Raw genomic sequence first — 57,671 nt, forward strand, 5'->3', positions numbered from 1 at the left:
TTCCGGATCAAACGTTTGCTGAGGAAATGACCGGGAAAGGTATTGCCATTCGTCCGCAGGATGGACGTGTTACAGCTCCTTTTGACGGAACCGTCACGTTGGTTGCCAAAAGTAAACATGCGATTATGCTGACCTCATCCAGTGGAATTGACATTCTCATTCATGTTGGACTAAACAGTGTATCGCTCAAAGGGAAATTTTTTGACGTGAAGGTTGTTGCCGGACAAGAAGTGAAGAAGGGTGATTTACTTCTGGAATTTGATATGGATGGCATTCAGGGTGCGGGTATTGACCTTGTGACACCAGTCATCGTAACCAATACGCCGGATTACCTCGATGTAGTACCTGTTCAGGTGAAGGGGGTGATCCCAATGAATGAATTGCTTCTCCTCACCGTTCGTTAACAGCTTCATGAATACCATATACAAAAAAAAGGAGAGAAACAACATGACAAAAACAATTAAACACTCATTTCCTAAAGGATTTTTATGGGGCGGAGCTACTGCTGCCAATCAGCTGGAAGGTGCATATGACGTAGACGGCAAAGGACTCTCTACCTCAGACATGGCTCCATTCGTTCCTCATGAGGAGCGCAATGGTAAGGATTTCACCTTCGACGTGGATTCTGTTCAATTGGAAGAATATCTGAGCGGTAACACAGACGTATATTTCCCGAAACGGAACGGCGTTGATTTTTACCACCGTTACAAAGAAGACATTGCCTTGTTTGCGGAGATGGGCTTCAAAGTGTTTCGTCTTTCGATCGCGTGGACACGGATCTTCCCTACAGGAGAAGAAGCAGTTCCCAATGAAGCTGGTCTTGCCTTCTATGATAACGTGCTTGACGAACTCTTGAAATACGGCATTGAGCCGCTCGTAACGATCTCTCACTACGAGATGCCCGTAGAGTTAACCCGCAAATACAACGGCTGGGAAAGCCGCGAGATGATCGATCTGTATCTAAAATTTGCCAATACGCTGTTCGACCGTTACAAAGACAAAGTGAAATACTGGATTACCTTCAATGAAATGAATATGATGCTGACAAGTCTGTATACTGGCGGCGGCATTCTGGAAGATAAAATCAAGGGAAACCTGGAGCAAGTGGCTTATCAGGCAACGCATCATCAGTTTGTAGCTAGTGCGCTGGCTGTCAAAAGCGGAAAAGAGAAAATGCCGAATGCACAAATCGGCTGTATGATCTGCCGCCTGGAAACGTATGCTGCTTCTAGTAAACCGGAGGACGTTCTGCAGACGCTGAAGGAAGATCAGATGAACCTGTTCTACCCAGAGGTGCAGGCACGAGGCGAATACCCATCCTATATGCAAAGATATTTTGAGGAAAACGGCATTGAACTGGTTAAAGCTCCTGAGGACGATGCCATTATCCGGGACAATACAGTGGACTTTATTGCTTTCAGTTATTACATGACATATATCGGAAAATATGATCCCAATGACAACAGCAACTCTGGTATGCTGGTAAGTCAGATCAAAAACCCTCATCTGAAAGCTACCGAATGGGGATGGCCTATTGATCCGATTGGTCTTCGCGTCGCGCTGAACCGATTGTATGATCGTTACCGTATGCCGCTCTTCATCGTTGAGAACGGGATGGGTGCTATCGACACACCGGAAGAGGACGGGGCAGTCCATGACCCTTATCGCATCAATTACTTGCGTAGCCACATTGAGCAGATGAAAGAAGCTGTCGCTGACGGCGTTGAATTGATGGGTTTCACTAGTTGGGGGCCTATCGATATCATTAGCTGCTCGACTTCTGAAATGGGCAAACGTTATGGTTTCATATATGTAGATCAAGACAATGCTGGCAAAGGTTCGCTTGAAAGAACTCGCAAAGACTCCTTCCACTGGTACAAACAAGTTATTGAAACAAACGGAGAAACGCTGTAATTATAAAAAATTTTACACGCCGCCCATATGGGCGGTCTTTATTTTGTACTAGTCAAATAAGGGATAATTATGTAAAATTGTTTTATTCAAACAAGAGGAGTGAATTCAATGTCTAACAAGGTGATTATGCTTTAGGTTCACAAAAGGATATTTGCGTTACAGGGATTCCTTTTGTGGACATTGCAGTGCGGGGAACCGTCCAAACAATGTTTACTGGAGGAGATTATTATTATTTTTAACGAAGCTGTTAACATCAGCAATACGCATGTACTGGCATTGGTATCCGAGTTGTTTGACCTGGAGGGTTACAATATTCAGCTTATTCCGCCTCATGAGGGTGGACGTAATGTCGTTTACACATGCGAGCAAGAGGGGCGTGAATCGCTAATTCTACGGGTGTCTTTTTTGCCTGACAGAAAGCGGGAAGATTACATTGCCGAACTGGAGTATGTCCGGTATCTGTTTGAGCACGGTGCAAGTGTCTCGAATGTAGTTAGCTCGAAAAAGGGCTTTTTGTTAGAAGAGATCACTTATGATGAGCATACATTCTTTGTCTGTATGTTTGTGAAGGCCAAGGGAAAGTTGCTGGTAGAGAACCATTATCAGTATCGTGAAGGGGTCCCACTTACCGAATACTATTATAGTAGCGGCAAAATTCTGGGCAAAATACATCAACTATCGAAAGGGTTCACTCCCGTCCATCGCCGGCATCATTTGATTGACAATTACAGCGGTGAATATATCGATAACTTGGTACCTAAATCATTCCCTTTGCTTAAAGAGAAGATGGTTGAGCTCCTGAATACCTTACAAGGTTTGGATACAAATCAAGAGACATTTGGCATGATCCATTTTGATTATAACGATGGGAATTACTCGATCGATTTTGATACCGGTCAGATCACCGTGTATGATTTTGATAATTCATGCTTTGGTTGGTATATGTATGATCTGGCCGATCTATGGACACACGGAGTCGGCTGGGTTCAATTTGAGCCGGATGCGGATAAACGCAGACAGTTCATGGATGACTATTTTCAAAATGCCCTCGCTGGATATACTTCCGAGACCAAGATCGAAGATTCGATGTTGGAGAAGCTGCCTTTATTTATTCAAGTCACTCTCTTGGAGAATATTCTAGGTCAATTTGAGGAAATGCAGCGTGCTGGCGAAGAACCGGAAGCTAACGAAGAACTGTTGTATCTCATTAAATGTCTGGAAGAGGATATACCGTATAAAGGATTTTTCCATGAGATGTATTCCACTGAAGCTCCTTTTGAGTATGAGGGACGCTGAAGGGACCTGTACGTAAACTATACCCTGAATAACCAAGGATTCATCAAGTTGGGGAGGCAGCCGGATTGACCGGTTGCCTCTTTGTTTGTCTGTGACATGTTATTCGAATTTGGAAGGAGGCACATTGTAAAATTTTTTGAATGCTTTGGAGAACGTAAAGGGATCGGGATAACCCAGAAATTCGGCAATTTGCTGGATCGTATATTTTTTCTCGTACAGATAGTCTCTTGCCCGATTCATTTTGATCTGATTGATGTACTGCCCAGGTGTAATACCGAGAATTTTCTTAAACAAAGAAATAAAATATTTCTCAGAGACGCCGGCAATATCTGCAAGCTCGTTAACTCGGATGGCACGATGGAGATTCGCATCCACGTATGGGAACACGTTCTGCAGAACCTCCAGACTTCCTTCAATTTTCCTCGGTTTTCGGTCTTTCAGAAACTCACCGTGATACAGGCCTTGCCCGTGTAATTCAAAAATTTTGGCGATGACGAGAAGCAGAGAGGCTTTCAAGTAGAGTGGACTTCCGGAAACGCCGCTACTCTGCTTGAACCTTCGATAGGACGAAGTGAACAGCGTTGCTTCGTCCCGTAGCAAGTTGCCAGGTACGATGCCCGGGAGTTGAAACTCGCCGAGAATTCGCTTTTGCTCAGCTATGCTGAAATCAAAGTGCATGTATACGAATCGGCACAGCTCTCCGGTTGTGGAAGCAGTGTAAGGCATATCCGGATAGAAAAACACGACGTCCCCCGGTTCTGCCATATGCTCGATTCCATCGATGGTAATCTGCACGGAGCCTGCTGTAATGAACCACAGATCATAATCGGAATGAGACTTGTGCTCCGTCCAATTACTGTCGTGCGTTTGTTCCAAATAAGAGCTCATGCGAAGTGTGATATATTCGGAAAGTTCGTCGATTACACTCATATTTACAGTTCCTGCATGCATCTAACTCAACTCATTCCTCTCTACTTTATGACATCCTTTATTTTTGACTATCATATCAAAGGAATTATCTCTTGTTAACTACCGTACGATATGACATGTATTGAAAACTATCACACATTCCGATTCCAGCCCACTCACCTATAATGAACCTATATCGTTACGAGGAGGGGTTATTAATGAATGCTACAAGTACTCAGCATCCAAAGGTAGTTGTTATTGGGGCGGGCAGCCTGTTTTTTGGTCGTCAGTCCATCTGGCAGATGGTACACTCCCCATATTTGAATCAGGGAACGTTGGCTTTGGTGGATACGGACGAGGAACGGCTCTCGAAAATGGTAAAACTAGCGGAAATGGTCGCCAAGGAGAACAACGTATCCCTAAAGATTGAGGGTTCGTTGGACCGAAGACAGGTACTTCCGGGAGCCGACTTCGTTGTGCTCAGCTTTGCGGAAGAATCGGTGAAATATCGGGGCATTGACTGCCAGGTTTCTCTAAAGTATGGGATTCGGATGTGTTCCGGCGATACAATTGGCCCTGGTGGAATCTTTCGCGCGATGCGGGAACTGCCGGTTATCATGGAATGCGCCAAAGACATAGAGGAGCTGTGTCCAGATGCGTGGGTGATCAATTATATTAACCCGTCTACCATTCATGGCATCGCATTACATCGATATGCACCGAAGCTTAAATCATTTGCACTGTGCGATAGTCATCATATGCCGCATAAGAAAGCCTATTATGCCGTACGAGCCGAAATCATCGAAAATACAAGCCAGTTCACCGCAGAAATAGACCAGAAATTCGATTTTCGTATCGCGGGTGTCAATCATTTCACTTGGCTGCTCAAAGCAGAATATGAAGGAAAAAATGTGATGCCCACAATTGCAGAAGCCATGCGTAAACTGGCAGGTGATGAGAATAACGGAGGTGATCGCGGCGCAAAAGCTCTGTATAACGATGCGATTACCTATGAACTATATGATATTTTCGGAATCATTCCCACTTGCACGGCGCATACAAAGGAATACGTGCGGTATTGGCAGGGTCTTGGCAAAACTGCGGACACGATTCCTCCATTATCAATCTGGGAGACAGAGGACAGGTATGAGCGTCATGACGAAATGTGGCGTCAGGTGGATGACTTTCTTGCGGGGAACATTCCGATTGCCGATTACATGAGCACCTTCGGACCAGATCATGCGACCGACATCATCGAGAATATGGTGGGGAACTTGGGCAAAAAGTTCTTCATCAATACGCTCAATCAAGGTGCGGTAACCAATATGAATAACGATTCGTTCCTGGAACTACTATGCGATGTAGATATGGATGGGGCGAAGCCACTCCATGTAGGCGAGATGCCACGCGGAATTAGAGGGATGCAAGAACTTGTACTGGATACGCATGAGCTTACGGTTGAAGCTGTTCTGGAACAGAGCTACGAGAAGCTGAGAAGGGCGATGCTCACTGACCCGCTCGTGAGTTCCATCAGTGACGCGGACAAGATCATCCATGAATTGTTGGAACTGGAGCGTAAGATGATTCCGGATGTTTGGTATAAGGACAGATTGCAGTATAGCTAAGAACGATAACGATCAAAGACCACGTCGGTTCCTTCTATGGAACTAACCTGGTCTTTGTTTTTATCGTTTGTCATTTATCAAGAAATCCTACTTCACTTTAAACAAGCCAGCATGGTCTTCATAGTACGAAGTAATAAAATCACGAAATTCTCGAACAATAGGAGATAACCATTTTTGTTTGACCCAGGATAGGCTAATGGGATATATAGCGGAATCATCAGCAATTTTTACATAACGTAACCCCAGTGCTCTACATACGGAGATCGGAAGTAATGCAACACCCTGATTAAGCCTGATAATTTCAAGCAGGGTATGAGAATCGACCTCAAATGCATGATTGGGCAGGAAGCCTGCTTTTTCACAAAGCATGGTGGTAAACCGGCTGTACTCCTTATTATCGGCAAGGGAAATAAAGGGCTCATTTGCAACAACATTTAATGAAATACTTGTCTCTCCGCCGTATGCATGATTCGTGGGCACAACCAGAACAATATCCTCCTCAACAAGCACAACACTCTCAATCTCCTCATCCTGAATCGGATGCCCCGTAATCCCCAGATGCATGTCGCCTTTCTTCAAACCTGTAATAATTTCACTGCGGGTTCCAATACCCTGATGAAGCTTGGTTTCGGGGGAAGCGTTAATATAGTCACTAATGAGGCCAGTGAGAAATCGGGTATTGGTAATCGAGATCCTGATCGTATTGGATATTTGCTGTTCCTCCGCTTTAATTTCCATCTCTGCATTTTCAATTTCAATAAAAATCCGGTTCACATGTTTCAATAAAATTTCACCTGAGGAATTCAATTGAATGTTTCGTCCTCTCCTATGAAATAGAGGAGTACCCAGTTCATCCTCAAGTCTTTTAATCGTCAAGCTTAGGGAAGGTTGAGCAATATTCAATTGCGCAGCTGCCTTGGAGATATGTTCGGTATAGGCAACGGTCTGAAAGTATTTTAGCTGAAGCAATTCCATTCATTCGCACTCCTTATTTATTCTGATAAATATATATAGTACTTATTATGTATTATATTAAATTTAAATATTGATGTAGAATTTTTTTATGAGATACAAATCAAATTTTAAATACCAAAAACCTGACTATATAAGTTGAACTACTCATTTACACAATAACGGAGAGGACAGAAAAAACCTGAAAAAGCGAAGCGCTCGCCTTTATCACCGGATTTTCCCCTTTAGAAGGGAATCGAAAAATCTGGGGATAACAGCGATTGGAAGGTTGTTCTGTCATCGTAGTGTCGGTGTAAATAATCTTGAGTTCAACTCATATAGAACCAAAACATAAGGTAGGTGTCTTTGATGAAAATCGATGTGAATAACATAGCTAAAAATCTGAATACACCCCTAACGGCTCCGGCATACCCGATGCCACCGTACAAATTCGTGAATCGTGAATATTTGAATATTATTTACCGGACCGATGAAAAAGCGTTACGGGCAGCCGTACCAGAACCTCTCGAAATTACGGAACCACTGGTTAAATTCGAAGTGATGTGGATGCCGGATGTTTCTGGACTGGGTGCTTATACAGAAGCTGGACAAGTCATTCCTGTGCAATTTAATGGAGAGGAAGGCGATTATGTGCATTCAATGTACGTAGACAATTTCCCCGCGATTGCGAGTGGTCGAGAGCTTACAGCCTATCCGAAAAAGCTGGGTGCGCCCAAGTTGTATACCGATTCAGATACACTTGTCGGCACACTTGATTATGGAACGCTGCGTGTAGCCACAGCAACGATGGGCTATAAACACGTAGAAATGGATAAGGATATCGCCAAACGTGAAATATGCGCACCTAATTTTATGATTAAGATTGCTACTGACTATACCGGGAATTTAAGAATATGTGATCTAATCCGTACTCAAATTACGGACATCGAAGTGAAGGAAGCTTGGACAGGACCTGCCCGGCTTCAATTGTTCGAACATGCGTTGGCACCTCTTGCAGATCTGCCTGTGTTGGAAGTGGTGTCCGCTTCTCATATCCTTACCAACCTAACCTTAAACGCTGCACAACCTGTATATAACTACCTGGAAGAGAAATAAGGAGGAAAAATAAAATGAGAATTGCAATTGTAGGCGCAGGATCTTTGGGAACCATCGTAGGTGCATACCTTGCGGATGGTGGACTGGACGTTGAGTTAATTGATGCATATCAGGAACATGTAAATGCTTTAAATCAGACGGGTGCTAAAGTGACCGGAACCACGGAGTTTCAGGCCAAAGTAAAAGCAATTACTCCTGATCAGAAATCAGGACAATATGACCTTGTCTTACTTTTAACCAAACAACTTTACAACGATTCCATTCTTCAGGAATTACTTCCATTCTTGAAAGAAGACAGTATGGTGTGTTCTTTGCAGAACGGGATTCCGGAAGAAAAAGTCGCGTCTATTGTGGGTGAAAAACGCGTCATTGCAGGCTCCGTTGAATTTGGCGCTACATTCATTGAACCAGGTGTATCAAGTCTGACTACCGAGTACACTCAATTTAAGCAGTATGCTTTTCAGATTGGCGAATTAAATGGTGAAATCACCGAACGAATTCAACGCGTAAAATCGGTGTTGAACCTTGTGGGTGGAACTCATATTTCCGATAACCTGGTTGGAACAAAGTGGTCCAAATTGCTAATCAACAATGCCTTCAGTGGTTTATCGGCTGCGTTAAATGGTGAATACGGGGACATTATCGATCACGAAGCCGGCATTGTGAGTGCAGCTCATATTGCGGACGAGACAATTAAAGTGGCTCACGCCAATGGGGTCACATTGGTTAAAATGAATGGATTCGATATCGCTTCACTGGAACTGAACAGCAAAGAAGATATCCCTGAACGGGTGAAAACATTACGTTACGTAATGGAGCCCTCCAGATTGCTCAAAGCAAGCATGCTTCAAGATCTGGAGAAAAACCGCAAAACGGAGATTGATTATATTAACGGGGTTGTTTCAAGCAGAGCAGAAGGTACTGGAATTGCGACACCCTATAATGATTTAGTTGTAAAACTGGTCAAATCTGCTGAAGAAACGCAAACCGTTCCTGATTTTGACACGAATATAAAAGCTTTTGAAGAACTATTAAGTGCTATCTAGGGACATGTTCTGAAAGGAATACGTCTAACGAAAAACGAAGGAATTAATAATCGTTGGATAATAATGACATTGACAACTGCAGGTTTTTCCAAAATAATAGTATGTAATTGAATACTGGTACCTTTAATTCAGTCCAGAGAGGCTGGCAAGGGCAGCGGATTTCATAATCACGCGAGAATCTGGGCATATTCCGTAATAGGATGCTCTGTGTCTTCGCGCGGATTATGATGCAAAAAGAGGCTACTTGTCAGTGTATAACTTGACGAGTAGCCTCTTTTTTTCTGCTTTTTTTGGTATCAGATACACTTTATGTTGGGGGTATTCTGATGAGCAAACAAGATCAAGAATTTTCATGGCAAGCGGTGCCGAAAGCACAAAGAAACCAATTTTGGAAGACGTTATCCGTCATGCTCGGTTTCACATTTTTCTCTGCAAGCATGCTGGCAGGAGGGACATTGGGCGTCAGCTTGACGTTCATGGAGTTCATTGGCATCGTACTTGCAGGAAATCTGGTGCTTGGTATCTACACAGGGGCACTGGCACATATCGCCGCCAAAACGGGCCTGTCCACTCATTTGCTCGCTAAATATGCGTTCGGTGCAAAAGGGTCGTATCTGCCTTCGTTCCTGTTAGGCTTCACTCAGGTTGGATGGTTCGGTGTTGGTGTGGCCATGTTCGCAATCCCGGTTGCCAAAGCCATGGACTGGAACGTGTACCTGCTCATCATCTTGTTCGGACTTGCCATGACAGCATCAGCCATTTTTGGCATGAAGTCACTCGTCATTCTCGGATATATCGCAGTTCCTGCGATTGCCATTCTCGGTGGTTACTCCATGTTCGAAGGGGCAGGTTCGCTGGGTGGTCTGCAAGGGTTGCTTGAATACACGCCGACTCAGTCGCTCACCACGGCGGCAGCATTAACGATCTGTATCGGATCATTCATAAGCGGCGGAACACTGACACCCGATTTTGCGCGGTTTTCCCGGACATCGAAACAGGCAGTTACCGCAACAGTGATTGCATTCTTCCTGGGTAACTCACTCATGTTTCTGTTCGGTGCAGTTGGTGCGATGGCCTATAACCTGGCCGATATCTCAGAGGTCATGTTCCTGCAAGGGTTAATGATCCCGGCAATTATTGTTCTGGGCCTGAATATCTGGACGACGAATGATAATGCATTGTACGCTTCGGGTCTTGGTTTTGCGAACATCACCAAAATTTCAAAGAAATTCTTCGTCATCGTTAACGGCATCGTGGGTACCATATTCGCCATGTGGATGTACAACAACTTTGTCAGTTTCCTGAACGTACTGGGCGCGGCGGTGCCGTCCATCGGGGCTATTATTATCGCAGATTACTTCATTGTGAAACGTAGAAACTATAAGCCATTTGCCGACATGTCATTCAAAAATGTAAATTGGGTAGCAATGGTGGCTTGGGCCATCGGCGTGGCATTTGCTCAACTGGCTCCTGGCGTAACACCATTGAACGCACTGCTTGGTACAGCAGTGGCCTATATCGTCTTGATGCTGATTGTTCCTGCGAGAGAATCCGAAGAAATGGGGAAAATAAATGATTATACAGAACGCAAAATTGCGGGGTAAAGAAGGACTATGGAATATCATTGTGAAAGACGGAAAGTTTGAACGAATCACACAATCGTTGGAAGTGACTGAAAATGAGGAAATCCTGGATGTCAACGGATCGCTTGTCCTGCCACCTTTCATTGAGCCTCATATTCATCTCGATACAACGCTAACCGCAGGCGAGCCAGAGTGGAATCTAAGCGGAACGCTGTTTGAAGGCATCCAGCGCTGGTCAGAGCGCAAGGCTTTCTTAACACATGAGGATGTGAAAACACGTTCCAAAACGGCACTCAAGTGGCAATTGGCACAGGGCATCCAGCATGTACGAACACATGTCGACGTTACCGATCCAAGCTTGATTGCTGTTAAAGCAATGCTTGAAGTAAAAGAAGAGATGGCTCCATATATGGACATCCAGCTTGTTGCTTTTCCACAGGAAGGCATTCACTCTTATCCAAACGGGGCAGAATTGCTGGAAGAGTCACTGAAAATGGGCGTTGACGTGGTCGGCGGCATTCCACACTTCGAATTCACGCGGGAATATGGCGTTGATTCAATGAAAGTTGCGTTTGATCTGGCCGAAAAATACGACCGTCTGATCGACATCCATTGTGATGAAATCGATGACGAGCAATCCCGTTTTGTTGAAGTTGTTGCCAAGGAAGCTTATGAACGTGGACTGGGTTCACGCACAACGGCAAGTCATACAACCGCGATGGGGTCATATAATGACGCTTATACGTACAAATTGTTCCGTTTGCTGAAGATGGCCAATCTGAACTTTGTCTCTAATCCACTGGTCAACATTCACCTGCAAGGACGCTTCGACACGTATCCGAAAAGAAGAGGGCTGACGCGTGTCAAAGAGTTGCAGGAAGCAGGTCTGAATGTGTGCTTTGGTCACGATGACATCTTCGATCCTTGGTATCCGCTCGGTACAGGCAATATGCTGCAAGTACTGCACATGGGGATTCATGCTTCGCAGTTGCTTGGTTATGACCAGATCGTGAATTCAATTGACCTCATTACAAAAAACAGCGCAAGAACGTTACACATTGAGGAAGTATACGGCATTGAAGAAGGTAAACCTGCTAACTTCATCGTACTTGAAGCAGAGAATGAATATGAGGCAGTTCGCAAACAAGCCGGCGTACTTTATTCCTACAGAGGCGGTCGTAAAATTGTGGAATCGAAGCCGCGGGACACGTCCATCATTTTTGAGGGTGGTTCAGAGAAGGTTACTTTCAATAAATAATGAAGAAGAACTAATCCCATTAAAAGTCGCTATTTAAGCGGCTTTTTTTGCTTTTTCACCTTTAATACTGCCTGGCGGTATTATACTGCCTGGCCTATACGATGTATTTTATAAGGAACATGAAAGGTATCAACAGACAAATTGAAAAACCTCCCTATGTTTATAGAGGAGGTCTTTGTGTACTCATATTTTTGCCACAGAGAGTAGAGTACTGCTGCTTGTTTTTTTTACAACAAACCTGCCCATTTCAGACCATGCCAGATCCCATCCTGCTCTGCCCTTGCTGTAACATGAGACGCCAGTTGTTGTAGAGAATGCGGGGCGTTGCCCATGGCAATGCTGCAGCCTGCATAACGGAACATCTCCAGATCATTGAAGTTATCGCCAAAAGCATACACATCTTCAGGGGAAAACCCCGTTCGGTCTGCAAGTCGGGAAACACCTTCGGCTTTGGAACCTCCGGCGGGCAGAACGTCCATGGACAACGGATGCCAGCGTACAAAGTGGAGATCACGAAACCTTTCACGGTATACCGTTTCCTCATCTGAGGAGCAGAATAACATCGTCTGATAGATGAGTCTATTTGTACAAAAGCTTTTGCTAAACCCAGGATGCGTGACACCAAGCGAAGTTAGACAAAGGTCTACATGCGGATGATATTCCTGACTGCAGCTCATCTGTGAATGATCCAGATAAACGAGTGGATGTTCCGACAACTCAGCGAATGCAGACAATTGCTCCAAAGCTTCCGAACGGATGGGATTACTGTGAATGAGTTCTCCTTGATGCATCACATATTGTCCATTGAAACTAACATAAGACTCCAGCTCCAGTTCAAGCCGCACTTGTTCCAACATAAACGGAGATCGTCCTGAAGCTAAAGCGACCACATGTCCGGCTTCTTTTAATGCAAGAACAGCTTGCTTGGCGGAAGCGGGAATTCGATTATGGCGGTCGAGCAGCGTACCATCAATGTCAAAGAAAATCAGTTTTGGGCTTTGAGTCATAACGTCACACTCCTTCACCACCGACGGAAGAAAGACTCAAACTTACTTGTTCATTCAGGGCGAAAGGAAGAGGGGAGATGACTTCCCAACGTTTCGTATCACTACGAATATCATAGTGAAATTCTTTCCCTTGAAACTGAACATTGGCGATCTCGCCCATTATTCCAGCTTCACTGGAAGGTTGTAAATGGAACTCATCGGGTCTAACGGGATACAAACCGTTGGATTTAAAATAGTGTGCAACATGCTTGCCAGGCCAAGCAATATTCGTACCGTCTTCAGGGACGAACATATCTGCATCCCAGTGACCTTTGACCATATTCGACTTCGATACAAACCTCGCCACGAATTCGGTCTCTGGCCGCAAATAAATCTCCTGCGGCGTGCCAGCCTGTTCAATACGTCCATCCTTCATCACGATAATTCGGTCAGCCATGGCAAGGGCTTCGCCCTGATCATGCGTAACATACACTACGGCTGATTTCGTATTCCGATGTACTTGTTGAATCTCACGCCGCATATCCATGCGAAGCATGGCATCCAGACTGCTGAGGGGTTCATCCATCAGTAGTAATGAGGGCTGGGGAGCGATGGCGCGTGCAATAGCGACGCGTTGTTTTTGTCCTCCAGATAGCTCATGCGGCATACGTTCAGCCAGATGGGACAACCCCGACATATTCAGGACTTCCTGAATGCGGTTCTGCTCGTTATTTTTAATATGAGGAGGTGTTGATTTATGTGTTCTAATGGGAAAACGGACATGTTCGGAAACATTCATATGCGGCCAAAGTGCGAAGGACTGGAACACCATGCCAATTCTCCGTTTCTCCGGAGGTAGTAATGTCCCTGAACCTGCAACTACCTTGCCATCCATCAGAACATTACCGCTGCTTGGCTGCTCAAATCCGGCAAGGATGCGCAGCAATGTGGTTTTTCCACAGCCTGACGGTCCAAGAATCGCCACGAATTCGCCATCCTTAATCGTTAAATCAATGGAATGAAGAGCCTGGTAACTTCCGAAAGATTTGCTAACCTGTTGAATCTGGATACTCATGACTTCACTCCCTTACGAGTTGCCCAGCGTTGAGCGATGAGCAAAATTACGCCGCCTGCCGCAATAAGTGCGACAATCAGACTGGACAATGCAGTTGAATAGAGGGTATCTCCTGCCTGTTCAAAACTAAATATGGTAACACCAATAGTCTGTGAACCTGATGAATATAACAATGCTGATACAGTAAGCTCGGTCAAGGCAGTCAGGAAGACCAACATGCCTCCGGTCAGAATACCCGGCAGCAATAAAGGCAGCAGAACAGCAGTCCACTTACGCCAGAAACCGGCTCCGGATATCCGCGCGGCTTCTTCCATGGATGCATCCAACTGCATGAATGAAGTGACACTTGAACGGATCTGAAGAATAAGGAATCGGCAGATGTAGGCAATAAACAAAATGGTCATGGTGCCATAGATGCCAGGGTTCCAACCGGGAACCGGCTCCATCCATACCAGAATCATGGACAGTGCGAACACAATGCCGGGTAATGTATAGGGAACAGCAGTGGCCAGTTCGGCCATTTTATTGAATTGATTAGGTTTGCGAACTCGTATATAAGCAAATCCTGAACCAATAATCAGACAAGCCAGCATCGTGACAAGAGAGAGGACCAAGCTGTTCTGGATCGCCTGCCATACACGCTCATTCTCGAAGAGAATATATCTATAATTGTCCAGGGTCATATTGGCACGAGTCAGACCGAGACCATACGCTCTTTTTAAAGACATCGAGATCATCGAAGACAACGGAATAATTGTAATCAGTGCGAGACCTGCCCATATAGCGAAGGTCAGTGGCTTGCGCATGCGACCCAAATTATACCTTGGGGTAAGATCAGGTTGCATCGTATCCGAAGCATGACTTTTACGTAAAAGAATCCATTGCAACAGACTTCCGACTACCGCAGCAGCGCCGAGTAGTACAGATAACGATGCACCACGGGCAAATGCCGAAGGCCCGAATCCGATAATCTCTTCATATATAAGTGTACTGAGAACGGAAATATTCACAGGTGTGCCAAGGAAAGCAGGTATTCCGAAATTGTCCAGCGAAGCCAGGAAAACCAGCAATCCGCCCGCCGTTAGACCCGGAAGAGCAAGAGGCAATGTAATACGACGGAAGACCTCGATCCTGCTGGCACCACCGGCTCTAGCCGCCCACTCCAGATCACGCGGGATTTTGCGGAGTACATCCAAAGTGAACATATACACCAACGGAAAATGATGAATACCCATCACAAACACGATGCCGCCCATACTGTACATGCTCCAAGGAGCCAGATCGGGATGAATCCATTGCAGCAGATGTGCGAGCCAGCTCTGTGACCCGGTAAATGAAGACCAAGATAATGTGAGAACATAAGAGGGAAGAATAAAACAAAGCATGATCCCCATATGAAGGGCCGATTTGTGTCGTATATCCGTATAGGCGACGACCCAGGCCAGTGCAGTTCCAATCACGAGCGAGAACACGGTTGAACCGATGACGATATATACAGTATTGCGTAATGTGGACCAGAAGCGCTCCTGCTGAAGCAATTCGTTATAATGTGATAACGTTAACCCTTGCTCACCCTGAAAGCTGAGAAGAACCAGCTTCAGGATGGGGTATACAAAGAATAATAGAACAGCTATAGCACCCAACAGGGCGATCAATCGATTCCAACGAAACAGGCCGGGGAGGGAGAAGACGGACTTGCGCCCGTTATCTTGCCCCCTAAGAATGATCATGTTTCTCTTCAATTTCTCCATTCAGACAGCTCCAATCCTTACTCGCCAAACACATTAATGAATTGCTGTTTATCTGTTTCACGATCCGCTGCAAGTTTGGCCGCATCGCCAGGCAAAATCTTCATTTCTGATACACCTTTCAATCCTTCAGGTGGGGCAATACCTTCACGAATAGGGGAGTAACCGATCTCGGCAGACAACTTCTGGCCCTCTTCAGAGAGAATGAAATCTACAAAGGCTTGAGAAGCCGGTACGTTGGCAGCTTCTTTCATAATCCCGATCGGTTCTGTAATGATGGGAACACCTTCTTCTGGATAGATCAGTTCAACTGGAGAACCTTTCGCTTTTTCACGTGCTACGAGGTAATCAACAACGACGCCATATGATTTTTCACCGCTGGCTACAGCTTTCATAACGGCACCATTTCCTTTAATTACGGCCATGCCATTCATCTTGGTTTCCTGTAGAAAATCCCATCCAAACCCATCTGTTCGACTAAACACACCGATGTTGTATGCTGCTGCACCAGAGTATAAGGGACTCGGCATAATACTTGCGTCCTTACTCTCCGGCAGGGTCAGCACTTGCCAAGATGTCGGTTGAGTAGTGACTTTTTGGGTGTTGGTAGCGAGTACCGTTGCCATAACCTTCGTACCGGCGTACATACCGTCCGGATCAACCAGATCTGTCGGGATTTCACTTAGCTCTGGGGACTTGTATGCTTGTAGAAGGTCATCTTTTTTCAGATTTTCAAAGGTAACGGCATCGGCCAGCAGGAGTACATCCGCCTGAGTTTTACCCGCCTGGCGCTCTGCCTGAAGTTTGGCAGTGACTTCTTCGGTCCCGGAACGGAAGATGCTGATTTGAACATCAGGATATTTATCGTTAAACGCCTTTACCAGTTTGCCTGCATCTTCTTCTGGTTGGGATGTATAGAATGAAAGCTTACCTGAGACTGTGCTCGAAGCTGCGCCTGAACTATCTTGATCTGTCGTAGCTTGTCCCTGTGCAGAACAACCGCTGAATACAATCATGCCTGCCAAAAGGGGCAGTAGTAACGACTTTTTGAATGGAATCACAGATAATCTCTCCTTTGGTGTCTAGCTGATAGATTAGAGTAAGAACGTATAGATTGCCTGCGCAACGCCATCTTCAGCGTTGCTGCCAGTGACAACATTAGCGATTTCCTTCACATGAAGCTCTGCATTTCCCATGGCGATTCCTAATCCTGCCCATTGCAGCATGTCCAGATCATTATCATAATCCCCGGCTGCAGCTACCTGTTCGCGTTCGATCTGATGTGCATGACATAAACGTTCCAGTGCGCCTCGTTTACTAACTCCGGCTGAATTAACATCAAACCGCAAACTTCCTGTTCGTGTACATTGGAATAACCCTGATTCTTCAAGGGTACGAAATAGGTTTTCGCGTGAGTCGTGGTCTGTACAGATCACGGCTGCTTTGAACAGCATGCCTGGCATCTGGTTTACAAAGGTTCTGAAATCCTTTCCGACTTCAACAAAGCGAATAAGACCAGCCTCAATAGCATCAAGTTCATCACGTTCTTCGAAAGAATCCAATTCCGGTCTGTTGACCCTATTGTTGATGGCCCAGTTCCTATTGATATCATTAATCTCTTGAACATAGAGGACATTGTATCCATAGAAATGGATGTAGGCTCCTTCTTGCTGGATGACATCCAACATGAACAGCATATCTTCTATTTTCAACGCAACGCCATCAAGCAGTTGTCCAGTCAAGGGATCTACCGTCACGGCACCGTTTAGTGCAACCAGTGGAAAATTCATGGAGACTTCCCTAGCATGTGACCATACGGAAGCGGGAAATCGCCCAGATGCAATCGTGACATTCACTTCCGCTGAGATTAATTGTTGAATGGAACTTCGTGTCATAGGTGTTATTATTTTATCTGGATTGAGCATCGTACCGTCCAGATCAAGGGCTAACAATCTGTACATGAACATATTCCTCCCGAATCGATTAACTTACACAACATACATACGAAGTGGTTCGGGTATATCCACAGGTCCTTGGAAAGAGCGACTTGCTTCATCCCGCATGAACTCCAGATCGCCATCTCCGGGAAGATGGACAAGGACGAGCTGCTTGACGTTAGCCTGACCTGCAATCATGCCTGCCTGAAGTGCATTCATATGTCCTTGGCCAGTTGTGTGTACACTGCCTTCACAGATGGTAGCCTCACATAGAAAGATGTCTGCATCACGAGCAAGTTCGATAAGAGAATCACAGTACGAGGTATCACCGGAATACACCAGCACCTTGCCTTGATATGTGATCTTAACGGCATAGCATGTAATGGTATGCTGCACCTGTACAAATTCGATTTCTGCGCCAGCAAGCTGAATTTTGCATGAAGGATCAATCGAGATGACCTCGGTATGTTCACCATATAGACCATTCAGAATATCCACTGGATTATCCGGTGCATACAGCTTCAGTTTATTCAACATGCGACCATTGCGGATCGCACCCGCTGCAGCATATTGAAGAACTCCCAGATCGGCGATATGATCATGGTGCAAGTGAGACAAAATAACACCTGATAGATCTTCCACGCATGTCTCGCTGGGGAGTTTACTCATAACGCCGCTGCCACAGTCCAACAAAATCTGCCCTTCATCTGTGGTTACAAGGTATCCCGCAGTTGCTCCGCCAGCGGCGGGATAACCACCCCAGTAACCTAATATCTTCACATTCATCTTTGCACCTCTGTCTGTCTTGATCTGCATTCTTTACAAATGTTCCGTACAGTTACAATTGTAAAAAGGGTTTGTTTCTCTCGTGTCAACCGAAAGTCAATCTTTTGTAAAACTGCTTTTGGCAAAGTTATCCTGGCTTGACTCCGCCGCGAATCCCATTTTATAGTGGGAAATGTGTAAGAAGGGAAATTTAAACGTCAAAGGCGGACTTATATGTGAATATAGACGAACGCAAAAATATGATAAGAGTCTGTAAGTTGTATTATTATGAATCCTGGACACAGGAGAAGATTGCGGAGAAGTTAGGTGTATCCAGGCCAGTCATCTCCAAGATGCTGCAACGTGCGAAGGAAGAGGGCATTATTGAGATTGTCATTCATGATGATGATTATGAAACGTCCAAGTTGGAGAAAAAACTGGAAGACTTATTTAACCTCAAACAGGTGTTGGTCGTTCCAACCACGGATCTGAATAAAGAGTTGTTGTCGAGTGCTGTAGGCAAGGCTGCCGCTCAATTTGTCCAAAAATTGATTAAAAACGGTGACCGTGTGGGTGTCTCATGGGGCAATACGCTCTATCATATGGTGCGAGAGTTCCCTTTGGAGAAAAAAGAGAATGTCAAAATCATTCCACTGGTGGGTGGAACAGGGAATTCGCGCAATGAAATGCACTCTAATCAGATCGCCTATGAGTTATCCAAAAAAATGGGCGTAACCTGTGATACGTTATATGCTCCGGCCGTTGTGGAAACAGAAGAGTTAAGGGAGCAAATTGTTGGCATGCCTAATATTTCCGCCGTTCTTAAAGAGGGGGAGAATATCAATCTCGCGCTGGTTGGGATCGGAAATCCATATTCCATGTCAACGATGGAACGATCGGGTTATCTTAATGAGCAAGTGTTAACTGAATTAGAAGCACTTCACACGGTAGCGGATATTAATTCTGTGTTTATTACTCGTGAAGGTACAATCACCGAGCATCCCATTAATCATAGAGTCATTGGCCTTGGACTGGAGCAGTTAAAGAAGACTAAAACGGTGGTAGGTATGGCCTTTGGTTTGCACAAAATAGACTGCATACTGGCTGCTTTGCGGGGTGGATATATTAATATGCTCATTACGGATGAAGCCACAGCAAGTCATATTACGAAAATTTGATGTTCGAGAAACATCCTTTCGTTTCGCTAATGAAACTCATTTTATGCTCTTTGAGCCAGGAGAACAAAAAGGTTCTCCTGAGCAACTATAAGAAGAACTCACTATTTAGCCTACCTTTATGGCTTCACTAGAAGCCTGCTTCCCACCTTTTTTACGAACAAAACTAATGATCAGCAGCAGCAGTGGCAACAAGCCAAATAAAAAAATGGAGATATTGCCAAGAAAATCACCCAAAGCTAATGTTTCCTCCAGGTTTTTAGGCAAGTAAGCAATTACATATAAGACTGGCAACATCGCGAATTGTATGCTCGTAATATTTTTGAGACAAAACAAATCTCGGATCCCGATTGCCTCAAAATAGTGTTTAAAAGCATAGGTTGCAAAGATCTGCATCAGCCAAAACACAATGAACAACGATTCATATCGCTCAAAAAGAAACCCCTCAATTTCAAAACTTCATATCCAGAATAGGAGAGACACGAAGGTTTAAGACCCTTCAACACAGGCATGAATCCATCGCCCAGGAGTGGTCTGAGGTTATTAAGTTCAAACATCTTGCTGCCACCCGTTAACATATAAATACCAATCCACAGACTGACCATAATGGTGACCCAAGTAGGCGTACGCTCAAGGATATACATACTTGTAATTTTGGCCATGACTCTAACTTCGAATGAACAAAGAACAACAAAATACACGATAATTAAAAGTCCCAATAGATAAGCAATCCATTGACCTGTGATTTCGGGTATAAATTCGAACACCGTTTTACCGGGGAATCTACGACACAAGGTTACAAGGAGAATGCTGATTGTGGTTACAATTAATCCTGATAAAATGACAGCAATCCATACATCTGGTGTTCCTACTGCTTTACTAATTGTGCGAGGGAGTGTTAGAATTCCAGCTCCGAGTATTGAATTGATAACTACAATAATGACCTCGGAGGTATTAATATTAGATGTGGATTGCTTCATTGACCTTCGCTCCAAACCGGAGAATATATTTCTAGGTAGTATCGCCTAACGCAGTTGTTTTATGTAAAATATGCTGTACTGATATAATGTAGTGATATCCAATAACGAATTGAAGATGAGGATGTAGGTATGCCAAAGAACGATAATATGTTAGCCATTCTATGGATGCTGAATTCAGGCAGCAAAGTAACTGCAAAACAGATGTCCGAAAAGTTAGAAATCAATATAAGAACCGTATATCGATATATCGATGCATTATGTGCCAGTGGAGTACCGATCATTTCCGATACAGGTCACAATGGCGGGTATAGCTTGCTGAATCAGCATATTAAAGCACCTTTGTTATTTGATATTGAAGAAAAAAAGGCACTTCTCCAAGCTACTGTCTTTGCAAAAGAAGCTGGATACCCTTTGAGTGAAGCATTGGACAATGCAACATCCAAATTGAGAATGTATTCAAATCAGGATCAGGAAAACACAATTCGTCGTCATTTAGCAGGGTTTAACGTTATCAATCGCATGGGAGATCCATCCGTTCAGCCGATCTTGGCGGAATTGGAGCAAGCCGTTGCTAATGATTGTTCTGTCGAAATTGATTATCTCAGAAGCCGAGATGAACAACCCAAGAATAGAGTAATAGACCCGTATGGAATGGTTTACTGGAATAATAAATGGTATACCATTGCGTTTTGCCACTTGAGAAATGAATTCCGCAGCTTTCGGGCAGATCGTATTCTGCGAATCAAGCTTACTCCGCTCCACTTTAAGCGTTCGGAAGCTTTTTCAGCCCGTGAATTTTTTCTGCGAAATTTGTTACCTGATGTAGGGGGCAAAGAGGGGTTAATTTCCTTGGTTATCGAAGGCCGATCAGAGGCATTGGATGACTTGGGGCTGCATTGGTTTATGGGACATTATCTGAAAGAGCGGACTTCTAATCAAGCCATCTTTTTATTTGATGAAAAATCAATTGATACATACGTCCCCTATTTTCTCCTCTCCTATGGGAAATCCATTCAAGTCATCGAACCACGGCGTGTGAAGGACAGACTTGTTGCTGTGGTATCTGAGTTAATGGAATATTATCAACTTTAACAACTTCACTGACAGTATTGGAACTCATCGAATTTTGATCTGTGAACTTGATAAAAAAGTTGCGAAGCTTTGCTGCTTTGGATATGATTATCTAATGTTCAATCAAAAAAATACTTATGTAATCATTTAATGATAAAAGATAGTGAGGTAGAAAAAAATGATCGCAAGAACAGAAGAAGATTTTAATGGCTTGAAGGAAATTGGCAAAATTGTAGCTTCTATTAGAGATGAATTGGTTCAAAGAACCATCCCAGGCATAACCACTAAAGAACTTGATGATTTGGCAGGAGAGCTTTTTGAGAAAGCTGGCGCAGTTTCTGCTCCAAAAAGTGAATATAATTTCCCGGGATTTACTTGTATTAGTGTTAATGAAGAAGTGGCACATGGTATTCCGGGAGATCGGGTTATTCAAGAAGGGGACATCGTCAATATTGATGTGTCTGGCTCCAAGAACAGTTATTTTGCAGATACGGGACTCTCGTTTGTTGTAGGCGAAGGTGCAGAAGTGTTAACGAAAATATGCGACGTTGTTAAACTGGCATTTGAAGCAGGTCTTAAAAAAGCAAAACCGGGCTCCAAAAAAAGCGGAATCGGAAAAGCCGTATTCCAAACTGCCAGACAGCATGAATTAACGGTTATCAAAAACCTTACAGGACATGGTGTTGGACGTGGAATACACGAAGCACCTGACCACATCTATAATTATAATGATCCATCGGATGATGAATTGTTAAAAGAAGGTATGGTTATTGCTTTCGAGCCATTTATCTCAACTTCAGAAGAAGAAGTAGTCCAAACTGGAGATGGCTGGACCTTTGTTACTAAAAACAGCTATGTAGCTCAAATAGAACATACCATTATTCTTACTAAAAATGGTCCAATTATTGTCACTCTTTAAGGTGTTCAAACTGAAAGTCGCTAAATTTAGCGACTTTTTTTGTTTTTGTTTTATTGGTACGTCAAAGTAAATCAAAATATAAACGTTCACTTATTAATTTATGTTGAAATTATGGAAGGATTTAACGTATATTTAGATCTGATCTTTATGTTATAGACAGAGGTGATTAATTGAGCACATCAAAAAAGCGCGTTCAAGTCATTGATGGACTGCGCGGATTCAGTCTGGCCGGCATTGTGCTGGCGAATATGCTGGCTTTCCAATATGGAATCTATGGCCAGAGCAAACCCCAACTGTTCGGGATCGGTGGAGCAGATCAGGCTTTCCTCTCCTTCCTGCTGATCACTGTGGTGGGCAGTTTTATGCCGATTTTTGCATTTATGTTTGGCTTTGGAATGGTTAAGCTCTCGGAAAGCCTAAAATCACGAGATTTACGACCAAAGTGTCATCTGGCACGCCGTTTTCTACTACTGTTTGGAATCGGATTATTGCACATCATCTATCTGTGGGAAGGGGATATCCTGACTTTTTATGGCGTACTCGGTTTCTTCCTGCTCATGTTCCTTAATCGGAAGCCTATAACGCTGCTCATTTGGGCGGTACTGCTACTCATGGGAGCGGGGATACTTGGTCTCCCGGCATCTAATCCGATGAACCCGCTGGCAATTGAGTCCATTCATATGGAGAACTACATCATTCAAAGTCAGGATGTATACGGTAGCGGCACATACGCGGAAATAAGGAATTTCAGTAATAACGGCGATCCATACGGCGGGGATTTGGAGCTGTCATACGCCCTGATAGCCCTGATGTTAGCGCCACTCATGACAGTGCCGATGTTCCTGCTCGGCATGCACGCTGCCAGAACCGGCACGTTTAGCGATCCACAATCGATGCGGACTATGTATCTTCGCCGGGCATCGTTATTGATCCCAGTTGGTTTGATACTCAAAGCATACGGCGTATTGGCGCCACAATTGGGTGCGGAAGGTTGGCTCGGTATCGGTATCGGGGGGACGGTTGGAGGATCGTTGCTTGCGCTGGGATACATATACGCATTTGCGCTGTTGTATGCTGGAAACCGCCGTTCCAGCCTGATGGACAGGTTCGAGGCGGTCGGCCGTCTCTCGTTGACGAATTACCTGATGCAGAGCGTAATCTGTACGACAATTTTCTATGGATATGGCCTGGGACTGTTTGGAAGTGCTGGCGTGTTTATCGGAGCGATTATTGCACTTGCAGTCTACGGCATTCAATTGTGGCTCAGTCCGCTATATCTTAAGAAATTTAGCAATGGGCCTGTCGAGTACCTGCTACGGATTTGGACATATCTGTCCTGGAAAGGGCAGCCAAGAAAGAAGAAAAGATCGAACTTATCTTCGCATGAAAACGCGCCGGGTGTCCATTAAGCATAAAGTGCTATCGTGAAACGCAAAAAGAAGCTAGTTCTACCAAAAGAAAGAGCTTCTTTTTGCCGTAACGATCATCTTCCTAATGTTTCCTGTTATAATTAGTAATTATTTATAGATTAAACATATCAACCCTAATACATAAGCTAACTAATATAGTGCGGGCAGTGGTGAGGTAATGCGAAATGAAAGATGAAGCATATACATTCAATTGTGTCCACTCAAGCTTGAAAGGATCATTATTGTGCTAAAAATAATTAACTTTCTTCTTTTCTTGCTGATCATTTGGGTAGTCATCTTTTATCCTTTTCGTTTTGCTTGGTTTGAAGGTTTGAAACAGATTCCTGCAGATCTTCATGGTGTTTATTTACTTTTCTTGTTCTTTGGGTATCTGATCTGTTCATCTGCTATGGGACTTATGGTTGGCAAGATGTTTTTTAAACGAAAAGAACAGTGATTACGGGTAAGTGTGGAGGTTGGAGAATGGACAGTGACATTTTAATCAATCAATTCTTAAAACATTTTCCTGAATTCCACGATTGTTATAAAGAACATTTGGAATTAAATCAAGAGTTTCTAGGACATGTGTTTTTTGGTGATGAAGTGGCTACCTATGTTGAAGGATTACTTCGTGAAAATGATGACAAAGAGCAAATTGAGAAGTTTTTCAATTTTTTTGAATGGATGGCAACTCAAACAAGCCTTTATATTGTACAAGTGTTATCTACTACAATCTTGTATGATTTAGGTGGGCATACAGATATTTTGCAAAAAGCTCAATGTTATATGAAGTTACATACTAAAAGACTTTCCCAAGAAATAGAAGATTTGCACTCAGGGAAATATTTTTCATAGAATACTCTGCTGGAGATGAGGTATTCAAGAGTTTGAATCGTTGGTTTTATAAAAGTCGCTAAAGCAGCGGCTTTTTTTTGTTTTATTCATGTAATTGCCTATCTCAAAGGTTGAGGGGAAAGAACTTATTCCAATGAGCGATTAGATAATTATGCATCACTTTTGCTTTCGATACGCGACCCAATCACAGTTGGAAGTGATGAAGGAGTTTAATACATTATAAGTTTTAAATAAGTTCATTTATAGAAGCCACTCTATTCGTCAGAGGGACTTCTTCTTTTGCTAATGTTCAAACAGCATCATAACTAGGAGCACTTTTTCGGAGCACCGAGAAGCAACTACCACATTAGATTGGAACAATTTATCCATCGGGACTTATTTCCGTTGTCTTAGAATATGGGAAAAATAGGTTCTTGAATTTCTTTCCCGATGTACAGCCGAATCCGAGATTGTGTTAGGCTGTATCTACAAAAGTATTAAATGTTTTAAATGGAAGGGGATGATTTACCTGGATCAGGAACTTGCGACCACGATTGCTATCGAATTTAAGAACAATCAGAAGGTGTTGAATGCGATCGGAGACGAAACCCGGCAAGCCATCCTCATAGCCTTGATTCAAGGGCCGCAAAAACCCGGCATGCGCGTAGGAGAGATCAGGATGAAAACTCACCTTTCCCGACCGACCGTATCACACCATCTGAAAATATTGAAAGAATCACAGATTATAAGTGTTCGTAAAGAAGGAACTCTCAACTATTATAGCCTTGACTCTGGTAGCAAGTTGAAATTGTTAAAAAACCTGGTGAACCAAATAGAAAAGTTGCTAGCGCAATGCGAAGAACAAGCATCGGACAACACGGGGTGGGGGAGTTGCGAATGAACCAGACAGTCGTAGCGGCAAACGGAGTGGGCATTCCACAACTCGGTTTCGGCCTATATAAGATCAAAGACGGGGGGACCTTCGAGAGGACTGTCCAGGAGGCCATTCGAATTGGTTATCGCCATTTCGATACGGCCAAAATTTACGGTAATGAAGCGGTGTTAGGTCGGGTCATCCAAAACAGCGGCATTCCCAGGGAGGAGTTCTTCATTACCTCCAAGGTATGGACGACAGATCTGGGGTACAGTGCGACGAAAAAGGCGTTCGAGCAGACTTGCCAGAAGCTGAACGTGACGTATCTCGATATGTATTTGATTCATTTTGCCGGTCCTCAATACGTGAATGCCTGGAAGGCGATGGAAGAGTTATACGACGCAGGTAAAATCAAAGTTATTGGTGTAGCCAATTTCGAGATCCGGCATCTGGAGCATCTGAAGAAACATTCCCGGATTTCGCCGATGGTAAATCAGATCGAGACCCATCCGGAATTCCCGCAACACGAGTTGCACGATTATATGGTTCGGCATCGGATTCTGCATGAGGCTTGGGGACCGTTGGGGCAGGGAAGCAAAGCGCTGCTGGAGCATCCGGAGCTAGCGGCAATTGCCCTTTGCCATCAGAAGTCGGTTGCGCAAGTCATTTTGCGCTGGCATCTGCAACGCGGAATTATTGTCATCCCCAAATCATCGAATCCACAAAGGATAAAAGAGAATAACGAAATATTCGACTTTGAGTTGAATGAGAAGGAAATGGAACAAATACGACGATTGGATACGGGTAAGAGATATTCAGTAAGTCCGAATGGCTACATGGTCAACCCGATTTATATCAATTTGATAAAGTTATTTATTCGCTCTCATTGATGGATCATATTTCTGTGGTACTGGTAGGGCGTAACTCCGTATTCGACTTTGAACAACAACCGAATACTCAAATTTGGTGGTTGTTCCCCAAAAGCTTCTTTCTTCCCGAACATAAAGCGACACTTCGATTCCCGAAGTCCAGTTGAGTATATAAAAAAGGTGTCTATACGTAATTGTTTTATTGGGGCTGTCCTGTGAGTCATGAGCATGACCGGGTACGCCCTTTGTCAGGGTTATATGTTCTCGGTGATCGGTTTGAAAATATTGTAAATCTATGTAGAGCATGATAAAATGAGAAGAGATATTTTTGAATGAGGTTACTTAAATCAAAATTCGGGAGTGTTATTATATTGAACAACAATAACATTAAAGTTGGTGTCTCTAATAAAGAAGGCCAGTTAGGTTTTGTCTTTTCGAGAGGTGGTCTGCGAGAAGGTTCCGGGAGAAAGAGTATAGGTGTGACCAAAAAAATATCTTTAACTCTAACAGAGGATATGTGGGAGAAAATCGAAAACCATTGCACAGAGCATAAACTTTCTCGTTCGGAGGCTATACGTAACATCATTGAGTCCTTCTATACAAAATAATTTTTTTATTCAAGGTAGGTGAGGTTTTTGCTGGTAGAGATAACAAAAGATTCTCTTATGAATGCCATACAACATGTGATAAAGGCAGTAGCAGCAAATAGTTCAATACCTATTCTTCAAGGAATACATATTCAAGCAGGTACAGATGGCGTTACTTTTACGGCAAGTAATACAAGTATGACGATACAGTCTATGATTGCTCAAGATGGTGTTTCTCTGACTGTAAAAAGAACAGGGGCTATCGTTATACCATCGCGTTATTTTCACGATATTATTCGTAAACTTAATGGTGACAAAGTTATACTTGAAATTAAAGAGCCAATGATTCTTTCGATTGTATCCGGTCATTCTCAATTACGTTTATGCGGAATGGACCCTACAGAATTCCCTTCCATTGATGATGGAGAGGCGTTCCCTTCTACTAAACTACGCATTAATACTTCCTTACTTCGTTCGACTATTAAACAGCTAGCAATCGTAGCATCAACGTCCGAGACCAGCCCCATATTAACAGGAGTTTCTTTGGAATGCAGTAATGATTGTCTTAACTTAATTGCTACAGATGGAGTGCGGCTTGCATACCGTGCTTTGCATTTAGAAGATGCTACCCACAACAGTTTGAACGCTGTTATTCCAGCGAAAAATCTCTATGAATTATCGAAAATATTGAACAAAACAGATGACACAACTGAAATTGAAGTGAGTAATAATCGAGTTAAATTCGTGACAACTGGACTGAAAGTGGAGTCTGCTCTTATTGAAGGAACGTTTCCATCCATTAAGAATGTAATTCCTCAATCTTATTTATGTGAAATCGCAGTTGATACAGCATGTTTGTTGAAAGCAGTTGAATGTGTAACTGTGATGGCCAGTGAACAAGTGATTAGATTAGTAGCTAATGCAGACTCATTAAAACTATTGTCCAAAACAGCCGATGTTGGAGATATTCAGAATGAAATTCCACTATTTGAGATGTATGGGGAAGAATTTGTAGTATCACTAAATGGAAAGTTTTTTATCGATATACTTCGCAACATGGATTGCGCTAGCGTCCGATTAAGATACGCCGGGAAAACAAGTCCCATTGTCGTACTTCCAGATGATTCGCTCATGTCTACTCTGTTCTTGATTACTCCAGTGATGACCCGGTGAACCGTATCATATATAAGAGCAAGTTTTTTACTGACTTTTTCGTGCAGAAATTGCAAGGTATTCATTATTTATTTCCCATAAAATTACCTTGAAGGGAGGGAGTACGATGGATTGGTTGGTCAGGATGAATAGTGCCATGGAATATATCGAAACAAATTTAGCGGACACTATTTCATTTGATGAAATAGCACATAGAGCCTGTTGCTCTACCTATCATTTTCAAAGAATGTTTCCATTTATTACTGGCGTAACGTTATCGGAATACATTCGACGTCGACGGTTGACATTGGCGGCATTCGAACTGCAGACAACAGGCTCAAAGGTTATTGATGTAGCTATGAAATATGGATATGATTCGCCGGAGGCGTTTGCACGCGCCTTTAAGAATCTTCATGGTATTATGCCTATATCCGCGCGTGATACAGGCGTTTCTCTAAAAGCCTATCCTCGAATGTCCTTTCATATTTCAATAAAAGGGGATGTCGAAATGAATTACCGTATTGAGCAAAGAGATTCTTTTGAGATGTTTGGAGTATATGGAATTATAAATGCAGACCAGAAAACAGCGTTCTCTGAAGTTCCTCTATTCCGTATAAAATGTGATGATGATGGCAGCGTTGATATGATGAACGACTTACTGGGACGTTTTGGTGACACCATGTTACACGCCGCCCTTTATGATCACACTAAAGAATCTTTCAAATACATGATCTGTTATCATGTACCTAAGGGGCTTGAGATTCCGGAGAGATTCACAAAACTTGCTATCCCAACATTAACGTGGGCGGTCTTCCCGGAGCCGCAGTGTGATATGCAAAAACTATGGGAACGAATCTATTCTGAGTGGTTTCCGACATCTGAATACGAACAGGTTGAGGGCCCTACTTTCGAAATGTATTATGGAATGGCACGGCATGGGAATGGTTCAGGAGAAATCTGGATACCCGTGAAGAAAAAATAATGCTTTTATATGAGCGAAATGCAGGCGTTAACGAAGATGTAAACTGAACAAATCTAGATTAATAAAGGGTCATCCCCACAAAGGATGGCCCTATAACTTGCCGTTGCAAATAGCGCGGAGAACCTTAACACAAATAGAGGGATAGGGATATTGTTCGATTATTTTATCTTGAGGAGGTTGTTTAGTATGGATATTAAAATTCGAGAAATTATATCAGATGATTATGCTGAAGTTGTTCTTTTATGGAATGATGTACTTGAAATTCGTAATGTTAATGATGCAAACTTCCGAGTGACTATGGAAGAGATGAATAAGGCCGGGAATTACAAAACATTTGTCGCATTGATAGAAAATAATGTGGTCGGTTTTGTAACTATTGTACAGGCATTATCCGTAGGAGTTCCAATTGGTTATCTACATATTCAAGCTCTTGCTGTTAAAAGGGATCTGCAACATAGAGGATTAGGTACAAAACTACTAAGACAGACTGAAAATTTTGCTAAAGAACGGGGAATATCAAGTATTATTTTATGTAGTGGAATGAAGCGAACCAACGCCCATGCTTTTTATGAGCATAACGGCTATGACAGAGATTCATATTGCTTTGATAAGATGATCGACCTAACCCAAGATTAAACGAATATTCACTCACCTCCACAGCGTCTTAAACAAATAAAACAAAAATCGCTACGTCATTCATTAAAGTTTCTTATATATTAATTGCACCAAAAAGACCCAACTCACTCTTTAAACTGAAGAGTGGAAGTTGGGCTTTTTCGGTACTGCATTGGACATATCCATTATGTAACATATTCAACCGAAGTCATTGATGGATCATATTTCTGCGGTACTGGTAGGGCGTAACTCCGTATTCGACTTTGAACAACTGGATAAAATATTGATTTTTTCGGTAACCAACCATCTGAGCTATATCGGCTACACGGAGTTCCGAATCTTGAAGCAGTTGAGAAGCCTTCTCCAACCGCTTCCTGGAAATGTAGTTTGACACATTTTCTCCTGTCTCCTGTTTAAACAGTTTGGAAAAGTAGACGGGATGGAGATGTGCAACTTTCCCCAGTTCATCCAGGCTAAGGCCATGTGACAGATTGTCTTCGATATACGTTTGTACTTTGTCAACGATGGTTTGAATGGACATCTGTTTGTTGTTTCTGATCCGACTGACCCGATCCATGAGAGTTGAAGCTAGTTCATCAGGATGCCGTAACAGGTTGAATATCCAATCCACAGTTTCAGAGGGATCGCGATCCTTGTCCGTCAGATATACATATAGAATGGTCTCCATGAGAAAGATTATTTTTTGCTTATGGAGGTGGATTTGATCATATTTTTTAATGATATTTCCGGCAGACTCCCAATCACCGCATGACGGAGAATGGTTGAATATGCTGCTGAAGTCGGCTGAGTGTACGTCCTCATTAAGAAAGAATCGGTAGAACATCTGTCGGGTCACGTTTCGATCAGTCAATGAAAAGGGAGGAGACGCGACTGATTGCTCCAGTTGGATGGTCAGTTCTACAGCAGCTTCTTCCGGAACCAGACCGAACAGTCCCGTTCCCGCATTCCAAAGGAGACGATCCAATTTGTCTCCGACAGCGTGTTTTATAACATCCTCATGTTCCTGTGTGAAACCATCCAGCTTGAAGCAGCACATACGACGACGCCCTAAAAATTCAGTATACGCATCATATTGCTTTCTTAATGTCTCATTGTGACCAAGCAGGGAAAGCAGATACTCCAATCCATCGAAGTTCTCCCATGCAACAGATTGAGCGGGCCTTGTCTTTGTAATATGGTTGATGGCTTTGGACATGGCTTTCTCCACATCATCTTTGTCTACAGGTTTGAGCAGATAGTCCAGCGCTCCTAAACGAATTCCTTGTTGCGCGTATTCGAACTCAGAGTAGCCGGAAAGGATGATCACTTTGGTTGGCAAGTTATGTTGGTGGATATGTTGAAGCAGATCAATACCGGAAACCTCAGGCATTCGGATGTCAGTAATCAGAATATCGATGTGGTTTTGAGTCAACATCTCTCGGGCTTCAATCGAATTGGTCATCGTCTCGATCTGATCAATGCCAAAGGTGTTCCAATCGAGTAAATGCTTCATATATTCAACGACATAATGTCCGTCATCCACAATTAATAATCGCATTAGTTATCTCCTTTCACCTCAGGAATGCTGATGAGCAGCAGGACGGACAAGCCGCCCCAATCATTAGTAGTAAAATGTAACCCGCTACGTTCGCCGTACGTATTTTTCAGACGTTGATTTACATTCCAGAGACCTACGCCTTTAATTCCTTCAGGCGGGGTATCACTCTCAAGCCGAGCCTCCAGGCTGCGGATATCATCCAGTGAAAGACCTTTGCCGTCATCGGAGACCTTGATCGTTATCGCAGTCTCTGTCTGTTTTACATCAATCGTCACCCGATGGGCACCTTGTTGTCCTTCAATTCCATGTTGAATCGCATTTTCAACCACTGGCTGGATGATCAGCGGCATGAGGGGAAGAGAGGACAGTTCTGGGGGCAGATCAATGCTGTACTCCATTTTTTTGCTAAGAGCCATAATAATCAGGAAATGTTCCGCAAACTGAAGCTCGCTTTCCAGCGTGACTTCATGCCGGTCCAACTTGGTTAAATAACGATAATATTCAGCCAGATGTTTGCTCATGCGCATGACAGAATCAGGTGAAAATTGAGCCACAGACATAATGAAAAACAAACTGTTGTACAAAAAATGAGGATTGATCTGAGCTTGCAGTTGTTGAAGTTCCGCACTTCGTCTTAGTTCCGTTTCAGTCTTCAAGGATACGAACAGATCCTGGACCTCGGTAACCATATGATTAAAACTTCTGAACAGGCTGTAAAACTCTCTATCCGTATTTTCGGTTATACGAGTATTATGATTGCCTTGTTCGACCTGTGAAAACTTCCGCTCCAACAAACGAATATTACGGTAATAGTTCCGGTAAAACGTAAAGATCACAACCAGACCAAGCGTGAAAACGGCTAAAATGCTGGCAAAAAAAACTTTACGGTTGCGGTCAATCGGTTGCAGAAAATCATTCGTCTGTGTATATGTAATCAGGTAGGCGTCGATTGATTCAATATATCGGGAAAGAACATAGTAATCGTCCGACTTGGTGTGATAATCATATTTCAAAGTGATCTCCGGCTGTGGAGAAAGCATTTCAGTAACCGCTTTCAATAAATCGTTGTCAACTTCTTTCTCACTCCATAACTGATGGGAATTAAACCAAAAAAAAGCGTTTGAGCTGTCGTTGTTCACAGCCTTTTTCAGCAGATTTTTCAAATAATCGGTATTCAGCTTTACACCAACGACGTACTGAGTCGGTTCATTTTGTCCGGATTTTTGGATGTAAGGGTAGAGAGCAAAGTAATACAAGCTATTGCCGACGATTTGCCATCCCCGTTGATGAACATCCTTGAACGGAAGTCTCGCCTCCGGCATACTGTTGGTGGACAGAAACGTTTTTTCAGACTTCCAGTAAATGCCGATCGATTCAATTGATCGACTGGAGAGGAGCGTTTGCCGCAAGCGATCAACAATATCGTTTTTCTTCATTTGGGAATCGTAATTGCTCAGCTCGATAACATGCCTCTGATAAAATCGGACATCACTGTCTGCCGCATATTGAACTCCATACATGTTAGCCTCGTATATAATCCCGTCCAGAATGCCTTTCACATAATCAAGCTGGTTTTTGGAAGCGCCAATCAGATTTTCTTCAAGTGTCTTGGAGCTTAATCGGTTCATCACGAAAAACAAACTTAACGTCAGCAGCAGAAAAAAAACAAAGAAATAGATGAATCGCTTCATATACATTTTTCTGATCATATATGTTTCCTTTCATATCGCCAAACGCAGAAGTTTAAAATCCAGATCGGATTAACTTTAATATAAGCCAAACCTTAGAAAAGCGGAAGGGCAGCAACGGCGATAAATGAAAGCGGTTTTAAAGTGCTTCAGGGTGGGGTGATGATCTTGAAATTTTGGCATTTTGGAGTGAAAGCGCTTTTGTTAAGCTTATCTTCAAGGATAGCTTTCGAAGAACCATCATAGAGGAGGTATGCAACATTAACGAGATTGTGCCCGCCAGATCCGCGAAAAAAACAAAAACAAAGATTTCCCAGCGGAATTCATTCAAAAAGGAAATCAAGAAAAGCTGGCCTTTGTACGTACTGTGTATTCCCGCATTTGTGTTTGTCTGCATCTTTTCTTATGGCCCGATGGTAGGTTTGCTCATGGCATTCCAGGACTACAAACCATGGCTGGGCATCACAGGTTCACGGTGGATCGGGTTAGATAATTTCGAACGAATTTTCCAGTACAAAGAAGCCACACAAGCGATCGTTAATACGTTAATTATCGCTGTTTCTAAAATTATCGTTGGTATTATCGTTCCGATCGTCATGGCTATTCTGCTGAGCGAGATCCGAAATATGGGCATTAAGAAAAGTGTACAGACACTGGTGTATCTGCCACATTTCTTATCTTGGGTTACGGTCGCGGGGTTGATGATTGATATTCTCGGATTAGACGGAGGAATCAATCATATCTTAACAAGGGTTTTCGGCAACGATCCCATTTACTTCTTAGGTGATCCTGATCTGTTTCGATTCACGGTTGTGATCAGCGATGTGTGGAAGAGCTTTGGCTTTGGCATGATTGTTTATCTGGCGACCATTGCGGGAATTAATCCATCTTATTACGAAGCGGCCGAGATTGATGGTGCCACACGCCGGCAGCAAATTCGATACGTCACCTTGCCTAGCATGTTGCCCATGATCATCGTCATTTCTACGCTGAGTCTGGGGAATATTCTGGACGCGGGTTTTGATCAAGTCTTCAATCTTTACAATCCGCTAGTCTACAGTACGGGAGATATCATTGACACCTATGTCTACCGTTCATCCTTGTTAAACGGGCAATACGGCTTCGGGACCGCTGTAGGACTGTTCAAATCGGGGATTAGCTTGATCTTGATCGTTGTCTCTTACAGGCTGGCCTATAAATACGCCAATTACAAAATATTCTAACAAGGAGGGAGAGGGATCATGTACCATAAAACGACGGGCTATAGAGTATTCTCCTATTTTAATTACGCGTTCATGATACTGGCGGGGCTGGCGTGTTTCCTACCACTGCTTCATCTATTGGCGCAGTCGCTCAGTAGTAAAGCGGCCATCAGCGGTAATATGGTTTCATTTTGGCCGATTGGGTTCAATGTGGATGCCTATATCAAAACGTTCAACAATTCTAATTTCAACGGTGCCATGCTGACATCCATCACTCGAACCGTATTGGGTACAACCATCAGTATGTTTATTCTTACCTGTGCAGGATATGCCCTGTCCAAGGAATTCAGGGGACGCAACGTGCTCATGTGGTTTTTTATCTTTACCATGCTCTTCTCGGGGGGATTGATACCTTCTTATATATTGATCACAGCCCTTGGATTAAAGGATACCATCTGGGCTCTTGTGTTACCGGGCGCTTTCGGTGCTTATAATTTGATTCTTCTCGTCAATTTTTTTAAAACGATTCCCAAAGCCTTGGAAGAAGCGGCTTTCATTGATGGAGCGTCCTTCTTTGTAATACTCAGCAAAATATATTTACCATTATCTCTACCTGGCATCGCGACCGTATCCTTGTTCATTATGGTGGGGCACTGGAACTCCTGGTTTGACGGGATTTTGTACATGTCGGATGCAAGTAAGTATCCGTTGGCTTCGTTCTTACAGACGGTCGTTGTGCAGAGCAATATGCAGAATATGGCGATGAGCCAATCTGAAGTTGCAGCAATGTCGGAGCAAAGTATCAAAGCAGCTCAAATTTTCGTCAGCACACTACCGATCATTTTGGTCTATCCTTTTTTACAACGATATTTCGTGAAGGGGATTGTACTTGGAGCCGTCAAAGAATAGTTGTTGTGACGAAAAATTCGATCTATATATGTTCAACTAAAATTTACACGATAACAGCGATCGGAAGGTGTTCTGTTATCGAAGTGCCAGTGTAAATATGCAATTAGTTGAACTTATATAGAAAACAAATTGAGTATGAGTGAAGGGGGCATCTTTCCATGAAGAAAAGAACTGATTTATGGAAAATGGTAAGTATGGTTATGCTGTCGGCTATTCTTGTGGCTGGTTGTAGCAAAGGGGAGAGTGCTTCCGAGACCACACCGGCATCGGTGCTTAAGGACGGAAAATATGATCCACCGTTTACGATCACCATCGCCAAACAACAGGACGAAAATGCTGGAAAGTACATCAACGGTGAGACGTTGAATGACAATGTATTGACCCGCTGGGGCGAACAAAACCTGGGTATCAAAATCCAAACCACCCTGCTGGGAGGTGATGCTTCACAATATAATACCAAGTTGCGGCTGGCGTTGACGGGTTCCGAGAAACTACCAGACGTTCTGCCCGTCTATGATACCATGCTGGTCAATGATCTGATTGAGTCGGGGCAAGTCAAGGAGATTACAGAAGACATCTCAACCTACATGCCTGACCGGATAAAAGAAATATACAAACAATACCCGACCACCTTCAATCCAGTGGTTAGGGAGGGCAAGGTCTACGGGATGGCGATTGCACCCAATCTGACGGAAGGCGAAGTCATGTTGATCCGCCAGGACTGGTTAGACAGGTTAAATTTGAAAGCGCCAACAACGATTGATGAGTTTGAACAAGTCATCGCGGCGTTCACTAATGAGGACCCGGATGGGAACGGCAAGAAAGACACATACGGCTTTACTTTTTCAGGTAAAGATTCCTACAATACGGGCTGGGTCAGCGATCCGGTCATGATATTCAGCGCATACACGGGCAAACATCTTCCAAGGCAATGGCATAACGACAACGGCAAACTCACCTATGGATCTGTGGCTCCTGGCAACAAAGAAGCACTTGCCAAGTTACGCGATTGGTATGCAGAAGGGTACTTGAACAAAGAATTGGCCACCCAAGGGGCCTGGGATGCACTGTCTGATTTTACGGAGGGGAAAGCTGGTATCATCATTGGTCGTCCTTGGCTGTACGACAGTGTGAAGGACGTAGAGAAAAATGTGGAGGGTGCAAAAATTAGTGCTTATCCGACCATTCAAGGTGTAAACGGTGATAAGACCTACCAATCCGCCCAGTTGAACGATGGTGTATTCATGTTTAACAAGGATTTTCAGAACATGGAAGCCTTCTTCCTGTACTACGATAAAATGTACGACGCAGCGTTCAGCACAGGGGAGTTCAAATACGGCTACGCTCAAGGATACGATTACGATATCGTTAACGATGAAGTCACTTTTGATCCAACGAAATTTAATACGCCATTAGAGGCTGTGCAAGGCGTTGGGAAAATGGCATTTACCAAAAATACACCGAGTGTTGATGGTCCCGGCCAATCCTACTACGATCTGGCGAATGGAGTTAAAGCCGACACGGGTGTCCTCATTCAGAGCGCCTCGAAGGATCAAACGACGCAGGACGGATACCGGATTTCGTATGAAAACAGAGATGTTTTACTGCCAAATGAGTTTAACGGTCCACCAACGCCAACGATGCAAAATGTGTGGGAACAGTTGACCACCATGGAACAAGAGACGTTCACCAAAATCATATATGGCAATGAGCCGCTTGAAGCATTTGATACCTTTGTGAAACAGTGGCATGAAAAAGGCGGAGACACCGTGATCGAAGAAGTTAACGAATGGTACAACCAAGCCAGCGAGACGGATGTAATGACACTGATGAATTTGAAATAAAGTCTAGTTTCACCTGAACCAGCCTTCCGGCACCAGGAAGGTTGGTCTTCTAAAAAAGGAGATGATGAGACATGATCAAAGGTAAATCGTGGATGGCTATCGTCATTGCATTGATGTTGTTAACAGTTCATTTAACGTCCTCAGCTCAAACTATTCACGCTGCTGCTGGTGAAGAGACCAAGATCGCTGCAACACTGTTTGTCCTGAAGAATGAATCCGAAGTATCCAATGCCAAAATTCATTGGGCACCTGTCCAGGGAGCGACTGCATACGAGTTATACAGATCCGAGAACAATGCGCCTTATACGATATTACAGACCCTAACCGGTACAACGACGGATGATTATGACCTCAACATAGGTAGCACGTACAAATACCAAGTGAAGGCATATGCCGGGACTTCCTTAATTACCTCCGCTGTCTCAACAGAATATATCCCTTACAGCCTACCAGAGAACCTCACAACTTTTGATAACACAACACAATCTACTCTCATGCTCCCGAATGAACTCAAAGTTGGAGACACCTACTACAGATTTAACTTTGTGCAAAAGTCATCAGGCGGTTTTGGCGAAATGATTCAACAGACGTCAACGGATGACATCTCCTACGGTAACGACAAAGTGGTCCTGTCTTACACGGATCATCCCGATCTGGCCAACTCTAAATTTGAAGGGATCAATATCCTATATCACGCGCCCACGAACAAATTTGTTTTTTGGGCTCACTATGAAAACAGTACAGACTACACACTTGCCAGAGTATCGGTGGCTTCAGCCACGCCTGGAGAAGAATTTACATTTCACAAAAGCTTTCGACCAGAAGGGAACCAATCCCGGGATATCTCCATTTTCAAAGATGATGATGATTCGGCGTATCTGATCTCTACGGCCAATAATAATTCGGACACGATTTTGTATAAATTGACCTCCGATTGGCTGGATGTGGATCATCAAGTTTCAGTTATTTACCAAAATCAACACAGGGAACTGCCCAAAATGATCAAAAAAGATGGCATTTATTACTTGTTCTCTTCCCAAGCGGCAGGTTGGTATCCGAGCATACCCTTGTATTCTTCAGCAACAAGCATAGACGGCGATTGGTCTGAATTACGGACGATTGGCAACACGTCAACCTTCTCGGCGCAGTCGGGTTCCGTCATGCGGGTGAAGCCAGATACGGGCAACAACGTGGTTATGGTTGCGTATCGCTGGATGTTTGGCTGGGCAGGTACGCAAAATGGAACAACAGAGGAACGACTGCTTCCCGTTTGGTTCTCTGATGGCTACGCATTTTATGATTATTTTGATCAAGTCCTTTATAACACAAGCGATGATGTTGTCGTTCCCGTTCAGAATGGAAAACTGCTGTCACAAGGTAAACCGGCAACAGCCCAAACGGTTACTGGAACAAATCCGGCAAGTTATGCTAATGATGGCAACTATCAAACCGAATGGGTAGGCACAGGCAGTTCCTGGCCACATTGGTGGAAGGTCGACCTCGGCTCTGTTCAGCAATTGAATAATGTGCAAATCTCCTGGTGGATGCAAAAAGGCTCCGAAGGTTATTACAAATATAAAATCGAGACCAGTACGGATAATGTAAACTGGACCGTGGCATTGGATCGAACCAATAATACATCTTACGGTTTCACATCAGATACGCTATCGAGCACTGCTGCCAGGTATGTACGAATTAATATGCAAAATGCGGCACTTCATAACAATCCCAACAATTGGTACACGCCAAGACTATGGGAAGTGAAGGTATTTGGATCGGACACCAATTAACGATGTTCCTAAAAGAAGAGAGGTAACGGTGTGAATAATCAATTAACCAATGGTGGCATCTGGAATGATTCAAGCGGTCAGCCGATCCATGCCCATGGTGGACATATGTTATTCCATGACGATTATTATTACTGGTATGGCGAAGATCGGAGGGATGATATATATGTGAGTTGTTATCGTTCCAAAGATATATTCAACTGGGAGTTTCGAAACCATATCTTGACCACCTCTACACCAGCTGCACCCATTCGAGTTAGGACAAATCTGGCATTAGTGAACGATAAAGGTGGAAAAGTAAATCTCGAACGGCCTAAAGTGCTTTTCAACGCGGTGACCAAAAAGTTTGTACTCTGGGCTCACTATGAGAATGGTAACAATTACAACGATGCCGCATGCGCCATTGCCACATCGGATTCTCCGGATAGTCATTTCGTGTATCATGGCAGCTTTAATCCCTACGGGTATATGTCGCGTGACTGCACGCTCTTTCAGGACGATGACGGGACGGCTTATTTTATTTCGGCTGCCAGAGACAATGCGGACCTGCACATCTATCGTCTGCAGGAGGATTACCTTAATGTCGAAAGTCTTGTCGGAAAGCTGTGGCAGGGGGAGTATCGGGAGGCGCCAGCTGTCTTCAAACGAAAAGGGAAGTATTATATGCTAACCTCATTTTGCACGGGTTGGGCTCCCAATCAAGGGAAATACGCGATGGCTGATACGATGGATGGACCATGGGGGATGCTCAGCGATTTTGGCGATGAAACGACGTACCAAACGCAACCAGCATTTGTGCTGAAGCGGTCAGAAGAGGAGTACCTATACTTTTCGGATCGCTGGAACGGATCGGATTATTTTCAGTCCAGCTATGTGGTCCTGCCCATTGAGTTCTATGGGGACATTCCTATTCTGAATCATTATTCCACGTTATCTTCGCGAGAGGACGCACATCTGATTCATTTTGAACGATAATTTGAACGATAAAACGACTGATGAGAAAAGACTTTGATCCTACTGAGAATGTAGGTTCAAAGTCTTTTTGAATGAATTTTATAATTTCAAATCTAACGAATAGCGATCGCGAAGTACTGATAAGTGGTGGAGCTCATGCCCAGCCATAACAAATGCAATCGATCGAGCTGAAGCAGGATTATCACTGACGATCCCTCTACAGAGCCAAGCTTCCGGCGTAAGGCGACGAATCATAAGAATGGTTGAGCGGCGTGTGATGGCATATTCTTCGCTCAAATCGGCCAGGGTATACGAATCGAAAGGGTGGGTCTGCATAAGCACGTCCTGATCGTAGCCGGGATGATTCGCTTGCTCACCTCTGGCGATGCGAAGCAATCGGCTGCTCATGATGCGTTCGTTATCCAAAAGGTGACCGATGACCTCTTTCACGCTCCATTTGCCTTCGGCGTACCGATAATTTGCTTGCTCTTCTGTTAATGAAGAAAGCAAATTTTGTACGATGTTGGCCTGCTGCTCCAACATTTCAATGATGTTTCCTTCAGGAACAAGCCGGATATACCCTTCATAATAAGCTGCATATTCATCTGTAGTTGGTCTTTCAACCATAGTAATGCCTCCTTTGGGATTCGTAGATCTGGAATATATTGTAGCATAAATCTCACTTCCAGCATCGAAATTGGCCCTTCCGCTTGATAGGTGGAAGGGCCGTTTCATGTGATTTGAACAGTTTATAGCGTTTGGGTGTACCACTTCTAATCCGTACGTTGTATCCTTTTATTTTGCACAAATTTCTCCAAAACCGCAAAATCCTCCGTCACTTTTTTGAACGGCAACGTGTCCAGCACCTGTTCCCGGTAACTCTTTTTAGCCGCTTCGCTGAGACGGGAGTCAAGTATGCTGAGTATGCCAAGGTCGGTTTCACTACGAATCAAGCGTCCCGTTCCTTGCCGCAACCGAAGAAGCATGTCCGGTACAAACACCTCCATGAACGGATTCTCCGTTACAGATGCCTTATATTCATACACAGGATCCGATGGAACAGGGAAGGGCAGCCGGAAAATAATGACCTGTGACAGGTCAGACCCCTCGATATTCACACCTTCCCAGAATACACCGGTACCCAGCAGTACACTTTTGCTTTTCCTGAATTCGGCGATGACACTGTCCTGTGATGAACCCTCTTTCTGAACATGGACTGCCCATGTGTATTCATTAGCCCTTGAGATCAACTTTTTGTGAATGTACTTCATGTCCTCTTTTGCTGAAAAAAGGACGATTGTTTTTCCCTGAGTTAGATTACAGAGTTGAACCACTTCCTTGTACGCTGCTTCAAGATAGTTTTCGCGTTGATCGTGGTGGTAATAGGGAACTTTGTTCGAAATATACATCATCGCATGGTTGGTGTAGTCAAAAGGGGAGGGTTGGCGCTCTAAGAAATCTCCCTTATAACCGAGGGAGTGCGTCATATAAGAATATTGTTCCTCCAGCGTATCCCCGCCTTGGCACAGCGTTGCTGATGTTAGAATTACAGGTACCTTGCCATTAAATAAAGCGTATTTCAGAAATTGGCTTATATCTTTGGGACAGATGCTGATTGTGGTTACTCTAAGGGGGCTGCTTGCCCATAAAAGATAGTTGTCCTCCATTTCAGATAAGACACGAATGAGGGTTATAAGCCCGTTGATGGCTTCAAAAGCGTCATCGATCTCCCGCTCGTGACGGGAGGTCAAAATGGAAAGGCGCAGACTGAGATCTTTTAAATCGTTTAAGACTTGGTTTAACGGTATTCCTTTGATTTCCGACACTTTGATTCGGTCGTTATCCTGCTTGGCATGGTGGAGCAGATCCGCGTTTACCTGTTTGAAGATGCGCTCAGCGCAGTTTTTGATGAACTTGGATTGTGAGAAGAGACTTTTATCGCCGGACTGCTTCGTGAGAAGCTGCACCGTGGTATCCAGAATGCGGCAGATTCCCCGATAAGTGAACTCAAGTGTTCTGGCATCCCGAACTTTTGCTTCCAGATTATGCGCTTCATCAATGACGATCAGAGCAGGCTGTTCCGAGATGATGCTCTTGGTTCCTTCTTTTTTCTTCATCAAATCTCGTATAAGCAAGTCCTGGTTCACGATAATAAAATCAATCTCGTGAGCTTTTGCATTTAATTTCGCTCTCATGTCGTAAAACAAACATGCAGTTTTATGATGACAACGTTCAAATTTGCAATCATTCACGGAAACGTGAGACCATTCAGCATCACTAACCCCAGCTTTAATATCGGCTCTTTCATCAATTTCATAATCTAATATGCGCTGTGCGAGGGTAGATACGGAGGAGTTTGCATCATCAAGATTGATCAATTCCGCTGCTCTACTTCGACAGGCGTACTGACCCATGCCTTTCCCCACCACGGATCGAACCGTTGAGAATCCCAACCGACTACCAATGATCCTTAAATCTTTATGTATCTGTTCCGAGAGCTGAATGGAGGATGTAGCTATAATGACTGGTTTCTGAGACATTTGATTCGTGAGCAGACTTGGGATCAGGTACGCAAAAGACTTACCGATTCCGACACCAGCTTCAATCATGGCATTATGCCCATGGATATAAGCATCGGCGATATCGAGAGACATTTCTTGCTGCCCGATCCGCTCTCTAAGGCCAATTCGGGGGAACCGGTCATATATTCGGAAGATGGCGTTAACCAAAGAACGTTCGATTTCCTTGTCCGGTTCCTGCTTATTTATTTTATAAAGTTCATTTAACCAATTCATAACGATCGCCCCTCTTCCGAATGATGATCTTCTTGTACTTACTTTGGAGACGATTTACCTCACAATGCAGTTGTAACGGCATTTTTCAATCTGGATACGCCTTCCTGTAATTGTTCATCTGACAAATGTGCAAAAGATAAATAGATACCATACTTCATACCAACAGCCGTTGAACTGCTGACTTCTGAGTATACCACACCTTGTGACCGAGCTGATTCCCGAAAGGCCTCATAAGTGGACACATTACCTCGCCACCAGCCAAACACGTGGAGACCCGCTTCATTCTCCACCCAATCAAACCATGTAGAGAGGTGTTTGTTCAAAAGTTTGAGTAACAGATGGAATTTACGACTGTATAATCGATTCATTCTGCGCAGATGACGCTCATATTGACCACTTGTCATGAATGCAGCTAATGCCCGTTGTTCGATCAGGTTGACGGGTCTTGGCTCGTATAATGCCTGTGCCTTTCTAAAGGTGTCAGCCAACGTAGGGGGAAGAACCACATAACCAAGTCGTACTTCTAAAGGCAAGGTTTTGGTAAAGCTGCCCAGGTAGATTACGCGGCCTGCTTTATCAAGTGTTTTCAGTGGTTCAACATGCATTCCGCGATATCGGAATTCACTATCATAATCATCCTCAACAATCATGGCATCATTTCGCTGTGCCCAGTCCAGCAAGGTTTGTCTGCGTTCCAGGCTGAGCATTTCACCAGTAGGAAATTGTCGTGACGGCGTGACAAACAACATACGTGCTTCCCAGTCCTGGGGCACAACGCCCTGACCATCGAGATTGGCTTCAATCAACTTTGCACCCGCAGCCAATATGGCTTTAGAAATCCCGACATAACAAGGACTCTCTGTCACTACATAATCCCCAGGATCTGCAAGTAATTGAGTGAGTAGGGCTATAGCTTGCATGGAGCCTGCAGTTACTGCAATATGATCCGGATCAACTTGAATGCCCCGCATCCTCCGCAGATAGGCAGCAATGGCTTCTCTCAATTTTGGATCCCCGGTTGAACTAACCATAGCAGAGGTTGTTTTCAGGTGAAGCTCACGCTGCCTTATCTCTGCATACAATCGATTATTCCATTCATCGTAAGGAAACTTGGAGAAGTCAGGTTGATATTTGCTAAAGTCGATCACTTCGTCGCTATTCATTCTGGAATCATGTGTATGAGCATTGGCTGGTGTTTTTCTTTGAATCGACTGCTGTTCAAACTGCTGAATACGGTTCCCCCAGGCAGATAAGTGATGCGTACAAGCTTTCTCGGTGGAAGCATCATTGCTTAAGTCCAACTGATATGCAACAAAGGTTCCTCTTCCATGCTCTGAATGAATGTAACCTTGTGCAGTCAACGTATCATAGACCTGATTCACGGTTCCTCTGGAAATGTGATACGTTGCAGCTAACTCTCGAGTAGAGGGTAACTTCTCGCCATGTATAAGAATACCTTCATGAATTGCATCACGAATGGCATGATAGAGAGCCTTCATCTTCGTATATTTTCGGTTCAAATATGAACTGTAAGCTACATGAAATTGCATAGGACCTCCAGAGTTATAATTAAAGTGGTACAATAAAAATCAAAATTATTGGATCTTTTTATATGACCATTCTCATTCTATACTAAATCATAGATTAGAGCGATGCCTTTATTGAAAATCACCCAAAAGTTACTTAGGAGGACTACAATCATGCAAACAGGTACAGATCGTGTAAAAAGAGGAATGGCTGAGATGCAAAAAGGTGGCGTCATCATGGACGTTATGAATGCAGAGCAAGCTAAAATCGCTGAGGCGGCAGGGGCAACAGCTGTTATGGCTCTTGAACGGGTACCTTCCGATATTCGCGCAGCTGGCGGTGTAGCTCGTATGGCAGATCCAACCATCGTTGAAGAGGTTATGAAGGTTGTATCTATCCCAGTTATGGCCAAAGCACGTATCGGTCATTACATAGAAGCCAAAGTGCTTGAATCCCTAGGTGTGGACTATCTCGATGAAAGTGAAGTTCTTACACCAGCAGACGAAGTGTTCCATATCGATAAACATGAGTTTACTGTACCATTTGTATGTGGAGCCAAAGATTTGGGAGAAGCTCTTCGCCGTATTGGTGAGGGTGCATCGATGATTCGTACAAAAGGTGAGCCTGGAACGGGCAACATTGTTGAGGCAGTTCGTCATATGCGCCTGATTAACAGCCAGCTCCGTAAAGTGCAAAACATGTCCAAAGACGAGCTGTACGCTGAAGCCAAAAATCTGGGTGTAGCTTATGAGTTGCTGCGCGAAGTTCATGAAAACGGAAAACTTCCTGTCGTTAACTTTGCAGCAGGCGGTGTAGCTACTCCGGCGGACGCAGCATTAATGATGCACCTGGGAGCAGACGGTGTGTTTGTAGGATCAGGTATCTTCAAATCCGATAGCCCTGAGAAATTTGCTCGTGCAATCGTTGAAGCTACAACACATTACACGGATTACAAACTGATTGCCGAAGTATCCAAAAACTTGGGCGCCCCGATGAAAGGGATCGAAATTTCTAAATTGGCTCCAGAAGAGCGCATGTCCAACCGCGGTTGGTAAGATAGCAGTGCATTTAGTTGAATAGATAGTTTGAACATTTATATAGAAGAGCCGATCAATTGAACCTTAATTGATCGGCTTTTTTGTTCTTACTGTTTAGCTTGTTGATATCTTCAAAATGCTGTGGCTATAATAATCGGTATGAAGGAAGGTGCAGACAATTCGCTATCTATATGAGTTTATTCAACATCAGGACGATCTGCCTATGAAACTCTTCGTGAACTCGGTAAAACATATTGATTTTCATTGGCACAAGGAAGTGGAAGTTGTATATGTTCTCCACGGTTCAATCATCATGTATCTGGACCAGCAGCAATATACACTGCATGAAGATGATGTGATCGTGGTTAACAGTATGTCCGTCCACAAGATCGAACGAACCAATCAGGACAATGTGTTATTAACATTGCAGTTCGGTCCCGAGTTGATGAACAATAATGCGTTTATCTCCTGTAACTCTGCTATGAACGTGGAACAAAACGCTCCTCGCCTGCAAAGTATTAAACAATATCTTGCGCAGATGGTATGGGAGATCAACAAAAAAACGCCGGGTTATCAAAATTTCACAATGGGCAGATTACAGATGTTATGCGGATGCCTGCAGAGGTATTTTTCCAGTGGAACGAATTCCGCATTGGAAGACGGTAGCAGGGATTATGACTATAAAAGACTGAACAGGGTCCTCACATATATTGATTTACACTACAATGAGAAGATTACACTACAGGATATGGCGGATTCCGAACATTTAAGTTTGCATTATTTCTCCCATTTCTTCACCGACAAAATCGGGATACCTTTCCAAAAGTATTTGACGCTCATTCGCTTGGAGAAGGCTCAGGCTCAGCTGGCAGCAAACGATAAAAACATCTCGGAGATCGCGCTGGATTGCGGATTTGCCAATGTGAAGCTGTTTAACAAATACTTCAAGGAAAAGTACGGCTGTACGCCCGGTTCCTATCGGGAAGCTTCTCGTACACCGGAACTCCATCAGTTGAATGTGAACCGCAAACCCAAAACATATGAGGAGTCTTCAAGCGGAGATTATTACGAGATGGAAACGCTGAATGCGATTGGTTTACTGTATCGATATCTGGATGTGAAGGTTGACGCCGATCAGGACACACTTCCTGTACCGTCTGTACATCTGTCAGACCAAACTTATATTGAGATTCGTGCGGATCAGACGTCGTCTGTCTACGAAAAGCACTGGAATATGACCATGACGGCAGGGAGAGCCATTGAAGGTTTACGTGAAGATTGGCGGAAGCAGCTCTCCGCGCTGAAAGGAAAAGTACCTTTTCAATATATTCGATTTCACGGCATCTTTAATGACGAGATGATGGTGTACAGCGAGAACGAGCAGGGCATCCCCCTCTATAACTGGTCTTATGTGGACAAGTTGTATGATTTCCTGCTGGATCAGGGCGTTCGGCCATTTGTGGAATTAAGCTTTATGCCGAGCCAGTTGGCGAGATCCAAAGAAACGCTGTTTTGGTGGAGGGGGAATATTAGCCCGCCATCCGACCCTGCCAAGTGGCAGGCGCTTGTTGGTGAATTTGTTCGCCATTGTTTGAATCGTTATGGAGCGGAAGAAGTGAGGCAGTGGTATTTCGAAGTATGGAACGAGCCTGACCTGGCGGGTGTTTGTTGGGCAGGAAGCAAGGAAGAATACTTTGCGTTTTACGAATCGACCGTTCATGCCATCAAATCGATTTTGCCGGAACTGAAGGTGGGGGGGCCAGCTATGGGTTACGGTTCTCTCTGGAACGATACCTGGGCTGAGGAATTTTTGTCCTATTGCCGCAAGCGGGAAGTAGCTCTCGACTTTTTCTCGTTTCACATCTATTCGGAGTATCCCAAGCTAAAAGTTGAAGAGGATCGTTTAACCCAAATCATGCCCCCTGCTTTTTATAAAGAGAGTATTGAGCTTATGCGGCAAAAAATGAATACGTCATCGTACGGTCATGTTGAACTTCATGTCACCGAGTGGAACTTTTCGCTGTATGACCGGAACTTGCTTCACGATACTATGTTCATGGCTCCGTTTGTGATTTACCACACCATGAACACGCTCGGTGACGTGAAAGCGATGGCTTTCTGGTCCTTTACCGATGTATTCGAAGAAAGTATCGTTCCCGCTTCTCCTTTCTACGGAGGTTTTGGCCTGATTAACCGCGATGGGCTGAAGAAACCCAGCTATTATGCATTTGAGCTTATGCAAAAGCTTGGGGATGAGCTGATGGTCAAGGGAGACGGTTATGTCGGAACCCGAAAAAGGGATGGAAGCATGCAATTTTTGTTCTATCACTATGTTCACGTAGACCAGCTGTTTGCAAGTGGAGATTGGTCGGAATTATCCAGCTCAACACGCTATGACGTATTTGAGGAAAAAGGCAGCAAAACTTATGAACTTACCCTGAGCAAACTCGAGGGATCTTATAAATGCACCAGTTATCAACTGGATCGGGAGCATGGATCGGTATTTGATGAGTGGACCCGCATGGGATCGCCCTATTCCTTGACGGAAGAAGAAATCGCCTATCTAAACGGCAGGAGTGGACCCGTGATGGGGACAGAGATGGTAAGAGATGAAAGTTGGCGCAGAGAGATTTTGCTTCCACCGCATGGGGTAATGCTACTCATTTTGGATAGACAATATTAAAAAAAAAGTGCTTTTAAGACATCCTTTCAGTTTGAAGGGATGTTTTTTGTTGTTTATTTCTTGTTCAGGCTGGCAAGCTAGAACTATAGCGATGGATTGGGCAAAAAACGAACCATGATGCGGCAAGTTCCAACAAGAAAGCGTTAACACAAATCGATATACTATGGTTGTGGCAGCATAGAGGAAGACAGGGGGAGTTTTGGATGAAGCGTTTCATGAAATGGATGACAGATTCGTTTGCGCCAAGATTGGAGGCGTTTACGAACAATATTTGGGTTTCTTCGATTCAAGAAGCCATCATGGTCGCCATTCCGATGATTTTCATCGGTTCGATTATTACATTGATTTCGATTTTGCAGGATTTCATTCCGGGCATGCCGGACCTGACACCTATCACGACATTCAGTTTTGGTTTGCTCGGGTTGTTTATTGCTTTTCTGACGCCTTATGTCGTGATGGAAAAAAGAGAACGACACAAAATCAAGTTGCTGGCGGGAATGACGGGGATATCTCTGTTCGTCATGCTGCTTAACCCGACGGTAAACGAAGACGGTACCATTCAGTTCATCCTTGAACGATTTGGACCCTCGGGGATGATTACCGCACTCTTGGTAGGTGTATTCGTCGCTCTTGTAATGATCATGTGTAACAAATTTTCGTTCTTCAAAAAGGGGTCTTCACTTCCCGAATTCATTATGGACTGGTTCGATTTTCTCGTCCCGATCGCCCTGGTATTAACAACAGGATGGTTGCTTGTATATCAGCTTCATTTTGATATTTTTGGACTGATCGTAAACGTATTTGAGCCGATCAATGCCGTAGGGCAAAGTTTAACCGGATTTTTATTGTTCAATTTCATTGGTGTTGTACTGTATTCTTTCGGCGTAAGCCCGTGGGTCATGACACCGATCTGGTACGCGATCTGGATACCTGCAATCGAAGAAAATGCAGCTCTTGTGGCAGCAGGACAAGATCCAGTCAATATCAACACATTTGAAACCTTTTTCTCCGGATGGCTGGGTATTGGCGGTATGGGTGCGACCTTGCCGTTAGTTGTTTGGTTCCTGATGGCACGTTCGAAAAAACTGAAATCTGTCGGCAAGGCAACTATTATCCCGTCCTTGTTCAACATTAATGAACCTGTCGTGTACGGAGCACCGATTGCCTTTAATCCGTTACTCATGGTGCCGATGTGGATTAACTCACTTATCACGCCAGTGATTGTGTATTTGGCTCTCGACTGGGGTTGGGTGCGGATTCCGAGCCAGATCTTCCAGCTATGGTACACACCGATCGGCTTGTCCACCTATATTATGTCCGGACTCAATGGGCTTATCTTGCTGGCAGTCGTCCTGGTGATTGTATTTATTGTCTGGTTTCCGTTTTTCAAACTGTATGATGCACAGGAACTGAAGAAAGAACAGGAACAAAATTGATATCAGAAGGGTGAGTACTATGGATAAATCAATCAATGAATTGTTGTCGGCATTAACGCTGGCTGAGAAAGCTTCACTCTGCGCAGGATTGAATATGTGGATGACAAAAGGAATCGAGCGGTTAAACATTCCGCCAGTTCATATGTACGATGGGACAAACGGCATTCGTAAAACAAACAGCGATGAAGAAATGGGGATTACAACAGAAAATGTACCCGCAACCTGTTACCCTACGGGTTCAGCCATCGGTTCTTCGTGGAATACGGAATTGTTATATGAAGTTGGTGTGGCACTGGGACGTGAATCCAAAACCATGGACGTCGAGTTGCTGCTTGGACCTGGTGTCAATATGAAAAGAACGCCGCTTGGCGGAAGAAACTTCGAATACTACTCGGAAGACCCATACTTGACGGGGGAACTTGGAGCGGCGTTTATAAACGGGATCCAAAGCGAAGGTGTGGGTGCTTCTGTCAAACACTTTGCGGGCAACAACCAGGAGTTCGAGAAGATGGTAACCAGTTCGGAAATCGACGAGCGAACGCTTCGCGAGATTTACCTGAGCGCCTTTGAACGAATTATTAAGAAATCCGACCCTTGGACGGTGATGTGTTCCTATAATTTGTTGAATGGAACATATACAAGTGAGAACGAACATTTGCTTCATGACATTTTGAGAGAAGAGTGGGGGTATGAAGGTGTTGTTCTATCCGACTGGACAGCTGTCAATGATCGCATACGCGGACTGAAGGCCGGACTTGATCTGGAGATGCCGGGCCCTGCTCATTACAATGCCAAGGCAATCATTGAGGCGATTCAGAACGGAAACCTTTCCGAAGAACAATTGGATCAAAGCGTGGGTCGTATTTTGAAGCTGGTTGAGCGGGTAACGGGCAAGAAAGACAAGGATTCTTCAACAGATTCCGACTATCATGCACTCGCACGTAAAGCGGCGGCCGAAAGTATTGTGCTTCTGAAAAATGAGAACGCGATTCTCCCGCTAGGGCAGGAGTCCATTTCGTCGATTGCCGTGATCGGACGGTTTGCCAAAAAACCGAGAATTCAGGGAGCGGGCAGTGCGAAGGTAACACCTACAAGAGTCGATATTCCATGGGATGAGATAAAAAATCTGGCTGACGATGCCATGACCATGAATTATGCAGTAGGGTACCCGGAGGATGACTCCATCAATGATGAGCTAATCAAGGAAAGCGTGTCATTAGCCATGAATTCCGATGTTGCTGTATTGTTTGTTGGTCAACCGGAATATGCGGAATCGGAGATGCATGACTTGCAAGGCATTGATCTTCCCGAGCATCAAGTGAAATTGATTCTCGCGGTAGCCGCAGTTCAACCCAAGTGTATTGTCGTAACGAGCAGCGGCTCCGCACTGGCGATGCGCCCATGGGTACAGCATGTATCTGGTGTGATTCATTCCTGGTTGTCGGGTCAAGGCATGGGTAAAGTGATTGCAGATGTATTATTCGGACAGACGAATCCTTCGGGCAAACTGTCTGAGACATTCCCTGTCAAACTGTCGGACAACCCTTCACATATGCGAATTCGCGGAGAGAACGGCAAGCTGTATTATCGCGAAGGCTTGTTCGTGGGTTATCGATATTATGACCGGAAAGAACTGGCACCTCAATTCCCGTTTGGACACGGATTGTCTTATACATCGTTTTCCTATACGGATCTGGAAGTGGCTCAGACCCATACCGGTGTTACGGTGTCCTTCCAATTGAAAAATACCGGAAAGCGCAACGGGAAAGAAGTTGTTCAATTGTATGTTCACGATGAAGAGTGCACATGGACCCGTCCAGAGAAAGAATTAAAAGCTTTTGCTAAAGTTGAACTGGAGCCGGGTGAAAAACGCAAGATTACTTTTGAACTGGAAGAGAGAGATTTTTCATACTACAACACCAAGTATAACCGTTGGGTGGCTGAGACCGGGTTTTTCCAAATTTCACTTGGCAGCTCGTCCAAAGATATCCGAATTACGGAACGTCTGCATTGTGACTTTGGTAAGGAAGAAATCACGTTCCACAAATTCAGTCTGCTTAGTGAGTGGATGAGTGATCCTGTAGCGAAAAAGGAATTGGAGCATTGCCTGAATGAAATGAACGAGCACGTTACGGACAAGGTATATCTAAACGAGGAGTTTGTGGGATTCTGGGCAGATTTCCCGATGATCAAAGTATTCCAAATGTTCGGTCAACAATGGATGAATGAACGCTCACCTGATGAAATTATTAATGAACTTATCGCCAAGGTTAACCAGGCACGTAATAAATAGTTAAGTAAAAGAGGAACCAAGTTCGATCCTAAACAAAGGACATGAACGTGGTTTCTTTTTATTCATCAGACGAATGATATTGATTATTGTTCTCATTTACACACTTCGACATTTACTGTATACTGACAATAGTTATTTTACATATGGGTCTAAAAGACAAGAGAGAATTGAAAAGGGAGAGATTATTTACATGTTGGTATCCGTTAAAAAAGGGATGTTTCTTTGTTTAATTACTGCAATGATTTTGGTGCTCGCAGCGTGTTCAAGCAGCAATGGTGGCAGCAAAGATGCAAATGGCAGCTCACAGCAGGCTGCGGAGAGCAATGCCACGAATGAAGCAACAAATGGGGAACAAACCGACGCAGACTCTTCAGCACCTGCTGAAACAACTTACCCAGTAACCGTTTCAAACTATACAACAGAGAACGGCACATGGGTGAAGAAGGATCAAACGTTTGACAAGGCACCTGAACGAGTAGTTGCCAATACTCAAGGTGCAGCCGAGCTGATGATTCGCCTTGGTTTGACAGACAAACTTGTAGGTGTAGCTGCGTTGTTTGGTAGTGTACCTGAAGATATTGTTGACGAGTTTAAACAAATTCCTGTGCTTGCTGAAGGCTATGTAGGTAAGGAAGTGACAATAGGGGCTACGCCAGACCTGGTTGTAGGGCGTGGTGGATTGTTTGAGGATGCGGACTGGGGTGTTGGTACAGTAAGTAGCTTGAATGATATGGGGATTAAAACGTACGTACAAAGCACCAGTGTTCCTGATGCATCGTTAGATAGTCTGTATCAGGATATTACTGAATTAGGTGAGATATTCAACGTACAAGCCAATGCAGCGGCATATATTGAGACGCTTAAAGCACGCGAGAATGCCTTGTCGGCCCGAGCTAGCGCTGAGACGATCAATTATGCATCATTTTCGGATAATGGTGATGGAACCATTGGAATTTACAACGGAAATGGTGATACGTTTATTGAAAGTGCAATGTCATTAATCAATATGCATAATATGCTGATTAATGAAACTGGCACACTCAGCCTGGAGAAGTTAATCGAGATTAATCCGGATGCAATGATTATTTCGAGATATGCAGGTGGCATTGATCCTGAGCAGACGATTGAAAAACTGCTTGCCAACAAACAGGTACAAAACATTAACGCAGTTAAAAACAAAAAAATCTACATTATTGATTTCAACAACTTCTGGGGTTACGGGGATTCCATCTTCACAGGTGTTGAAGGACTCGCTGATGATCTCGGGTTGTAATGAAGCCAAGAACAAAAACATAGTACCATTAAAAGTCGCTATTTTAGCGGCTTTTTTTGTTATCAGGGACCAAATTCCTGTCTAAAGCTGTTCCCGGTCAGCCTGAATGATAGCGAGAATGGAGTGAACGCTCTATTTTAATACGATTTGACTTGTGAATGAATTATCAGTATAGTGTGAATCAGTTCACACTTCATATTAAGGAGTAATCTATGCCAAAAAATACTTTCTTTCGTTTAGACGAAGCAAGGCGCGAGGAAATATCGAATAGCGCTATGCATCTTTTTGTTGATAATCTTTACGAGGATATAACTATGAAGATGGTTTTGGATAGTTTGTCCATGCACCCCGGAACATTTTATCGGTATTTTGAAGACAAAGATGACCTTTATTGTCACTTAATACGTAATGTGACCAAGAAAAGAGCTGCATACTTCAGTAACAGTAATGAAGATTCCCTTTACAGCTATTTCCTTACTGGCTTATTTGGTAACGTTAATGGCATGGTGACCGAGCCACTGAATGAGTTGGAAATCAAACTGACTAAAACATTTTTATATATTCCTGAGGACATTTTGCTGAAAGTATATGTGAATGTCTTAAAGGGCGAGTCATTCCCCATGATCAAAGACATTTTACGCCGAATGAGGGTTGATGGATATCTCCGACCGGATGTTGACGACGACCTGATTTCTTTTATGTTTGAGTCAATGCAGCTTAATTTAATCTTGTTTTTTAGGGAATTCGATATTAAGGACTCTGAGCTGCAACATAAGATCAGCAAGTACTTTGCTGAATTTATGGGTCATGGGCTGCTTGAAGATCATAAATATTCTGAAATGGTTAGCGATCTTAAGGGGGAAAGAAAATGAAAACCTATGACGCATTTCCAGAACCAATTGGGGGCTACACTGTCGGTCGAACCCAGATGGATTTTGAGTACACGGCATTAGATTACTCCAAAAGAGAACTGACCGCTTTTGTGTACTATCCGTCTGACAGTAGCGAAGGTAAGACTACATCAACGTACATGTTTCCTGAAGTCTACGTGATGTTTAATGAGCAGCCACTTGTCACCGCGTTGAAGGATGTTTTTTCTATAGATATCAAGACCCAGTGTTACGACGACCTTGCTCTTTCCGGGAAGGAAAAGCGCTATCCAGTGTTATTCTATGTTTGCGGCGGGGGCGGATCTCCAGAATGGGGTACAGTGCTTTGTACAGACTTGGCAAGCATGGGGTATGTTGTGGTAAGCATCGGCCATCAGAATAGCACGATGTATAAACGTAAAGATGGGCGCCTGTTTAATGTATCCAAGGATTTTTCGGATGTCATTACAGCGTTTGGTGAAGATCCGGAGATGCTGGCGTTGGCTGGTAAGATGGAGATGCGTTCTGACGATGAAACTGCCATTGAGATGTGCCGTAACGTGCTTGCACTACCGATCCTTTCCAAGATAACAGAGTATAGTGAATTACAGGCAGCAGATGTGAGGTATGTAGCCGATTATCTTTACAAACTGGACTCTGGAGAGCTGAATTCCATCTTTAAGGGTAGATTACTGCTTGACATCGGCATGGGTATAGTCGGACATTCTTATGGAGGGCCTACGACGGCGATGGTTTGCCGGGATGACGACCGGTTCGCCTGCGGGATTGGCTTGGATAGCAGTGCGTTTGGACTTCTTGACAGCGATCTTAAGAAACCCTTCTTGTTCCTGTTTTGTGAACCTAACTATAATATGAATGCGATTATTGGCGCTAACAATAGCATGGAAACCTATTATTTCTCAGTTGATCGTGTTGCACATTTGGATTACTGTGACATCGTGTTTACCAGTGTTAATGAGGAACACAGAGGCGAACGGGATGCTATGGAGATGCGAAATCTTGTTACAGACTATGCGAAGAACTTTTTTGATCAATACATACTGCAGAAGGCAACAAGTGTGGAAAGTCTGGCATACGATGGTGTGGAATTGATCAAGAAGACCAGCAACAAATGACATAACCGAGAGATTGCTGATTAATGCATGTCAAAAAGCTAGCCGTACAGACGCAGAGCCGATAACCCCTATTACGCGGTTATCGGCTCTCTGATATTACAAATTGACATTCTGGTTCCAATAACTGACGCTTATTCCGCCTTATTCCCGCCAGTGTTTACTTCGCTTCCAGGCTCCATCAACATGATATGACATTCCTTTTCGGCGGAAGGTTTGATCTCGACTCCTTTAGGGACAATATACATCTCGCCCTTGGAAATCTTCACTTGCCCATCACGAAAATCAATTATCATTTCCCCTTCGAGCACAAAAAATAACTTGTCAGTCTCCTCATGAACATGCCACTCAAAATCTCCAGCAATCTTAACGATCTTAAATTGATAGTCATTCATTTCACCAATGAGTTTCGGAGACCAAAGATCGTTTAATTTCGAAAATTCCTCATTTAATTGAATAGCTTGATAGTGCATCGTCATTCCTCCTGTGTATTAATCCTATATGTTCAGTATACTGATCTAAGCTTTGGTATAACATGGATGCCTATTGAAATCAGGATGGATTATTGATGAACTTCAGACGATACTCCGTAGGAGAAATACCACATTGTTTCTTAAACACTCTGCTAAAATAAAAGGGGTCAGCAATGCCAACGCTCTCAGCAATCTGTTGTACAGATGTATCACTTGCCAATAACATTTGCTGTGCCATGTTTATACGATATTTCAATACATATTCTGCTGGACCCATACCTGCATGTCTTCTAAACACGTAGGAAAGTCGATTTCGATTAACATTATTTTGTTCTGCAAGCGATGCGACAGTCAGACTTTGATCATAGTATTCTTGGATATAGGTAGAGACCCGTTCGAATAAAACATCTGATTCACAACTATTTTGCCTATGATCAACACATATTAAGGTCTCATTCAGTACATCGCGAAACAGCATCTCGGTCTGAAACTTTGAAATACCTCCACGCTGGTTATACACATGCCAAAGACGCGTGATTAATTCGATCAGACGTGGAGACTGACCCGTTGATAATTCAAAATGCTGATGGGAAAAGCTTGTCTCTTCGAGGTCCGAACTACATATCCGGTATAAAACGAGGATGTATTCCCAGTCCGTTCTATGAAACACGGTTTGATCCAGTTTCATTTTCGCGCCCCCATGTACAACTTTTCCTGGTGAAAAGATATAGGGCGTACCATCAAATTGAAATTGTATTTTTCCTGTAAGAGGAAATACAAATCCAGGAAAAGAATCGGTATAGTCAGCCTGGGGAACCCCTGGATTTCTAGCATATCGATATACTCCTTCGACTTGAAAAGGAATGTGTGCAAAATGCGCTGCTAACTGATTAACGTCTACTTTCACATTACGTACCTCATTTCAAAAGTGTTTGCCGGTCATTCTAAGATAAATCGTTGTGCACCTTACTCCAACATTATTGATAACGATTATCACTGTCAACATATATAATGAAAAAGAAAGCTCTTTTTTACATATGGGCAATAGAATCCATCTTGTGTTAACATGTGCACTAACTAATCCAATTGTTTGCTTGAGAAGGGGAACCCATGTCAATTCGAATAAAAATGCTGCTGTCCTTCACGGGCATGCTTGTTATAAGTCTGCTGTTCATCTTACTTACCGCAAGTCTGTATACGATTGCGGCCACGGGGGATCTACAGAGTTTCCGTGATATTTACAAGGTACATTATCAGATCAACCCCCTGACTGAACAGGGAGAATCGATCTTTCAAGAGATGAAGTTTCTGGCCAAAAATGACCCTGATGACCTGCAGAACAAGGTTTTGCTGCGTGAATATGATATGAAGCTTCGAGCTGAGAAGTCAGGGCTCTACATCAGACGAGAGAATAGTCAGATCTTCGAATCACTGACCTTCAACCAGCCAGAACTGAAGCAAGCACTGCCTGCCTATGATCTTAACAATTATCAGATTCGGAGCACCTTCAATATTGGTGAGCGATTTTACGCGTATGCAAAATTTGATTTTCAATATTCAGATGGGGAACGGGGGAGTATCTTTGTCATTCGCGAGAGAAGCCCCTTTGCGGAGCTTACTCGCAAGTTGCTGCCTGTGATGTCATTTCTGCTTATTGGCGTCCTCATCATTGCAAATCTGCTCTTGTTCCGCTGGATCACGCGCAGCTTCATTAAACCATTGAATCAACTACGGAGTTCAGCCGAACATATTAAGGATGGCAATCTATCCTTTAAACTTCAGCTAAACTCCAATGACGAGGTTGGTCAACTCAGCGAAGCGTTTGAGAGCATGCGGAATCAATTACAGCGCTCTTACGCGTTACGTCAGCAGGACGAAGTGAACCGCAAAGAGCTTATCTCCAACATTTCGCATGATCTCCGTACGCCGATTACCAATATCAAAGGTTATATTGAGGGCATTCGTGACGGAGTGGCTAATACTCCGGAGAAAATGGAGAGTTACGTTAATATCATTCACTCCAAAGCAGTTAGCATGGATAAGCTGGTGGATGAACTGTTTTTGTATTCCAAGCTCGACTTGAACCAAGAGCCGTTCCTGTTCAAAACAGTTGATCTCGCTGATTTCCTTGAAGATAGCATCGAAGAGCTGAGATATGATCTGGAGGATAAAGGTGTTGCAGTGGATTGGAATAACCAGATGTCTGGTCCCGCTATGGCTGCTGTGGATCCGGAGAAGTTAAAACGTACCGTTGTTAATGTGGTGGATAATGCACTCAAATACATGGAGAATGAACACAAACGATTCGAGATTACACTTCAAGCTGATGAGAAATGGATTACGATGGGCTTTAAAGATAATGGCAGGGGAATTCCCGAAGAGGCACTGCCTTATATATTTGAACGCTTTTATCGTGCAGAACAATCCCGCAATTCCTCAACGGGCGGAAGTGGGCTCGGGCTAGCAATTGCCCGCCAAATCATTGATGGACATGGGGGCTTCATCTGGGCTGAAAGCCAACCCAATGATGGCAC

General features: G+C 43.8%; 47 protein-coding genes and 1 pseudogene (2 of these 48 cut by a window edge). 32 read left to right on the forward strand and 16 right to left on the reverse strand.

The features are described from left to right. The 3 genes from AC6CIF_RS11625 to AC6CIF_RS11635 all read left to right on the forward strand — a co-directional run. Positions 1-404, forward strand: partial view of a beta-glucoside-specific PTS transporter subunit IIABC gene (locus AC6CIF_RS11625; protein WP_498199735.1) — the 3' portion only. It extends 1,534 nt beyond the left edge of the window; 404 of the gene's 1,938 nt are visible here — the last part of the coding sequence; the start codon falls outside the window, past its left edge; its stop codon occupies positions 402-404. Between the two features lie 43 nt (positions 405-447). Then, a complete protein-coding gene (locus tag AC6CIF_RS11630; protein ID WP_498199736.1) occupies positions 448-1,914 on the forward strand; it encodes a glycoside hydrolase family 1 protein in 1,467 nt (488 codons plus the stop codon). Positions 1,915-2,085: 171 nt separating this feature from the next. Then, positions 2,086-3,210 (forward strand): phosphotransferase enzyme family protein, encoded by a 1,125-nt coding sequence (locus AC6CIF_RS11635; RefSeq protein ID WP_498199737.1) that lies wholly within the window; start codon positions 2,086-2,088, stop codon positions 3,208-3,210. A gap of 99 nt (positions 3,211-3,309) precedes the next feature. Here the strand turns inward: AC6CIF_RS11635 and AC6CIF_RS11640 are convergent, their stop codons facing one another. After that, entirely contained in the window at positions 3,310-4,161 is an 852-nt protein-coding gene (locus AC6CIF_RS11640) for an AraC family transcriptional regulator (protein ID WP_498199738.1), read from the reverse strand. Positions 4,162-4,337: 176 nt separating this feature from the next. Here AC6CIF_RS11640 and AC6CIF_RS11645 point away from each other — a divergent pair, with 176 nt between their 5' ends. Then, positions 4,338-5,744 (forward strand): family 4 glycosyl hydrolase, encoded by a 1,407-nt coding sequence (locus AC6CIF_RS11645; protein ID WP_498199739.1) that lies wholly within the window; start codon positions 4,338-4,340, stop codon positions 5,742-5,744. A gap of 87 nt (positions 5,745-5,831) precedes the next feature. Here AC6CIF_RS11645 and AC6CIF_RS11650 read toward each other — a convergent pair whose 3' ends face one another. Next, positions 5,832-6,719 carry a LysR family transcriptional regulator gene (locus AC6CIF_RS11650; protein ID WP_498199740.1) on the reverse strand — a complete coding sequence of 296 codons (888 nt, stop codon included), beginning with the start codon at positions 6,717-6,719 and terminating at the stop codon, positions 5,832-5,834. A gap of 345 nt (positions 6,720-7,064) precedes the next feature. On the opposite strand from AC6CIF_RS11650, the gene AC6CIF_RS11655 reads away from it, so the two are divergent. The 4 genes from AC6CIF_RS11655 to AC6CIF_RS11670 all read left to right on the forward strand — a co-directional run bounded on the left by AC6CIF_RS11655 (position 7,065) and on the right by AC6CIF_RS11670 (position 11,698). Next, the gene (locus AC6CIF_RS11655) at positions 7,065-7,811 is read left to right on the forward strand and encodes an acetoacetate decarboxylase (RefSeq protein ID WP_083657029.1); all 747 of its coding nucleotides are present in this window, start codon (positions 7,065-7,067) and stop codon (positions 7,809-7,811) included. 14 nt (positions 7,812-7,825) lie between these two features. Continuing rightward, positions 7,826-8,857 carry a ketopantoate reductase family protein gene (locus AC6CIF_RS11660; RefSeq protein ID WP_498199741.1) on the forward strand — a complete coding sequence of 344 codons (1,032 nt, stop codon included), beginning with the start codon at positions 7,826-7,828 and terminating at the stop codon, positions 8,855-8,857. A gap of 326 nt (positions 8,858-9,183) precedes the next feature. Then, positions 9,184-10,461, forward strand: a complete 1,278-nt coding sequence (codB, locus tag AC6CIF_RS11665; protein ID WP_498199742.1) for a cytosine permease — start codon at positions 9,184-9,186, stop codon at positions 10,459-10,461. Further along, positions 10,430-11,698, forward strand: coding sequence for a cytosine deaminase (locus tag AC6CIF_RS11670; RefSeq protein ID WP_498199743.1), 1,269 nt, complete (start codon positions 10,430-10,432; stop codon positions 11,696-11,698). The genes codB and AC6CIF_RS11670 overlap by 32 nt, the downstream gene beginning before the upstream one ends. 227 nt (positions 11,699-11,925) lie before the next feature. On the opposite strand, the gene AC6CIF_RS11675 is transcribed toward AC6CIF_RS11670, so the two are convergent. The 6 genes from AC6CIF_RS11675 to AC6CIF_RS11700 are packed head-to-tail and all read right to left on the reverse strand — an operon-like array spanning position 11,926 to position 18,230. Next, positions 11,926-12,705, reverse strand: coding sequence for a Cof-type HAD-IIB family hydrolase (locus AC6CIF_RS11675; RefSeq protein ID WP_498199744.1), 780 nt, complete (start codon positions 12,703-12,705; stop codon positions 11,926-11,928). A 4-nt stretch (positions 12,706-12,709) separates the two neighbouring features. Beyond that, positions 12,710-13,759, reverse strand: a complete 1,050-nt coding sequence (locus AC6CIF_RS11680; protein ID WP_498199745.1) for an ABC transporter ATP-binding protein — start codon at positions 13,757-13,759, stop codon at positions 12,710-12,712. Beyond that, positions 13,756-15,510 carry an ABC transporter permease gene (locus AC6CIF_RS11685; RefSeq protein ID WP_498199746.1) on the reverse strand — a complete coding sequence of 585 codons (1,755 nt, stop codon included), beginning with the start codon at positions 15,508-15,510 and terminating at the stop codon, positions 13,756-13,758. Before AC6CIF_RS11685 ends, AC6CIF_RS11680 begins: the two co-directional genes overlap by 4 nt. A 17-nt stretch (positions 15,511-15,527) precedes the next feature. Further along, complete coding sequence (locus AC6CIF_RS11690; RefSeq protein WP_498199747.1) at positions 15,528-16,568, reverse strand: ABC transporter substrate-binding protein; 1,041 nt, start codon at positions 16,566-16,568, stop codon at positions 15,528-15,530. Between the two features lie 33 nt (positions 16,569-16,601). Beyond that, the gene (locus tag AC6CIF_RS11695) at positions 16,602-17,468 is read right to left on the reverse strand and encodes a Cof-type HAD-IIB family hydrolase (protein WP_498199748.1); all 867 of its coding nucleotides are present in this window, start codon (positions 17,466-17,468) and stop codon (positions 16,602-16,604) included. A gap of 27 nt (positions 17,469-17,495) precedes the next feature. Beyond that, positions 17,496-18,230 (reverse strand): MBL fold metallo-hydrolase, encoded by a 735-nt coding sequence (locus AC6CIF_RS11700; RefSeq protein ID WP_498199749.1) that lies wholly within the window; start codon positions 18,228-18,230, stop codon positions 17,496-17,498. Between the two features lie 215 nt (positions 18,231-18,445). Here AC6CIF_RS11700 and AC6CIF_RS11705 point away from each other — a divergent pair, with 215 nt between their 5' ends. Next, positions 18,446-19,387, forward strand: coding sequence for a sugar-binding transcriptional regulator (locus AC6CIF_RS11705; RefSeq protein WP_498199750.1), 942 nt, complete (start codon positions 18,446-18,448; stop codon positions 19,385-19,387). Positions 19,388-19,492: 105 nt separating this feature from the next. On the opposite strand, the pseudogene AC6CIF_RS11710 reads toward AC6CIF_RS11705, so the two are convergent. Then, a pseudogene (locus AC6CIF_RS11710) lies at positions 19,493-20,364 on the reverse strand (GerAB/ArcD/ProY family transporter). Between the two features lie 129 nt (positions 20,365-20,493). On the opposite strand from AC6CIF_RS11710, the gene AC6CIF_RS11715 reads away from it, so the two are divergent. The 10 genes from AC6CIF_RS11715 (at position 20,494) to AC6CIF_RS11760 (ending at position 29,697) form a co-directional block, all read left to right on the forward strand. Further along, positions 20,494-21,456, forward strand: a complete 963-nt coding sequence (locus AC6CIF_RS11715) for a helix-turn-helix transcriptional regulator (RefSeq protein ID WP_498199751.1) — start codon at positions 20,494-20,496, stop codon at positions 21,454-21,456. 157 nt (positions 21,457-21,613) lie between these two features. Next, positions 21,614-22,354: a type I methionyl aminopeptidase gene (gene map, locus AC6CIF_RS11720; protein WP_036615705.1), complete on the forward strand. Its 741-nt coding sequence runs from the start codon at positions 21,614-21,616 to the stop codon at positions 22,352-22,354. Between the two features lie 170 nt (positions 22,355-22,524). After that, entirely contained in the window at positions 22,525-23,763 is a 1,239-nt protein-coding gene (locus AC6CIF_RS11725; protein WP_498199752.1) for a DUF418 domain-containing protein, read from the forward strand. 483 nt (positions 23,764-24,246) lie between these two features. Continuing rightward, positions 24,247-24,618 (forward strand): DUF7674 family protein, encoded by a 372-nt coding sequence (locus AC6CIF_RS11730; RefSeq protein ID WP_498199753.1) that lies wholly within the window; start codon positions 24,247-24,249, stop codon positions 24,616-24,618. 499 nt (positions 24,619-25,117) lie between these two features. Beyond that, a complete protein-coding gene (locus AC6CIF_RS11735; RefSeq protein WP_498199754.1) occupies positions 25,118-25,498 on the forward strand; it encodes an ArsR/SmtB family transcription factor in 381 nt (126 codons plus the stop codon). Further along, positions 25,495-26,361, forward strand: coding sequence for an aldo/keto reductase (locus AC6CIF_RS11740; protein WP_498199755.1), 867 nt, complete (start codon positions 25,495-25,497; stop codon positions 26,359-26,361). The genes AC6CIF_RS11735 and AC6CIF_RS11740 overlap by 4 nt, the downstream gene beginning before the upstream one ends. Before the next feature lie 350 nt (positions 26,362-26,711). Continuing rightward, positions 26,712-26,948, forward strand: a complete 237-nt coding sequence (locus AC6CIF_RS11745) for a ribbon-helix-helix domain-containing protein (protein WP_498199756.1) — start codon at positions 26,712-26,714, stop codon at positions 26,946-26,948. A 27-nt stretch (positions 26,949-26,975) separates the two neighbouring features. Then, positions 26,976-28,100, forward strand: a complete 1,125-nt coding sequence (dnaN, locus tag AC6CIF_RS11750) for a DNA polymerase III subunit beta (protein WP_498199757.1) — start codon at positions 26,976-26,978, stop codon at positions 28,098-28,100. Positions 28,101-28,206: 106 nt separating this feature from the next. Beyond that, positions 28,207-29,061, forward strand: coding sequence for an AraC family transcriptional regulator (locus tag AC6CIF_RS11755; RefSeq protein WP_498199758.1), 855 nt, complete (start codon positions 28,207-28,209; stop codon positions 29,059-29,061). Between the two features lie 186 nt (positions 29,062-29,247). Continuing rightward, positions 29,248-29,697, forward strand: a complete 450-nt coding sequence (locus AC6CIF_RS11760; protein ID WP_498199759.1) for a GNAT family N-acetyltransferase — start codon at positions 29,248-29,250, stop codon at positions 29,695-29,697. Positions 29,698-29,884: 187 nt separating this feature from the next. Here the strand turns inward: AC6CIF_RS11760 and AC6CIF_RS11765 are convergent, their stop codons facing one another. After that, positions 29,885-31,234: a response regulator gene (locus AC6CIF_RS11765; RefSeq protein WP_498199760.1), complete on the reverse strand. Its 1,350-nt coding sequence runs from the start codon at positions 31,232-31,234 to the stop codon at positions 29,885-29,887. Continuing rightward, a complete protein-coding gene (locus AC6CIF_RS11770; RefSeq protein ID WP_498199761.1) occupies positions 31,234-32,943 on the reverse strand; it encodes a sensor histidine kinase in 1,710 nt (569 codons plus the stop codon). The genes AC6CIF_RS11765 and AC6CIF_RS11770 overlap by 1 nt, the downstream gene beginning before the upstream one ends. Before the next feature lie 317 nt (positions 32,944-33,260). On the opposite strand from AC6CIF_RS11770, the gene AC6CIF_RS11775 reads away from it, so the two are divergent. From AC6CIF_RS11775 to AC6CIF_RS11795, 5 genes are all read left to right on the forward strand, one after another. After that, on the forward strand, positions 33,261-34,145 hold the full coding sequence (locus AC6CIF_RS11775; RefSeq protein WP_498199917.1) for an ABC transporter permease: 885 nt from the start codon (positions 33,261-33,263) through the stop codon (positions 34,143-34,145). Between the two features lie 18 nt (positions 34,146-34,163). Then, positions 34,164-35,033 carry a carbohydrate ABC transporter permease gene (locus tag AC6CIF_RS11780; RefSeq protein WP_498199762.1) on the forward strand — a complete coding sequence of 290 codons (870 nt, stop codon included), beginning with the start codon at positions 34,164-34,166 and terminating at the stop codon, positions 35,031-35,033. Between the two features lie 158 nt (positions 35,034-35,191). Continuing rightward, positions 35,192-36,877: a type 2 periplasmic-binding domain-containing protein gene (locus tag AC6CIF_RS11785; protein ID WP_498199763.1), complete on the forward strand. Its 1,686-nt coding sequence runs from the start codon at positions 35,192-35,194 to the stop codon at positions 36,875-36,877. A gap of 71 nt (positions 36,878-36,948) precedes the next feature. After that, complete coding sequence (locus AC6CIF_RS11790) at positions 36,949-38,667, forward strand: discoidin domain-containing protein (protein ID WP_498199764.1); 1,719 nt, start codon at positions 36,949-36,951, stop codon at positions 38,665-38,667. Positions 38,668-38,697: 30 nt separating this feature from the next. Continuing rightward, a complete protein-coding gene (locus tag AC6CIF_RS11795; protein WP_498199765.1) occupies positions 38,698-39,639 on the forward strand; it encodes a family 43 glycosylhydrolase in 942 nt (313 codons plus the stop codon). A gap of 78 nt (positions 39,640-39,717) precedes the next feature. On the opposite strand, the gene AC6CIF_RS11800 is transcribed toward AC6CIF_RS11795, so the two are convergent. The 3 genes from AC6CIF_RS11800 to pdxR form a co-directional block, all read right to left on the reverse strand. Next, a complete protein-coding gene (locus AC6CIF_RS11800; protein WP_498199766.1) occupies positions 39,718-40,245 on the reverse strand; it encodes a DinB family protein in 528 nt (175 codons plus the stop codon). 146 nt (positions 40,246-40,391) lie between these two features. After that, positions 40,392-42,413: an ATP-dependent DNA helicase gene (locus AC6CIF_RS11805; protein ID WP_498199767.1), complete on the reverse strand. Its 2,022-nt coding sequence runs from the start codon at positions 42,411-42,413 to the stop codon at positions 40,392-40,394. 59 nt (positions 42,414-42,472) lie between these two features. Continuing rightward, a complete protein-coding gene (pdxR, locus tag AC6CIF_RS11810) occupies positions 42,473-43,963 on the reverse strand; it encodes a MocR-like pyridoxine biosynthesis transcription factor PdxR (RefSeq protein ID WP_498199768.1) in 1,491 nt (496 codons plus the stop codon). Between the two features lie 150 nt (positions 43,964-44,113). Here pdxR and pdxS point away from each other — a divergent pair, with 150 nt between their 5' ends. The 7 genes from pdxS to AC6CIF_RS11845 all read left to right on the forward strand — a co-directional run bounded on the left by pdxS (position 44,114) and on the right by AC6CIF_RS11845 (position 54,667). Continuing rightward, positions 44,114-44,995: a pyridoxal 5'-phosphate synthase lyase subunit PdxS gene (gene pdxS, locus AC6CIF_RS11815; protein ID WP_036671277.1), complete on the forward strand. Its 882-nt coding sequence runs from the start codon at positions 44,114-44,116 to the stop codon at positions 44,993-44,995. Positions 44,996-45,200: 205 nt separating this feature from the next. Continuing rightward, positions 45,201-47,660, forward strand: a complete 2,460-nt coding sequence (locus tag AC6CIF_RS11820) for a GH39 family glycosyl hydrolase (protein WP_498199769.1) — start codon at positions 45,201-45,203, stop codon at positions 47,658-47,660. A 203-nt stretch (positions 47,661-47,863) separates the two neighbouring features. Beyond that, positions 47,864-49,096, forward strand: a complete 1,233-nt coding sequence (locus AC6CIF_RS11825) for a PTS sugar transporter subunit IIC (RefSeq protein WP_062834547.1) — start codon at positions 47,864-47,866, stop codon at positions 49,094-49,096. Positions 49,097-49,115: 19 nt separating this feature from the next. Continuing rightward, on the forward strand, positions 49,116-51,389 hold the full coding sequence (locus AC6CIF_RS11830) for a beta-glucosidase (RefSeq protein WP_498199770.1): 2,274 nt from the start codon (positions 49,116-49,118) through the stop codon (positions 51,387-51,389). Between the two features lie 190 nt (positions 51,390-51,579). Further along, the gene (locus AC6CIF_RS11835) at positions 51,580-52,662 is read left to right on the forward strand and encodes an ABC transporter substrate-binding protein (RefSeq protein WP_498199771.1); all 1,083 of its coding nucleotides are present in this window, start codon (positions 51,580-51,582) and stop codon (positions 52,660-52,662) included. Positions 52,663-52,874: 212 nt separating this feature from the next. After that, positions 52,875-53,534, forward strand: coding sequence for a TetR/AcrR family transcriptional regulator (locus AC6CIF_RS11840; RefSeq protein ID WP_498199772.1), 660 nt, complete (start codon positions 52,875-52,877; stop codon positions 53,532-53,534). Then, positions 53,531-54,667: an alpha/beta hydrolase gene (locus AC6CIF_RS11845; protein ID WP_498199773.1), complete on the forward strand. Its 1,137-nt coding sequence runs from the start codon at positions 53,531-53,533 to the stop codon at positions 54,665-54,667. The genes AC6CIF_RS11840 and AC6CIF_RS11845 overlap by 4 nt, the downstream gene beginning before the upstream one ends. 131 nt (positions 54,668-54,798) lie before the next feature. Here the strand turns inward: AC6CIF_RS11845 and AC6CIF_RS11850 are convergent, their stop codons facing one another. Together AC6CIF_RS11850 and AC6CIF_RS11855 are read right to left on the reverse strand one after the other, a co-directional pair. Next, positions 54,799-55,137 carry a cupin domain-containing protein gene (locus tag AC6CIF_RS11850; protein ID WP_498199774.1) on the reverse strand — a complete coding sequence of 113 codons (339 nt, stop codon included), beginning with the start codon at positions 55,135-55,137 and terminating at the stop codon, positions 54,799-54,801. A gap of 79 nt (positions 55,138-55,216) precedes the next feature. Continuing rightward, positions 55,217-56,044 carry a helix-turn-helix transcriptional regulator gene (locus tag AC6CIF_RS11855; protein WP_498199775.1) on the reverse strand — a complete coding sequence of 276 codons (828 nt, stop codon included), beginning with the start codon at positions 56,042-56,044 and terminating at the stop codon, positions 55,217-55,219. Positions 56,045-56,247: 203 nt separating this feature from the next. On the opposite strand from AC6CIF_RS11855, the gene AC6CIF_RS11860 reads away from it, so the two are divergent. Next, positions 56,248-57,671 carry the 5' portion of a sensor histidine kinase gene (locus tag AC6CIF_RS11860; RefSeq protein WP_498199776.1) on the forward strand. Its footprint extends 46 nt past the window's final position, so the window shows 1,424 of its 1,470 coding nt (coding positions 1-1,424); it begins with the start codon at positions 56,248-56,250; its stop codon lies off the right edge, out of view.

The organism is Paenibacillus sp. GQ49, from assembly GCF_059759055.1.

Coding starts and splice junctions, on each gene's coding strand:
- AC6CIF_RS11830 (WP_498199770.1), top strand. CDS start 49,116: ATGGATAAATCAATCAATGAATTGTTGTCGGCATTAACGCTGGCTGAG.
- AC6CIF_RS11675 (WP_498199744.1), bottom strand. CDS start 12,705: ATGACTCAAAGCCCAAAACTGATTTTCTTTGACATTGATGGTACGCTG.
- AC6CIF_RS11695 (WP_498199748.1), bottom strand. CDS start 17,468: ATGTACAGATTGTTAGCCCTTGATCTGGACGGTACGATGCTCAATCCA.
- AC6CIF_RS11800 (WP_498199766.1), bottom strand. CDS start 40,245: ATGGTTGAAAGACCAACTACAGATGAATATGCAGCTTATTATGAAGGG.
- AC6CIF_RS11825 (WP_062834547.1), top strand. CDS start 47,864: ATGAAGCGTTTCATGAAATGGATGACAGATTCGTTTGCGCCAAGATTG.
- AC6CIF_RS11650 (WP_498199740.1), bottom strand. CDS start 6,719: ATGGAATTGCTTCAGCTAAAATACTTTCAGACCGTTGCCTATACCGAA.
- map (WP_036615705.1), top strand. CDS start 21,614: ATGATCGCAAGAACAGAAGAAGATTTTAATGGCTTGAAGGAAATTGGC.
- pdxS (WP_036671277.1), top strand. CDS start 44,114: ATGCAAACAGGTACAGATCGTGTAAAAAGAGGAATGGCTGAGATGCAA.
- AC6CIF_RS11845 (WP_498199773.1), top strand. CDS start 53,531: ATGAAAACCTATGACGCATTTCCAGAACCAATTGGGGGCTACACTGTC.
- AC6CIF_RS11805 (WP_498199767.1), bottom strand. CDS start 42,413: ATGAATTGGTTAAATGAACTTTATAAAATAAATAAGCAGGAACCGGAC.
- AC6CIF_RS11730 (WP_498199753.1), top strand. CDS start 24,247: ATGGACAGTGACATTTTAATCAATCAATTCTTAAAACATTTTCCTGAA.
- AC6CIF_RS11760 (WP_498199759.1), top strand. CDS start 29,248: ATGGATATTAAAATTCGAGAAATTATATCAGATGATTATGCTGAAGTT.
- AC6CIF_RS11835 (WP_498199771.1), top strand. CDS start 51,580: ATGTTGGTATCCGTTAAAAAAGGGATGTTTCTTTGTTTAATTACTGCA.
- AC6CIF_RS11840 (WP_498199772.1), top strand. CDS start 52,875: ATGCCAAAAAATACTTTCTTTCGTTTAGACGAAGCAAGGCGCGAGGAA.
- AC6CIF_RS11790 (WP_498199764.1), top strand. CDS start 36,949: ATGATCAAAGGTAAATCGTGGATGGCTATCGTCATTGCATTGATGTTG.
- AC6CIF_RS11680 (WP_498199745.1), bottom strand. CDS start 13,759: ATGAGTATCCAGATTCAACAGGTTAGCAAATCTTTCGGAAGTTACCAG.
- AC6CIF_RS11715 (WP_498199751.1), top strand. CDS start 20,494: ATGCCAAAGAACGATAATATGTTAGCCATTCTATGGATGCTGAATTCA.
- AC6CIF_RS11630 (WP_498199736.1), top strand. CDS start 448: ATGACAAAAACAATTAAACACTCATTTCCTAAAGGATTTTTATGGGGC.
- codB (WP_498199742.1), top strand. CDS start 9,184: ATGAGCAAACAAGATCAAGAATTTTCATGGCAAGCGGTGCCGAAAGCA.
- AC6CIF_RS11685 (WP_498199746.1), bottom strand. CDS start 15,510: ATGGAGAAATTGAAGAGAAACATGATCATTCTTAGGGGGCAAGATAAC.
- AC6CIF_RS11765 (WP_498199760.1), bottom strand. CDS start 31,234: ATGCGATTATTAATTGTGGATGACGGACATTATGTCGTTGAATATATG.
- AC6CIF_RS11660 (WP_498199741.1), top strand. CDS start 7,826: ATGAGAATTGCAATTGTAGGCGCAGGATCTTTGGGAACCATCGTAGGT.
- AC6CIF_RS11645 (WP_498199739.1), top strand. CDS start 4,338: ATGAATGCTACAAGTACTCAGCATCCAAAGGTAGTTGTTATTGGGGCG.
- AC6CIF_RS11735 (WP_498199754.1), top strand. CDS start 25,118: ATGATTTACCTGGATCAGGAACTTGCGACCACGATTGCTATCGAATTT.
- AC6CIF_RS11820 (WP_498199769.1), top strand. CDS start 45,201: ATGAAACTCTTCGTGAACTCGGTAAAACATATTGATTTTCATTGGCAC.
- AC6CIF_RS11740 (WP_498199755.1), top strand. CDS start 25,495: ATGAACCAGACAGTCGTAGCGGCAAACGGAGTGGGCATTCCACAACTC.
- AC6CIF_RS11780 (WP_498199762.1), top strand. CDS start 34,164: ATGTACCATAAAACGACGGGCTATAGAGTATTCTCCTATTTTAATTAC.
- AC6CIF_RS11785 (WP_498199763.1), top strand. CDS start 35,192: ATGAAGAAAAGAACTGATTTATGGAAAATGGTAAGTATGGTTATGCTG.
- AC6CIF_RS11640 (WP_498199738.1), bottom strand. CDS start 4,161: ATGCATGCAGGAACTGTAAATATGAGTGTAATCGACGAACTTTCCGAA.
- AC6CIF_RS11700 (WP_498199749.1), bottom strand. CDS start 18,230: ATGAATGTGAAGATATTAGGTTACTGGGGTGGTTATCCCGCCGCTGGC.
- AC6CIF_RS11655 (WP_083657029.1), top strand. CDS start 7,065: ATGAAAATCGATGTGAATAACATAGCTAAAAATCTGAATACACCCCTA.
- AC6CIF_RS11850 (WP_498199774.1), bottom strand. CDS start 55,137: ATGCACTATCAAGCTATTCAATTAAATGAGGAATTTTCGAAATTAAAC.
- pdxR (WP_498199768.1), bottom strand. CDS start 43,963: ATGCAATTTCATGTAGCTTACAGTTCATATTTGAACCGAAAATATACG.
- AC6CIF_RS11755 (WP_498199758.1), top strand. CDS start 28,207: ATGGATTGGTTGGTCAGGATGAATAGTGCCATGGAATATATCGAAACA.
- AC6CIF_RS11670 (WP_498199743.1), top strand. CDS start 10,430: ATGATTATACAGAACGCAAAATTGCGGGGTAAAGAAGGACTATGGAAT.
- AC6CIF_RS11770 (WP_498199761.1), bottom strand. CDS start 32,943: ATGATCAGAAAAATGTATATGAAGCGATTCATCTATTTCTTTGTTTTT.